This is a genomic window from Paenibacillus sp. FSL R5-0486, from assembly GCF_037975155.1.
Taxonomy (GTDB): domain Bacteria; phylum Bacillota; class Bacilli; order Paenibacillales; family Paenibacillaceae; genus Paenibacillus; species Paenibacillus amylolyticus.
On record NZ_CP150237.1, the window covers coordinates 115,344 to 173,014 of the forward strand.

The window sequence follows — 57,671 nt, forward strand, 5'->3', positions numbered from 1 at the left end:
TTGCCGATATCAGCCATGGCATTCAGCACAATCTTCTGTCGGTCTTTGGCATTCTTCATATGGTTATAGGGTGAATAGTAGGTAGGTCCTTTCGGGATTCCTGCCAGCATGGCACTCTCTGCGAGATCCAGCTGTTTGGCTGATTTGCCAAAATACATTCGTGAAGCCGCTTCGATTCCGTACGCACCATGCCCATAATAGATTTCGTTCAGATACATCTGCAAAATTTCATCCTTGCTGTATTTCATCTCCAATTGCGCCGTGTACATGGCTTCCTTGGCTTTGCGAGTCCATGTTTTCTCATGAGATAGATACAGGTTACGCGCCAGCTGTTGAGTCAATGTACTTGCACCTTGCGACATCTGCATATGTTCGAGGTTAACGAGCACAGCCCGTCCCATCCCTTGCACGTCGAACCCGTAGTGATTATAGAATTTGCGGTCCTCTACAGCCAGAGTGGCATGGACCAAATCTGGAGCGATATCCTCCAGTTGAACGGGTACAGAGTCTTTGCCACCTGCGGAGAAGGTAGCGATGACTTCACCCTGACTGCCCAGTAATCTGGAATTCCGATCAGAGTCTGCGAGGGGCAGGCTGGTTGCGTATAGATAGACCAATCCTGCAGCGGTAGCAAGTATAGCGAGCACGGCGAGCAGAGACAGGTTTTTAATGAATTTTCGTACAGGGAACCCGCGTTTGCGGGTCTTTTGATTTGGCTTGGTCATGGAACGGGCTCCTCTCTTTTCTTCCAGTATGGGACTTGATTGGCAGGGATATTCAATCGGGTGCATAAGCGAACAAAATGTAGCATTTTCGCCTTAAAAACCGTTTTGCAGTATAAACGTCAATCGCGTATAATGCAAAAGGGTAATGAAAAGGTAAGATTCGGCACAAGATACTAAAGCGCGTAAGGACGAACAGACGAATGGTCATTGATTCATTGATTAGTCAGACGCTCTGCACGCTCTGGTCAATTTAATCTATATAATGAAGTGAACCGCGGACCTTTCCCGCAGGCCAGCAATGATAACGCGATATGGCGCCGAACGCTGGACGTGCTTGGGCGAACCGAATATAGTGCACAGCACTTGATCGGGTATGGCTGATCATTAACTTTACGGAAAGAAGGTAGAGATTATGGAATTGTGGTTTACGGAGAAACAGACCCCGGTATTCGGGATCACCGCGAAGATTAAGCAGACCTATGTTACAGAGAAAACGGATTTTCAAGATTTGGCCATGGTAGAGACCGAAGAATTCGGTAACATGTTGCTTCTTGATGGCATGGTGATGACGACTGTAAAAGACGAATTCGTATATCACGAAATGGCGGCACACCCTGCGCTGAACACTCACCCGAATCCGAAAAAAGTTCTGGTTGTCGGTGGCGGCGATGGCGGAGTCATTCGTGAAGTCATTAAACATGCTGCTGTAGAAAAAGCAGTTCTCGTCGAAATTGACGGTAAAGTTATTGAATACTCTAAAAAATATTTGCCTGAAATCGCCGGCAAGTTGGACGAGCCTAATGTTGAAGTGCTCGTGAACGACGGCTACATGCATATTATTGAACATAAAAATGAATACGATGTGATCATCGTAGATTCTACGGAGCCTGTAGGTCCGGCTGCGCCATTGTTTGAGCGTGGGTTCTACCAAGGCATCTACGAAGCATTGAAAGAAGACGGAATCTTCGTTGCCCAAACGGACAACCCTTGGTTCAAGGCGGATCTGATCCAGAAGGTGAACAAAGACGTCAAAGAAATCTTCCCGATCGTACATGTGTACGGCTGTAATATTCCAACCTATCCAAGTGGTTTGTGGACATTCACCATGGGTAGCAAGAAACATGACCCGCTCGAAGTGGATGAGACTCAAATCCCGGAGATGGATACCAAGTATTACTCTCCGCGTCTGCACAAAGCAGCATTTGTACTTCCTAAATTCGTGGAAGATTTAACGAAATAAAAGGGGAAATCATTAATGAAACTGGATCAAGCTTATTCAGGAAACGTATTTATTTGCAGCTCTGAGGATTATGAGAACTCCAAAGCAGTTATCTATGGCATGCCGATGGATTACACCGTCAGCTTCCGTCCGGGTTCCCGTTTCGGCCCATCTCATATCCGTCAAGCATCGGTTGGACTTGAAGAGTATAGCCCATATCTCGACAAAAGCATTGTAGAAATGACATACTTTGACGCTGGAGACCTGCTCTTGCCTTTCGGTAACGCGGGACGCAGCCTTGAGGTAATTCATGAATACATCGGCAGTCTGCTCGCTGACGACAAATTCCCAGTTGGTCTCGGTGGCGAGCATCTGGTTACTTGGCCAGTCATCCAACAGATGTACAAGAAATACCCGGATCTTATCCTGATTCATATTGATGCACACGCTGACCTTCGTGAAAACTATGAAGGCGAGCCATTGTCCCACTCCACACCAGTACGTAAAGCAGCTGAGTTGATGGGTGGCAAAAATATCTATCAGTTCGGTATCCGTTCCGGTTCCCGTGAGGAGTTCCAGTATGGTCGCGAGAACATCAACTTCTATCCATTTGAAGTGGCAGCTCCGATGAAGGAAGCTCTTCCGAAGATGGGCAACCGTCCGGTGTATGTGACCATCGACATCGATGTGCTTGATCCGTCAGCAGCACCAGGAACAGGTACAGCAGAAGCGGGCGGCATTACGTCCAAGGAACTGCTGGAAGCCATTCATATGATCGCAGGATCTGATGTAAATGTAGTTGGTTGTGACTTGGTTGAAGTTGCACCAATCTATGATCCAACACAACAGACACAGATTGTAGCTGCGAAGCTGATCCGTGAAATGCTTCTTGGATTCGTGAAATAATCACAGAATAATCGATAAGTATAACGCTCTCTGTCTGCGCGGGTTCAACTTTGCGCAGGGGAGGGCGTTTTGTAATGTTAACTTTTGTACAGAGCTGTGCTATACTGACTACATAAGTATTCAGTAGTATATTAATTGATATATTACATTCGTGAAGTATATGGTGATCGGGTTCGGTCATATACTAAAAAGAGCCTTTACCGCTGCCAACGGTAAAGACTCTTAGGACCCGAAAGGCTGTGGATTGCCACGGCGCGCATGAACTAAATAATGCTATTCAAGCAAAACCCACCGTCAGGCTTCCGACCTTATGAGGTGGGTTTTCGCTTGCTACGAAACTTTTTGCGCAACCAACGGTAAAGCTTTCGCCCACTCAGTACAATACTGAGGATCGCAGCAATCCATCGGATTACATCAAGCAACGCCACAAGTTTGACCAACGACGTCACCCCCTTTCGGGAAGCTGCGCCGTGGTCTGGAAAACATCCACCGATATTCAAAAGTCCATAACATTAATTATAGCACGTATGTTCCCTTGTCTCTACCATTTATTTCATGTGTTAGTATGGACTCTCCTCTTACGCAGATATCGTGCCTTGGTATGACTCTATCTTAATATTTGTGTATAATATGGAAATAGAGGAAGGGAAAGGTGAAAGTGAATGCGTGTGATTCGGACTCAATTGAGTATGTATCCCAAGTGGCTGACTGCAGTTTTTATAGTGTTTGTCATCAATTTTGTATTAGCAGTGACGATATTTCTCAACTTTACGTTGATGGTGGCTGATCTGGCTATGCTTTTTGCTGCATATAGTATTCGGGAATATAAATACAACAAAATATATTTTAGTTTATGCCTTTTATTAAGTATCAGTTTTGTTATCCTTGCTGTGGTGACGTATCCCATTTAATTTAGAGTACACAATGTTTGGTGATGAACCACCCTTGCCTACATGATCCAATCATGAGTAAAGGTGGTTTTTTTCTTGCAAAATTGTCATCAGGGTTAATCAGATTGTTACGTTAGAACCATCATATTTGGGTAAAACCATAGAAGGAGGTGTTACGATGACAACCAAGAGTACAATGACATGGAAACGGATTAGTGCACTCGCATTATCGTTAACGCTGGCTTGGGGGATGGGTCCGGTACATACGCTATCAGGTGCTAACGCTGCATCTTCACAGGCATGTGGAAAGGGAGATCATGGACTATCTGCTACATTAAAAAAGGGCAGCGGTGTGGAAGAGCAACACCTGCAATTTACGGACATTGATTTTCTTAATGATACGACTGGACGAGCTGGGGGTGAGGGCTTCCTGATCGGTACCTCGAATGCAGGATGTACGTGGCAGTCCATATATACCGGGCAATGGCAATTCACACAGCTTGATTTTCCGAATAATGTGAACGGATATGCGCTGGCGCGAGTGAAGGATTCACCTGCAACCTATCTGATCCGTACCCATGATGGGGGATCGCACTGGACGCGGCTCGATACGCCGGGCATTCAATTCAAACGAATTGATTTTCGCAATAAAGATGTAGGTTATGGTTACACCTATAATGGTGCATATCAGACGAAGGATGGCGGGGTAACCTGGAATAAAATGAATACACCTGCCAACACGCGTGCAGCTGCCTTTGCAACAGAGAAACAAGGGTATGCCGTCGTGGTTGTACCTGGATCGGGATATCATCTGAAGCAAACGAGTGATGGCGGCAAGAACTGGACAACCTCTCTTCGAGTTGTCTCAGACACATGGAGCGGAGCGGATCTGTATGCACATGGCCAACAAGTATGGGCCCTTTTGTATGGTGATGCAGGCATGTCCCAACAATCGTACTCCCTCTATGCGAGCGGTAATCAAGGCAAGAACTGGACCCAAGTATTTGCGCAATCCACAGCAGGGGGAGGTCCTGCACCGGGTACAAACAGTACGGGCAAAGGAAATGGACCAGCCAACCCGGGTGGTCATCCCGGCAACATAGCGTTGATTGGTAATCAGACGGCTTATCTGTCTGCAGGTTCACCCGCAGCTGGCAAAGTGGGTATTGGACGTTCTTATGATACAGGTTCCACGTGGAAAAATATTGACCTGAAAGATCCGGGATACAGTTCCCGTATCTCGTTCCCATCGGCCAAGACGGGTTGGCTCGTAGTCACAAGTGATAACTCTCCTGCGATCTATCAGACTATAGATGGTGGAACGACGTGGACACAAAAAATGTTGTTGCCTTCAGAGCAGGATTAAGTAGCCTGTTATTCTGAAATAATAAACGGGCAAATCCAAATTAGAAATGTATAAAAATCAATTTGGTAAGTCTCTGTATGAATTTCTATAACAAACAAGCCTCTTCCTAATCAATTACACAGGAAGAGGCTTGTTTGTGTAGAAATAAAAACGGTTGAAACCTACTCTGAAACGAGTTATTGTAAGCGATAACAATATAATTTATGGGGGTTGAAATAATGGTTGATGTTATTTTAAAGGCCGATTCAGATCAAGGATTAATAAATCGCAATATATATGGTCACTTTTCCGAACACTTGGGACGTTGTATTTATGAGGGGCTGTGGGTAGGAGAAGATTCACCTATTCCGAATACGGATGGGATTCGAAATGATGTATTGACGGCCTTGCAGAAGCTTAATATTCCAGTACTTCGCTGGCCAGGCGGTTGTTTTGCCGATGAATATCACTGGAAAGATGGTGTAGGTCCGAAGAGTGAGCGTGCTCGTATGATCAATACACACTGGGGCGGTGTGGAAGAGAACAATCACTTTGGTACACATGAATTCTTGAGATTATGTGAGCTACTCGGCACGGAGCCATACATCAGTGGCAATCTGGGTAGCGGTACAGTGCAGGAGATGCAGGAATGGGTGGAGTACATCACATTTGACGGCGAATCCCCGATGGCGAACTGGCGTAAGAGTAATGGTAGGGAAGAACCGTGGAAAATGAAGTATTTTGGCGTGGGAAATGAGAACTGGGGATGCGGCGGCAATATGCGTCCTGAATATTATGCGGATGAATATCGTCGGTATGCTACATATGTACGTAACTATTCCGGGAACGAGATTTATAAAATCGCTTGTGGGCCCAACGAAGGCAACTATGAATGGATGGAAGTCCTGATGCGGGAGGCTGCTCGCTTTATGGATGGAATCAGTCTTCATTATTACACTATCCCTACAGGAGAGTGGAATGATAAAGGCGCAGCTACAGGATTTGGTGAGGCTGAATGGTTCACTACCTTGAAAAAGACGCTCCATATGGATGAATTACTGGTGAAGCACTCCGAGATTATGGACAAATATGATCCAGAGGGCAGAGTCGGCATTATTGTGGATGAATGGGGCACGTGGTATAACGTTGAGCCGGGAACCAATCCAGGGTTCCTGTATCAACAGAATACGATGCGGGACGCTGTGCTTGCAGGTGTTAACCTGAATATTTTCAACCAACATAATAAACGGGTACACATGGCAAATCTTGCGCAGATCGTCAATGTGCTTCAATCGCTTGTGCTCACGGAAGGGGACAAAATGCTCCTGACCCCTACGTACCATGTATTTGATATGTATCAGGTCCATATGGATGCACAGCGACTGGATTTGAATTATGAAAGCCCAGGATACACATTCGGAGAAGAGACCATTCCGCAGCTCAGCTTATCAGCTTCCCGCAACAAGGATGGGGTCATTCATGTGACAGCTTGTAATCTGAGTCACACGGATGAGTTGGAAGTTGTGTGTCAGCTGGACGCAACTCAAGCGGCTAAAGTAAATGGGCAGATTCTGCACCATACTGATTTTGGTGCATTTAATACCTTTGAACAGCCGAATCATGTTCAGCCTGTGGCGTGGGATGGAATCACACTGGAGAATAACACACTGCGTTTTGTCCTTCCACCAGCATCGGTTGGGGTGCTCGCTGTCGAGGGTTAATGCATGAAAAGGCAGGAACCTTGCAAAGGCTGTAATGATCAGTACGATGTGAAGATTAGCGATGCCAAAATGGCCAGACTTGTGGAGATTGCCTCACGTTCGCGTCCGACGGTACAGGATGAGGAATATGAACGTCGGCTATCCATCTGCTCTGCTTGTCCGGGATTGCAATATGGCACAACTTGTCGGCATTGTGGTTGTCTCGTACAGGTGCGAGCGAAGCTGAGTGAGTCGACATGTCCTTTTCCTTATGAATCCCAATGGGCCTGATCGGAGGAACGAATCTTATTATAATGAAGCAAAAGGGAGTTGCACTTTACCGGTGCGGCTCTTCTTTTTTGGCTTGATGAGGAAAAAACTCTGAATTTGGATTTGAATTGAGCGAGGGAACTGGATATAGTTATACAGTAGAGTGTAGGATAGCGAGCTATCCGGGAATATGAGCGCGTATAGCGACACAACAATACGGGAAGGGCTGTTCTCACCAGCCGTGCCTGATTTTGCGTCGCCTCGAATATAATGGAGGTTAACATTCATGTCGAACATGCGACCGGTACACATCCGGCTGCACAGCCGTTATGAAGGTGAAGATGTGCTACAGGAAATGCAGGGTGAAGCCGTGTTAAAAGGGTCTGTTCTTTATGTTCGTTATGAAGAACCGCAGGTTGGACCTGAGGGAGGTACAACCCGTACAACATTGAAGCTGGGCGGACAATCCATCAAGATTATACGTCATGGTGAGGTGGAATCGGAGCAGACTTTTGAGTTGAATCGGAAGCTTCCTGGTTTCTACCGATCACCATACATGTCGTTTGCCCTGTCCACGCATACACAGAAGCTGGAACTTTCCATTCAGGGATTGAGCGCACGCGCAGCGTGGAGCTACGACTTTTACCGCTTTGATGAAGAATCTGGACATTTCGCGATTAGTTTGCATATACAGGAGGAACCAATTTCATGACACGTAATCCACTAGATACGATTAACGAACGGGTAAGTACGGCCATCGGCAACGCCATTGTGACGGCCGGAATTGTTACGCAGGACGAATTGCCAGCCATCACATTGGAAGTGCCACGTGAGAAGACACACGGGGACTTGGCGACCAATGCTGCCATGCAGCTGACCAAGATTGCCAAGCGCAATCCGCGTCAGATTGCTGAAGAGATCATTGCCAATCTGAATCTGGCTGAAGCCGGAATCGAGAAGGCTGAGATTGCGGGCCCAGGATTCATTAACTTCAAATTGGACAAGAGTTACCTTTATCCAGTACTTGCGCTTGTGCAGGAGCAGGGTAAAGATTACGGAAGAATTAACATCGGAGAAGGACGCAAAGTCGAGATGGAGTTTGTCAGTGCCAACCCGACAGGCAGCCTGCATCTGGGTCATGCCCGTGGAGCAGCTGTAGGTGATGCACTATGTAACATCCTTGACTACGCAGGATATGATGTAACCCGTGAATACTACATTAATGACGCAGGTAATCAGGTGTTTAATCTGGCTCGTTCCATTGAAGCTCGTTATCTGCAAGAGCTGGGTCAGGATGCTGAGATGCCTGAAGACGGTTATCACGGTGAAGATATTAAAGGATTCGCCAAGCAGCTTGTTGCTGAAAAGGGTGACGAATTGCTGTCCATGCATCCGGGTGACCGTGCGGCTTATTTCCGTGACTTTGGTCTGGAGAAGGAACTGGACAAGATCAAACGTGACTTGAATCGCTTCCGTGTTAACTTTGACATCTGGTTCAGCGAAACTTCCCTGTACGATAACGGAGAAGTGCTGCGAGTGCTTGATGAATTGCGTGACCGTAATGAGATCTATGAGCAAGATGGAGCAACTTGGTTGAAAACGATGCAGTACGGTGACGACAAAGAACGTGTATTGATCAAGAACGATGGCACGTATACTTACCTGACGCCAGATATTGCTTATCACCGCGACAAATATGCTCGTGGATACGACACGATGATCAACATCTGGGGTGCCGATCACCATGGATATATTCCACGGATGAAAGCCGCGATGCAAGCACTGGGTAATGACCCTGAGAAACTGGTGGTCTTGATTGCACAGATGGTGAGCTTGTTCCAGAACGGTGAAAAAGTGAAGATGTCCAAGCGTACAGGTAAAGCTGTAACGATGGAAGATCTGATGGATGAAGTCGGCATTGATGCCATCCGTTACTTCTTCACAATGCGCAGCATGGACTCCCATCTGGACTTTGACATGGACCTTGCGATTTCGACATCCAATGAGAATCCGGTATTCTACGTACAATACGCGCATGCACGTGTATGTAGCGTATACCGTCAGGCTGAAGAACAAGGTATTGAACTGTTGCCACTGGCACAGATTGACCTGTCCAAGCTGACAACAGAGCACGAGTATGACCTTCTCCGCAAAATGGGAGAGTTGCCTGAGGAAATCTCGGCAGCAGCAACAGGATATGCGCCTCATCGTATCATCCGTTATGTATACGAGCTGGCATCCCTGTTCCACAGCTACTACCGTGCAGAACGTGTCATTACGGAAGACACGCAGCAAACTCAAGCACGTCTGGCACTGATCGGTGCTGTACGTACCGTTATCGCAACAGCGCTTCGTCTGGTAGGCGTAACCGCTCCTGACAAAATGTAAATTCCAGGCTAGCGGCACATCCGCCGCTCTGCCTAACAAAAAAGTCTCCAAGTCCACGTTGCAACTTCAACGTGGTACATGGAGACTTTTTTTATTGTGTACCCGGAGTTGAAGAAAACGAAATGCCTGACCCATCCAAGGCACACTAGCCTGCTCTGACATCACAGTGGGCGTAACCTAAAGTTTCAGCCGCTACGTAATACTCCCTCGTGCGTACTGCCTGGGCCGGGCTACTGCGTTTCGCCACGAAGCCTCAATCAAGTTCTGCTGACGGCTGACAGAGCTGGCTCACTCCCCGCCCTCCTGCATTAGCTTCAGGGCATCAATCTCACCACCACGCACCTTGCTCTTTGCTGTGGTAGTCTTGCGGGCGCGCAACGGGATCGTAGCACGTTTGACGAGTGTCTTGATTTCACTAGGGGATAACCCCGGATGTTTGGAGAGCAGCAAGGCGATAGCGCCACTCACATGGGACGTCGCCATGGATGTGCCGCTCATCTCGTGATGCTTGCCTTGTACCCAGGAAGAGACGATTTTATCACCGGGTGCATAGACATCCACATATGCGCCACGATTGCTGAAGGACGCAATACGTCTGTTTTTGTCGGTTGCCCCAACAGATATGGTCTGGGGATACCGTGCAGGGTAATCAATACTGCGGCGTTTGCCGTCATTTCCTGACGAAGCAACAATAACGATTCCAGCATGGTATGCACGATTGACAACGTCAAGAAGCGCCTTGCTGCGTGTTTTCATGCCAAAGCTCATATTGATAATATCGACCTTGTTGCGCACACACCAGTCGATGCCAAGTACAATATCGGATACATAAGCCGATCCGTTGTGGTCAAATGCTTTCACCGGATAGATCAGGGAGCGTGGAGCTACACCAATCATGCCTGCGGTACTGTTGGCAGCAGCGATAGTCCCTGCTATGTGGGTGCCGTGTCCGTTATCATCATGAGGAAGCAGGCTGCGGTTTAACAGATTGATTCCGCGTGCCAGGGAATAACGAAGATCAGGATGGTGATAATCAGCACCTGTATCAATCACACCGATTTTAATCCGGTGTCCGGTAGACACAGACCATACTTTGGGCGCCCGAATCTGCTTCACTCCCCAGGGTATGCCTTGAGCATTGCTTGGTTTGCTGTGGAGTGCGTTGGCATGAAGGGAGATGGGAACGTCTTCTTCAATCGTAATTTCATCCCCATAGCGGTATAGGTCCTCCGGGCGTTGGACTGGAGCGATAATGGAACGAGCTAGTCGCGAGGAACGGACAGCCCCAAGGTCGGTGAATTCATTCCGCATTCGGGACAATTCTACGAGACAGGCCTCGTAATGCTGCGGTTTGGCAAATCGGATCAAATATCGCCCTCCCTGTTCTGGTTCAGGGCGTCGCATTCCGTCAATCAATTGATGCAATAAACCAGTATAGTCCATAATGGGCAGCCCCCTTCGGGATGAACATGCTGAGGTATTCTATGAATGCGCTCATCCCGCCGCATGGGGAACTTGCCCTTTTTTTACAAAAACACATTCTCTTCGTGTCAAAACGGGCGCAGGGACATATGATGGATGGAGAGCTAGAGGGCTCTTGCGGGGAACCTGGTGAGGAGTAATCCTCCAAGGGTATACAGTCAGAAGGCGGAGGGGACTCCGTCTTTTTTATTATGGAGTTGTCTCTTTGACAAAGAGGATATTCCTGTGGGTTTGATGTCACTTCACGTTTAATATGCGGACATATTGTTGCTGCTCTCCGCATTTGCGTCACATCCGTACATAAAAACTTGCTTTTTAACGCTAAATAGGTTTTACTTAGGTTTGTTAATGGATATGTTATACGTAACAGTCCAGTTCGTAGGGGTTAAAAAGTGAATTTTGTGTGAGAGGAAGTGTCTGCAGTGAGTACCTCGCTCAATTTGAAAATTGATAAAGAAAAGGTAAAAGAGATCCCTTTGGTGGACCTTGCCTTTATGGTGCTGAAAGCGGCTAATACGCCGTATTACTATCGTGACTTAATGAATGAGGTAGCGAAGCAGCGCGGAATGACTGATGAAGAAATCAACGAGTTTATCGCCCAGCTATATACCGAGATTAATATCGATGGCCGTTTTGCTTGCGTCGGTACAAGTCTGTGGGGCTTAAAGCGCTGGTATCCGGTAGCTGGAACAGAAGATTCCATGACGGGTGCGAAGCGTCCGCGTATCATCAACGATGAAGACGATGATCTGGAAGATGAAGACTTCGGTGAAGAAGAAGACAGCTATAGCAGCGATGAAGGCTTCGACAGCACGGATAAAGAGGAAGAAGAAGACGAAGAAGAGGAAGAAGAAGACGACATCTTTGACGAAGAAGACAGCGAAGAAGAAGTGCTGGTTGAAGATGACGATCTGGAAGATGAAGACCTCGAAGAAGACGAAGAAGAGTCCGAAAACGAGGATGAATTTGACGACGATTCTGATAATCGGTAGTCATTTTTGACGTCTATAATTTACCCGTTTCCCCGGAATAGTCAGCCTTGACAGCAGACGGGGTAACGGGTAAACTATTGCATGGGCTTATGAATGAGCGACAATATATTTATGTTTTTTATAGAAGGTGCCCCGTCCTGCGGGAGTACTTTTTTTTGTATTTTTAGAGGCATAATTTTGCAAAATGATTTTTTTCCGTATGCTCCCGGCCAACATTTCGTGGCCCGTTTTTGTATATCAAAAACACCAAATGGAATGAAGGCCATCGGAATATTTGCACCATTTTTTGCTGTAGAACAACGTGTATTTAAACCGTCTTCGCAGAAAGAGCAGTTCGCAGATGCAGGGAATTTCTGCCATTGCTCTTTTTAACGATGATTACCTGGGAAACAGGTTACGATAACACCATATATCGCCTGAATTTCTGTACTTATATTAGGAGGGTAATAACAGTGACAAAGTATATTTTCGTGACGGGCGGAGTTGTGTCCTCCCTGGGCAAAGGGATTACGGCTGCTTCTCTGGGCAGATTGCTGAAAAACAGAGGGCTTAAGGTAACGATCCAGAAATTTGATCCATATATTAACATCGACCCGGGAACAATGAGTCCTTATCAGCACGGCGAGGTTTTTGTAACGGATGATGGCGCGGAAACGGATCTGGACCTTGGCCACTATGAACGTTTTATTGATATCAATCTCTCCAAAAACAGCAACGTCACGACTGGTAAAGTATACTCTTCCGTCATCAGCAAAGAGCGGCGCGGGGAATATCTGGGCGGAACGGTACAAGTTATTCCACACATTACAAACGAGATCAAAGAGCGTGTATTCCGCGCTGGACGTGAAGCGGGTTCGGATGTGGTTATTACGGAAATTGGTGGAACAGTGGGCGACATTGAGAGTTTGCCTTTCCTGGAAGCTATCCGTCAAATCAAGAGTGATGTAGGTCGCGACAATGTGATGTACATCCACGTAACACTTATTCCTTATATCAAAGCAGCTGGTGAAGTGAAAACAAAACCAACGCAACATAGTGTTAAGGAATTACGCAGCATCGGTATTCAACCGAATGTGATTGTATGCCGTACGGAGTATGAATTGTCTAAAGACATGAAAGCCAAGATCGCTCTCTTCTGCGACATTGATGAGAATGCCGTGGTTGAATGTCGTGATGCAGACACGTTGTATCAAGTACCTTTGAACCTGCGTGAAGAAGGCTTGGATGAGATCGTGGTAAATCACCTGAAACTGACTACTCCTGCACCGGATATGAGCGAGTGGGAAGGGCTGGTTGACCGGATCAACAAGTTGGAGCATACAGTTGAGATCGCTATTGTTGGTAAATATGTAGCGTTGCATGATGCATACCTGAGTGTTGTTGAGTCGTTGTCTCATGCAGGATTTGCATCCAATGCTGATGTGAAAATTCGCTGGGTTCCTTCTGAAGATATTACGGATGAGAATGTAGGCGACTTGTTACATGGTATTGGGGGTATCCTTGTTCCTGGTGGATTCGGAGATCGTGGTATTGAAGGTAAAGTGTCGGCAATCCGTTATGCTCGTGAGAAACAAATTCCGTTCTTCGGTATTTGCCTGGGTATGCAGGTTTCCGTTATTGAGTATGCACGTTCCATCGTTGGCTTGAATGGTGCGAACAGTTCCGAAATTAATCCGGCTACGGAATTCCCTGTGATTGACCTGTTGCCTGAGCAAAAAGATATCGAGAATCTGGGTGGCACGATGCGTCTGGGTCTGTATCCTTGTAAGCTTCAGGAAGGTTCTTTGGCGATGGCTTGTTATGATGACGAGCTGGTGTATGAGAGACACCGTCACCGGTATGAGTTCAACAATGAATACCGTGAAACGATCGAAAAAGCAGGACTGGTTATCTCGGGTACATCCCCGGATGGACGTCTGGTTGAGATCGTGGAACTTCCAGGACACCCATGGTTCCTGGCGGTACAGTTCCATCCGGAATTCACTTCCCGTCCGAACCGTCCGCAACCATTGTTCCGTGATTTTGTAAAAGCTTCTCTGGAGAATGCGCAGAAGTAATAAATTTTTTGTGTTAACGTAATAGATATTGGGGATGTTCCTGGCAACCATAGCGGATGCCGGAACATCCTTTTTTTTCGTAAAAAGTGGGTGAAAATGCTTTTTGTCATTTTGTGAAGGTAGCAGGATTTTAATGGAAGAGGTAGAATACTTATCATGACGACTATGGGATAGTTATCCAGATTCGAAGGTGTGCATGCTTTCCTAATTCTAGGAGGTTACAGAGTGGAAGATAAAAAAGTTTTGATTGTTGATGACCAGAATGGTATTCGAATCCTGTTAATGGAAGTGTTCAGCAGTGAGGGGTATAACACGTTTCAAGCACCCAACGGCAAGGTTGCTCTGGAGATTGTGAATAATGACAAGCCTGACCTGGTATTGCTCGATATGAAGATTCCTGGGATGGACGGTCTGGAAATCCTGAAGCATATTAAAGAAATTGATCCGGGTATCAAGGTGATCATGATGACCGCTTATGGTGAACTGGACATGATTAAGGAAGCCACGGATCTCGGAGCGCTCATGCACTTTACGAAACCGTTTGATATCGACGAGATGCGAGTGGCTGTGAATATGCAACTTCGCAACGGTACCGCCAATAAATGCAGCTGAATCCTGTTGATACAGGATTTTTTTGCGTGTGGAGAACATACAAGGTACTTGGTGGGAAAATGAGGTATTTCACTCCTTTATCCGGGGAATATTGGAAATGGGGAAGTTATAAAGCGGTGTCTATGAAAACTGTGCTGCAAAGCACAGCATTTTTGCAAATGCTTGTTTAGTATTTGACATGGGATGTGGTATAATAAGCCCGTATGTGATTTCGGCTAAAAACCATAGACACAACCCAAACCCCTAGGAGGATTGAAACCATGCCATTAGTATCTATGACAGACATGTTGAACAAAGCACTTGAAGGAAAATATGCAGTTGGTCAATACAACATCAATAACCTTGAGTGGACTCAAGCGATTCTTGGTGCTGCTGAAGAAGAGAAATCCCCAGTAATCTTGGGTGTATCCGAAGGCGCAGCACGTCACATTGGTGGCTTCTACACTGTAGTTAAAATGGTAGAAGGACTCATTCACGACATGAAAATCACTGTTCCAGTTGCAATTCACCTGGACCACGGTTCAAGCTTCGACAAGTGTAAAGAAGCGATCGACGCTGGATTCACATCCGTAATGATCGACGGTTCCCACCACTCTATCGATGAGAACATCGAAATGACTAAAAAAGTTGTTGAATATGCACACGCTAAAGGCGTTTCTGTAGAAGCTGAAGTAGGTACTGTAGGCGGACAAGAAGACGACGTTATCGGCGGTATCATGTACGCTGACTTGAACGAGTGTATCCGTATCGTTAAAGAAACAGGTATCGATACATTGGCACCAGCTCTTGGTTCCGTACACGGTCCTTACCATGGCGAGCCTAACCTGGGCTTCAAAGAAATGGAAGAAGTTCGTGACGCGGTACAAGTTCCACTCGTATTGCACGGTGGTACAGGTATTCCTAAACACGACATCGACAAAGCCATTTCCCTGGGTACGTCCAAAATCAACGTAAACACAGAGAACCAAATTGCTTTTGCAAGAGTGGTTCGTGAAGTGCTTGCAGCTAAACCAGACGCTTACGATCCACGTACATTCATCGTACCAGGCCGTGAAGCAATTAAAGAAACCGTTAAAGGTAAAATCCGCGAGTTTGGTTCTAACAACAAAGCGTAATTTATCTTTACCAGTTCCATACTGTGAAATGGAAAAACACCGCCTAGCCGGTGTCTTTCCATTTTCACACCTTATTTCTACATCGGAAGCCAACAGCACGTATTGCCGTTCATCGGCTGCAAAACACGTAGGGGGACATTAAGCTTTATGGAAAAATTGATGATTAGTGGCGGACGTCCGTTACAGGGAACTGTAACTATAAGCGGCGCCAAGAACAGCGCCATTGCGCTTATTCCTGCAGCATTGCTTGCCGAGTCAGAAGTCGTGTTGGACAACCTGCCGCTTTTGAGTGACGTGGCGGTTTATGCAGAAATTTTGGAGGAACTCGGAGCACATGTGACTTGGGAAGGCAGTCAGATGAAGATTGACCCTTCTGACATCAAATCCATTCCTATGCCGAATGGTCCCGTGAAGAAGCTTCGTGCTTCGTATTATATGATGGGTGCATTGCTAGGGCGTTTCAAAGAAGCGACCATAGGTTTACCAGGGGGCTGTAATTTTGAGCCTCGTCCAATTGATCAACATATCAAAGGGTTTGAAGCGCTTGGCGCAACCGTAACAAACGAACATGGCTCCATTCATTTGCATGCCAAAGAGCTGCGCGGAGCAAAAATCTATCTTGATGTAAGCAGTGTCGGCGCAACCATTAATATCATGCTGGCGGCTACTCGTGCCAAAGGCTCTACAATTATCGAAAACGCGGCTAAAGAGCCTGAGATTATAGATGTAGCAACACTTCTGAATTCCATGGGTGCCAGCATCAAGGGTGCAGGTACCGAAACGATCCGTATTGAAGGGGTCTCGGAGCTTAAAGGCTGCCGTCATTCCATTATTCCGGACCGTATCCAAGCAGGTACGTATATGATCGCTGCAGCGGCGACGCGCGGAGATGTTCTGATTGACAATGTGATTCCCAAACATCTGGAAGCTTTAACGGCAAAACTGCTAGAAATGGGTGTTGGCATTGAGGAATTGGATGAAAGTATACGTGTCATTGGTAAACCAAGCTATAACCATGTGGACGTGAAGGCACTTGTATATCCTGGTTTCCCAACGGATCTACAGTCACCAATGACCAGTGTTTTGACACAGGCAACCGGTGTGAGCGTCCTGAGCGACTTTGTATACAGTAATCGATTCAAGCATGTGCCTGAGTTAGTGCGGATGGGTGCAAAGATTCGAGTAGAAGGACGGTCAGCGATTATTGAAGGCAGTGCATTAAACGCGGCCAAAGTAAAAGCATCCGATCTTCGCGCTGGAGCAGCGCTGGTGATTGCAGGTCTAACCGTCAGTGAAGGTGTGACCGAAGTAACGGGGGTCGAATATATCGACCGCGGTTATGATCATCTGGTGACTAATCTGCGACTGCTCGGTGCAGATGTATGGAGGGAAACTGATTAATAAGAAGCATTATGCATGATTCAGTCCTACACATGTTTATTTTAACTGAACTGCATATCTTTTTGATGATTAGGTAAACCTGTTTTAATAGAGTTCTCAGTCTCTCCGGCATAAGACGAAATGTTTCTGTTTCCTTTACCGGAGGGTCTTTTTTTGAAATAAACTTCATATGGCTGTAAGAACATCATTTCTCATCCCCAACCCCCGGTTTTGTTTGAACTGCGCTCCATAGCCGGTCTATCCGGATTGATCGCCTCAATGCATCGTTCACTCAATAGCGGATATTGCCGAATGTTGGCCATCCCACCCGGAAACTTACACTCAAAGACAAGTATTTGCATTATAACGGTTACATTCCGTACAATGGACAGAAGGGATTGTGGCAGACGCCGCTCTCTATAGCCGGAACATCTAGCGAAACTATCCATTTCACACGGACTTATTAATTGAATAGGTGGTTATTATATGGATCTACAAATTTCCGATTTGGAAGAAATGAAACTAACGGACCTCTACAAACTGGCCAAAAAATATCAGATACCGTACTATGGTACGTTAAAAAAGAAAGAATTAATCTTTGCTATACTGCGTGCACAAGCTGAACAGAGTGGCCTGATGTTCATGCAAGGCGTACTCGAGATTTTACCTGAAGGTTACGGATTTCTTCGGCCGATCAACTACTTGCCAAGTACGGAAGACATCTACATCTCAGCTTCTCAGATTCGCAAGTTTGACCTAAGAACAGGTGACCTCGTATCAGGTAAGTGTAGAACGCCTAAGGAAAACGAGAGATACTTCGGTTTGTTGCAAGTCAACGCTGTAAATGGTGAGAATCCATCGGCGGCTGCAGAGCGACTTCACTTCCCGGCACTAACCCCACTGTATCCGCAGAAAAAACTGGTTCTCGAAACATCCCCCAACCATTTGTCCACACGCATTATGGATGTGCTCGCCCCGGTAGGATTGGGACAGCGCGGATTGATCGTAGCACCTCCCAAAGCGGGTAAAACGCTTCTCCTCAAAGAAATTGCCAACAGCATCTCAACTAACAATCCTGAAATTGAACTGTTTGTCCTGTTGATTGATGAACGTCCAGAGGAAGTAACGGATATGTCGCGTTCGGTAAAAGGGGAAGTTGTGGCTTCGACATTTGATGAACTGCCTGAGAATCATATCAAGGTGGCGGAATTGGTGCTTGAGCGTGCGCTTCGTCTGGTTGAGGCCAAAAAAGATGTTGTTATCCTGCTGGATAGCATTACGCGTCTCGCCCGTGCATATAACCTGGTTATTCCACCATCCGGTCGTACACTTAGTGGTGGTATTGATCCAGCTGCGTTCCATCGTCCGAAACGTTTCTTCGGTTCTGCCCGGAATGTGGAGGAAGGCGGAAGCTTGACGATCCTGGCAACGGCATTAATTGATACGGGATCACGTATGGATGACGTCATTTATGAAGAGTTTAAGGGTACAGGTAACATGGAGCTCCATCTGGACCGTCGTCTGGCAGAGCGCCGCATATTCCCGGCGATCGACATTCGTCGTTCGGGTACACGTCGTGAAGAAGTGTTGCTGAGCAAGGAAGAGTTGGATACAATCTGGGCAATTCGTAAAAACATGAATGATTCCCATGACTTTGTTGAAGGATTCCTGAAAAAACTTCGTAACAGTAAGACAAATGCAGAGTTTTTGGCCGCATTTGATTCGGCTGGTAATAGCCCGACAAGCAATTCAGGTACAACAACAACCCGTCGCTCACCTAGACAGACAGCAACGTCAGGTACATCGACGTAAGTGTCGTTCGACCAATAACATACTTTTACAGCGTTGCTGTGAATGTTACAATACACTCGTCGTTAGGTTTAACCCATTAGATGTGAGGAGAACATCATGTATTTAGTATACGCAGATGAAAAAGGTAATGTATTTGATCATCCTTCCCTGTACGGGCTTGCCCGCAGTGGAGATATGATTGTTGAGATTATGGAAGACGAACTCATCCCTTTGCCAGAGGGTGCAACGTTGGTTGGACTCCCGAGCACCCGGCCCATTGGTATGGACCCGGATACCGGTGAGATGCTACCAATGCCAACGGACACACAGGCTGTAGGTGCTTTGCTTCCACAGGGATTCACTCGTTTGTGTCTCCCTGGATACGTGAAGACGGATAAGGAGTATAAGTTGCCTTTGTTCGGTTATTCCGCAGTAGTTTGGAAAGATGGCGGTTTCTATGTCACCGCTTCGAAGTCGGATAGTCCTGAAAAATGGAATCCACTCAACTGTGATCGTGACGATGTACGTTCCGGGGTCAAACGATTGACGGAGCAATACCCCGAGAACCGTCTTTACACCCATCTATCCAACTGTGCGCTTGGATATGAATGTCTAACTTCATCAAACACGTTCCTGAATCGTTGGGAAGGTGGAGTGCCGGTATCCTATTCTTGCAATGCGGGCTGTTTCGGGTGTATCTCCGAGCAACCGGATGATAGTGGCTTTGTTTCCCCGCAGACACGTATGAACTTCCGACCACGTGTGGATGAGATTGTGGAGGTTATGCTGGAACACCTGAAGACGCCGGAGTCCATCATTAGTTTTGGACAAGGTTGTGAAGGGGAGCCTTCCACGCAGGCCAAGCTGATTATTGAAGCGATTCGCGAAGTGCGTTCCGTAACGGACATGGGGTATATCAACATTAATACCAATGCCGGTCTGAATGATCACATTAGAGGTATTGTAGATGCTGGATTGGATCTGATGCGCGTAAGTACAATTAGTGCACTGGATGACCATTATAACGCTTACTATAAACCACGTGGTTATACCTTAGCCAATGTTGAGAAATCGATGAAATACGCAGCGCAGCAGGGTGTATACACGTCCATTAACTATCTGATCTTCCCAGGCGTAACAGATCGTGAAGAAGAGATTGAGGCGATGATTGAGTTTGCAAGAAGAACCGATCTACGCTTGATTCAGATGCGTAATCTCAATATTGATCCAGAGAGCTATCTGGAATTAATTCCTCCTGCTCAAGGTGATATCTTGGGCATGAAGCAGATGATTGAGATCTTTGAAGACGAGTTGCCTGGTGTTGTGATTGGATCGTATACTCATGTTCCACCCGCTGGAATGGCACGTCCAAAACGGTTGATTACCTCTTAACAATAATGGATTGCAACAGGCGCAAGGTCGTGTTATAATCTCAGGGTTGTGCCATTTACTCTGGGTCCGCTTGAGGCTCAGGGCGGAAAGAGGTGAAAGGTAATGAAAGAAGCAATTCATCCTAATTACACGATTGGTCAAGTATCTTGCGCTTGCGGGAATACTTTTGAGACAGGTTCGGTTAAAGACGGACTTCGTGTAGAGATTTGCTCCGCGTGCCACCCGTTCTTCACAGGTAAACAGAAGTTTATCGATGCTGGCGGCCGTGTTGATCGTTTCAAAAAGAAATACGGAATCTAATTGGACAATTCTTGGAGTTGTCTGCTAATTGCATCCAACACACCCCTGCTGATCTGGCAGGGGTTTTTATATGTTATATGTAAGCAAAGTCGGATTCACGTTCCTCTGGTTGCAATTTGGATAACCTTACGTTATACTATTTCTTACCGTGCTAGATGGGGAGGTAGCGGTGCCCTGTAACTCGCAATCCGCTATAGCGAGGTTGAATTCCTGCTAGAGGTTTTGCCGATGTGAGGTTTGGTCCCTAAACGTGGTGTTGACGGTTGGGTCCTCCGCAATGAGTACTCATGAACCTGGTCAGGTCCGGAAGGAAGCAGCCATAAGTGAGATCACTCTTGTGCCGGAGGGTTGCCTAGCCCGAGCTATTGTTCAGGGGTGCCACTTGGATCGCAAATATCGATAGCAGGTGCACGGCTTACCTTTTAAATGTAGAGACCTTTGCAGTTGTATGTATGCAGAGGTCTTTTTGATATGTCTTAATAAACCACGCATGAATGAGTCAGATAAAGTTTGGATTCACCCTAGAATATAGTATAATAGGGGAACGACAAAGGACTCGAATGCGAAGTGGAAGGAAGGTAACGCATCATGGAGCATATCGCGTTATACCGGGCTTGGCGTCCCCAGTCGTTTCAAGATATGGTGGGGCAACAGCATATTATTCAGACCTTGCAGAACGCGATTCGTGAACAGCGGACTTCCCATGCCTACTTATTTAGCGGGCCCAGAGGAACGGGAAAGACAAGTGCCGCCAAGATTTTGGCCAAAGCTGTGAACTGCGAACGTGGGCCTGCGCCTGAACCTTGTAACGAGTGTGAAGCTTGCCGCAGAATTACGACTGGCGCTGTGATGGATGTGCAGGAGATTGACGCTGCATCCAATCGGGGCGTTGAAGAAATCCGTGATCTTCGGGAAAAGGTTAAATATGCGCCAACCGAGGTCCGGCAGAAAGTCTATATTATTGATGAAGTGCACATGCTGACAACGGAGGCATTCAATGCTTTGCTCAAAACATTGGAAGAGCCACCACCACATGTGATGTTTATTTTGGCAACAACGGAACCGCACCGCCTTCCGGCTACCATTATATCGCGCTGTCAGCGATTTGATTTTCGCCGGGTATCCCTGGAAGAGCAGACAGCAAGACTTACACTGATCTGTGAACAGGAAGGCATGGAAGCTGACCAGGATGCGCTCCAATACATTGCCCGTTTATCGGACGGTGGAATGAGGGATGCACTTAGTGTGCTGGATCAGATCTCTTCATTTACGGATGGACGAGTAACGTACCAGCAGGTCATGGACATGACGGGTGGAATTGCTTCAGAGCAATTTGCCAAATTGGCTGCTTCGCTGCTCAAGGGTGATGTTGGTCATATTTTGCAGATGATTGAAGGTTTCATGCATGAAGGAAAGAGTGCAGACAAGTGCATGGAGAATTTACTGTATTATTTCCGTGATTTGCTTATGATTAAGATGGTACCTGATGCAGATAAACTGACGGACCGGGTACTTAATCCGGAGTCTTTCCGTGATATGGCGGAGTCATTCACCAAGGAACAACTGTTCCACATGATTGACACCCTTAATCGGTACCAGAGTGAAATGAAATATGCAGTACAACCACAGACATTATTTGAAGTTGCATTGCTTAAACTGTGTAGTATTCCAGCTCAAGGTGAGGCTTCTGTTCAGGTGGGATCTTCAGCTCATGCAGCACCTGCTGATGGGGGAGAGATCAACCGCTTGAAGCAGCAGCTTGCTGAGTTGGAGAAGAAGTTGGATCGTGCACTGAAAAGTGGTTTGTCTGGTGGAGAAGGTTCATCGAGTGCTCCATCTCGCCCGGCAACAAGAGCGCCGGTATCGAGAGGCAATTCGCCTGCGAAGCTTCCTGCACAGTTGGATCAGTATGTTGCACGCAAGGGAGCTCCTGAGTTCGCAGATATCAGCAAAAAATGGAGCCAGATCCTGCAACGAGTGAAGGAAGAGAGGGTTACCGTTCACGCCTGGTTTGTGGATGGTGAGCCGGTATCATTGCTTGAAGACAATGTGTTGGTTGCTTTTAAAAACAACATTCACCGTGAAACGACGGAGAAGCAGGCTAACCGTGAAGTCATTGAGCGGGTGTTGTCCGAACAACTTGGGCGTCCGGCACGATTGGTGACGATGATGCTCAAAGATTGGACCGGGGCAATGGAGGGAGCTTCTGAAGCGCCAAAGGAGGACTTTAAGCTTGAACCTGAGCATGAAGACGGCGGTTCAGGCAACAAACAGCCTTGGATTGATGAAGCGATCCAGCTCTTTGGTGAGGATCTTGTAGTGATCAAAGAATAATGCGCATAGCGCGATAACCATAACAAAGGAGATGAACAATTATGAACAACATGAACCAAATGATGAAACAAGTGAAGAAAATGCAGGAGCAAATGCTGAAAGCACAAGAGGAACTGGCGGACAAAACAGTCCAAGGTACTTCTGGTGGCGGTGTAGTGACGGCTGAAGTTAACGGACACAAGAAATTGCTTGCTATCACGATCAAACCTGAAGCGGTAGATCCGGAAGATGTTGAAATGTTGCAGGATCTCGTTATGACAGCTGTTAATGATGCAATGGCCAAAGCCGATGAGATTGCCAACAAGGATATGGGCAAGTTCACAGGCGGCATGAATATTCCGGGATTATTTTAATTAAAAAATTGATCCTGTCAAAGGAGACACAATCGATTGTATTATCCCGAACCAATAGCCAAGCTGATTGATGCCTTCACCCGGTTGCCGGGTGTGGGTCCCAAGACGGCAGCGCGTTTAGCTTTTCATGTGCTTAACATGAAGGAAGATGACGTTATCGATTTCGCCAAGGCGCTCGTAAGTGTAAAGCGTAATCTTCATTACTGTTCTGTATGTTGTAATATCACTGATACGGACCCATGTCGCATCTGTCAGGATAAGTCCAGGGATGTCTCTGTAATCTGTGTAGTTCAGGATTCGAAAGATCTGGTGGCCATGGAGCGCACCAAGGAATTCGATGGGTACTATCATGTGTTACAGGGCGCGATTTCACCTATGGAGGGAATTGGCCCAGACGATATTCGTTTGAAGGAACTCTTGGTTCGATTAAGTGATGAACGTATAAAAGAGATTATCTTGGCAACGAACCCCAACATTGAGGGTGAGGCTACAGCGATGTATATCTCCCGCTTGGTGCGTCCGTTTGAGATCAGTGTGACCCGGATTGCGCATGGATTGCCTGTAGGTGGCGATCTAGAGTATGCGGATGAAGTGACCCTTTCCAAAGCGTTGGAAGGGCGCAGGGAGATGCGTTAGTGTGATCAATTTGTATTACGCAACGGACTTCCTTGGAAACTTCGGATGCCAAATAAGTTTCGATATGCAAAGAGAGCCTTAGGGCTCTCTTTTTTTTGTGAAGAAAATGAATGCTCGAGTTCTAAGTTTGTCCTTTCCCTGATAAGTATGAGAATATGCTGTGCTGATCAGGAGGGGGAGAGATTATGTTTTTGTGGCGAAATACACGGAACTCGGTAGAGAAACACAACAGAATGTTGAAGGAACTTGAGGCGGATCAGATCTATGCAGATATTCAAATGGCTAAGCAGGAATGGGAACGGGCTATGAGACAGTTTGAAGATGCACAGGGGCAGGATGAGATTGATTATGCTATTTATGTATTGGAGGCAGCTGAGCGGAAGTACCAGATCCACTTGAGAAGAGCAAAGCGAGCCAGAGCTAATGATGATGTTACATCACAGCGAGGGGTTAGTATGTAGAGTCACGTTTACATTAAATACGGAGGTGTAACATATGAAGAGTGTCATACTGGGAAGTGTATTGGTTATATCATTACTGGGGCTTATCGTTATTTTATTCAGAAAGCGGATAGGGTTATCGTTTTTCACGTCATTTGGAATTCATCTGGTGCTGGCTGCAGTAGGGATATATATCGTGAATTATTCCGGCTGGATTACAGGAGCCTACATCCCGCTGAACCCTGCAACCATAGGGACTGTAACTGTTTTGGGATTGCCAGGTGTGGGGCTATTATTAGGGTTGAAAATTTCTTTGTTCGGATAGTTGACTCGCAGGATATTTATATGGTACATTATATCTCGTTGCTTTGCTTGCTTGATTAGATGCTTTAGATGAAATGAAGGAGTTCATTGCGAACTTCGAAAAAGAATTTCAAAAAAACACTTGACCAAAACAAACGAAGTATGATATATTATAAAAGTCGCCGCTGAGAGAAAATGGTGACGAAAAAACAAGTTTGATCTTTGAAAACTGAACAACGAGTGAGTAAACATTCTGCTTGCAGAATGAACGCGAAAGTTTGAGACAAGCCTTGGCTTGAATCGACTGGAGCACAAATGAGATTTTTAATCTCGTCAGATTCAAAATGAGCTTATCGCTCTTTTCAATACTTTATTGGAGAGTTTGATCCTGGCTCAGGACGAACGCTGGCGGCATGCCTAATACATGCAAGTCGAGCGGACTTGAAGAGAAGCTTGCTTCTCGGATAGTTAGCGGCGGACGGGTGAGTAACACGTAGGCAACCTGCCCTCAAGTTTGGGACAACTACCGGAAACGGTAGCTAATACCGAATAATTGTTTTCTTCGCCTGAAGGAAACTGGAAAGACGGAGCAATCTGTCACTTGGGGATGGGCCTGCGGCGCATTAGCTAGTTGGTGAGGTAACGGCTCACCAAGGCGACGATGCGTAGCCGACCTGAGAGGGTGATCGGCCACACTGGGACTGAGACACGGCCCAGACTCCTACGGGAGGCAGCAGTAGGGAATCTTCCGCAATGGGCGAAAGCCTGACGGAGCAATGCCGCGTGAGTGATGAAGGTTTTCGGATCGTAAAGCTCTGTTGCCAGGGAAGAACGCTTGGGAGAGTAACTGCTCTCAAGGTGACGGTACCTGAGAAGAAAGCCCCGGCTAACTACGTGCCAGCAGCCGCGGTAATACGTAGGGGGCAAGCGTTGTCCGGAATTATTGGGCGTAAAGCGCGCGCAGGCGGTCATTTAAGTCTGGTGTTTAATCCCGGGGCTCAACCCCGGATCGCACTGGAAACTGGGTGACTTGAGTGCAGAAGAGGAGAGTGGAATTCCACGTGTAGCGGTGAAATGCGTAGATATGTGGAGGAACACCAGTGGCGAAGGCGACTCTCTGGGCTGTAACTGACGCTGAGGCGCGAAAGCGTGGGGAGCAAACAGGATTAGATACCCTGGTAGTCCACGCCGTAAACGATGAGTGCTAGGTGTTAGGGGTTTCGATACCCTTGGTGCCGAAGTTAACACATTAAGCACTCCGCCTGGGGAGTACGGTCGCAAGACTGAAACTCAAAGGAATTGACGGGGACCCGCACAAGCAGTGGAGTATGTGGTTTAATTCGAAGCAACGCGAAGAACCTTACCAGGTCTTGACATCCCTCTGATCGATGCAGAGATGTATCTTTCCTTCGGGACAGAGGAGACAGGTGGTGCATGGTTGTCGTCAGCTCGTGTCGTGAGATGTTGGGTTAAGTCCCGCAACGAGCGCAACCCTTATATTTAGTTGCCAGCACTTCGGGTGGGCACTCTAGATAGACTGCCGGTGACAAACCGGAGGAAGGTGGGGATGACGTCAAATCATCATGCCCCTTATGACCTGGGCTACACACGTACTACAATGGCCGGTACAACGGGCTGCGAAATCGCGAGATGGAGCCAATCCCAACAAAGCCGGTCTCAGTTCGGATTGCAGGCTGCAACTCGCCTGCATGAAGTCGGAATTGCTAGTAATCGCGGATCAGCATGCCGCGGTGAATACGTTCCCGGGTCTTGTACACACCGCCCGTCACACCACGAGAGTTTATAACACCCGAAGTCGGTGGGGTAACCGCAAGGAGCCAGCCGCCGAAGGTGGGATAGATGATTGGGGTGAAGTCGTAACAAGGTAGCCGTATCGGAAGGTGCGGCTGGATCACCTCCTTTCTATGGAGAATCGTTTCCCGAGTGGAAACATTCAAATACAAAATCTAGCCAGGTCGGCTAGTTACTCACTCGTTGCTCAGTTTTGAGAGTTTAAACTCTCAAACGTTTGGTGGCGATAGCGAAGGGGTTCCACACGTTCCCATCCCGAACACGACCGTTAAGCCCTTCAGCGTCGATGGTACTTGGACCGCAGGGTCCTGGGAGAGTAGAACGCCGCCAAGCGTAACCCATTTTGGGTTCAAATAGTATATGTAATGTGGGCCCTTAGCTCAGTTGGTTAGAGCGCACCTCTGATAAGGGTGAGGCCGGTGGTTCGAGTCCACCAGGGCCCACCATCTATACCTTTAAAATTTATATGGGGCCATAGCTCAGCTGGGAGAGCGCCTGCCTTGCAAGCAGGAGGTCAGCGGTTCGATCCCGCTTGGCTCCACCAAAAATGTTTTACAAGTTTGTTCTTTGAAAACTAGATATCGAAACGAAACAAACGCGAATTAGAACATTCCTTTAAGCTGAACTTGTGTAAACAAGTCAAGTGTATAAAGGTAGTTAAATTGCTTTTGTGATGGTATCGGGTGAGAGCGACTTTTGGCTTTGCGCAAGCAAAACAAGGGAAGCGAGCGACCGAAACCGGAACAAAATGGTTAAGCTACTAAGAGCACACGGAGGATGCCTAGGCGCTAGGAGCCGATGAAGGACGTGGCGAACAACGAAACTGCCTCGGGGAGCTGTAAGCAAGCTTTGATCCGGGGGTGTCCGAATGGGGAAACCCAGCTGGGGTAATTTCCAGTTACTCATAACTGAATACATAGGTTATGCAGAGGCATACCAGGGGAACTGAAACATCTAAGTACCCTGAGGAAGAGAAAACAATAGTGATTCCGTCAGTAGCGGCGAGCGAACGCGGAGAAGCCCAAACCAGAGAGCTTGCTCTTTGGGGTTGTGGGACGTCTCACATGGAGTTACAAAGGAACCGGTTAAGCGAAGAGGTCTGGAAAGGCCCGCCAAAGAAGGTAAAAGCCCTGTAGTTGAAAGTCTGTTCCCTCCGAGACGGATCCCGAGTAGTGCGGGGCACGTGAAACCCCGTATGAATCCGGCAGGACCATCTGCCAAGGCTAAATACTTCCTAGCGACCGATAGTGAAGCAGTACCGTGAGGGAAAGGTGAAAAGCACCCCGGAAGGGGAGTGAAATAGAACCTGAAACCGTGTGCTTACAAAAAGTCAGAGCCCGTTTTAGGGGTGATGGCGTGCCTTTTGTAGAATGAACCGGCGAGTTACGTTCCCGTGCAAGGTTAAGGTGAAGAGCCGGAGCCGCAGCGAAAGCGAGTCTGAATAGGGCGACTGAGTACGTGGACGTAGACCCGAAACCGGGTGATCTACCCCTGTCCAGGGTGAAGGTGCGGTAACACGCACTGGAGGCCCGAACCCACGCATGTTGAAAAATGCGGGGATGAGGTGGGGGTAGCGGAGAAATTCCAATCGAACTCGGAGATAGCTGGTTCTCCCCGAAATAGCTTTAGGGCTAGCCTCGGAAAACAGAGTCGTGGAGGTAGAGCACTGATTGGGTGCGGGGCCCGCAAGGGTTACCAAGCTCAGTCAAACTCCGAATGCCATAGACTTACTTCCGGGAGTCAGACAGTGAGTGCTAAGATCCATTGTCAAAAGGGAAACAGCCCAGACCATCAGCTAAGGTCCCCAAGTGTGTGTTAAGTGGGAAAGGATGTGGAGTTGCACAGACAACCAGGATGTTGGCTTAGAAGCAGCCATCATTGAAAGAGTGCGTAATAGCTCACTGGTCGAGTGACTCTGCGCCGAAAATGTAACGGGGCTAAACACACCACCGAAGCTATGGCTTGATGCTTTGCATCAGGGGTAGGGGAGCGTTGTATAAGGGTTGAAGGTGTACCGTAAGGAGCGCTGGACATTATACAAGTGAGAATGCCGGTATGAGTAACGAAAAGATCAGTGAGAATCTGATCCGCCGAAAGCCTAAGGGTTCCTGAGGAAGGCTCGTCCGCTCAGGGTAAGTCGGGACCTAAGGCGAGGCCGAAAGGCGTAGTCGAAGGACAACAGGTCGAAATTCCTGTACCACCGTAAGCCGTTATGAGCAATGGGGGGACGCAGTAGGGTAGTGACGCGGACTGATGGATGTCCGTCTAAGCAGTAAGGCTGATGTGTAGGCAAATCCGCACATCATTAAGGCTGAGCTGTGATGGGGAGCGAAAATTATAGTAGCGAAGGTCATGATCTCACACTGCCAAGAAAAGCCTCTAGCCAGGTGATGGTGCCCGTACCGCAAACCGACACAGGTAGGCGAGAAGAGTATTCTAAGGCGCGCGGAAGAACTCTCGTTAAGGAACTCGGCAAAATGACCCCGTAACTTCGGGAGAAGGGGTGCCCCGGTAGTGTGAATAGCACGAGGGGGCCGCAGTGAAAAGGCCCAAGCGACTGTTTAGCAAAAACACAGGTCTGTGCGAAGCCGTAAGGCGAAGTATACGGGCTGACGCCTGCCCGGTGCTGGAAGGTTAAGGGGAGTGGTTAGGAGCAATCCGAAGCTGTGAACCGAAGCCCCAGTAAACGGCGGCCGTAACTATAACGGTCCTAAGGTAGCGAAATTCCTTGTCAGGTAAATTCTGACCCGCACGAATGGCGTAACGACTTGGGCGCTGTCTCAACGAGAGATCCGGTGAAATTTTAATACCTGTGAAGATGCAGGTTACCCGCGACAAGACGGAAAGACCCCATGGAGCTTTACTGCAGCTTGATATTGAATTTGGGTACGATCTGTACAGGATAGGTGGGAGCCTTTGAAGCATGAGCGCCAGCTTGTGTGGAGGCAACGTTGGGATACCACCCTGATCGTATCTAGGTTCTAACCTGGTACCGTAATCCGGTGCGGGGACAGTGTCAGGTGGGCAGTTTGACTGGGGCGGTCGCCTCCTAAAGAGTAACGGAGGCGCCCAAAGGTTCCCTCAGAATGGTTGGAAATCATTCGAAGAGTGCAAAGGCATAAGGGAGCTTGACTGCGAGACCTACAAGTCGAGCAGGGACGAAAGTCGGGCTTAGTGATCCGGTGGTACCGCATGGAAGGGCCATCGCTCAACGGATAAAAGCTACCCTGGGGATAACAGGCTTATCTCCCCCAAGAGTCCACATCGACGGGGAGGTTTGGCACCTCGATGTCGGCTCATCGCATCCTGGGGCTGAAGTAGGTCCCAAGGGTTGGGCTGTTCGCCCATTAAAGCGGTACGCGAGCTGGGTTCAGAACGTCGTGAGACAGTTCGGTCCCTATCTGTCGTGGGCGTAGGAAATTTGAGAGGAGCTGTCCTTAGTACGAGAGGACCGGGATGGACGTACCGCTGGTGTACCAGTTGTTCCGCCAGGAGCACCGCTGGGTAGCTATGTACGGACGGGATAAACGCTGAAAGCATCTAAGCGTGAAGCCCCCCTCAAGATGAGATTTCCCAGTATGTAAGACCCCTTGAAGACGACGAGGTAGATAGGCTGGGGGTGGAAGTGCAGCAATGCATGGAGCTGACCAGTACTAATCGGTCGAGGGCTTATCCAATAGCAAGTTGTAATTCGCATGTTTCGTTTCGAATCTAGTTTTCAGGGAGCAATCCTTGAATGATGTTGATGATTGTTATTTGGAGAGATACCCAAGTGGCTATAAGGGGACCCTCTGCTAAGGGGTTAGACTGCGTAAGCGGTGCGAGGGTTCGAATCCCTCTCTCTCCGCCATCTTTACCTAAAGATGGACAAGCAATCAAGACACAATTAATATGGCGGTGTAGCTCAGCTGGCTAGAGCGTACGGTTCATACCCGTAAGGTCGGGGGTTCGATCCCCTCCGCCGCTACCATATTACCCAGGAGGCTTAGCTCAGCTGGGAGAGCATCTGCCTTACAAGCAGAGGGTCGGGGGTTCGATCCCCTCAGCCTCCACCATATACGCCGGTGTAGCTCAACTGGTAGAGCAACTGACTTGTAATCAGTAGGTTGGGGGTTCAAGTCCTCTCGCCGGCACCATTAATGCCTGGAACCGTGGTGTAGTTGGCCTAACATGCCTGCCTGTCACGCAGGAGATCGCGGGTTCGAATCCCGTCGGTTCCGCCATTAATCCTAAAAATTAAATATGGCTCGGTAGCTCAGTCGGTAGAGCAGAGGACTGAAAATCCTCGTGTCGGCGGTTCGATTCCGTCCCGAGCCACCTTTAATCCCTGGAGGATTAGCGAAGTGGCCAAACGCATCAGACTGTAAATCTGCTCCCGTACGGGTTCGGTGGTTCGAATCCATCATCCTCCACCAGTTTTATGAGTCATTAGCTCAGTTGGTAGAGCACCTGACTTTTAATCAGGGTGTCGAAGGTTCGAGCCCTTCATGACTCATCTTTAAGAAAAGAGTGATTAATCATTAATTTGATTAGTTGCTCTTTTTTTGTTATGTAATTTTAGCTCAATATGGATATTTATTAATGCTGGGCAAGATATGATAAACTATAGAAAACATGCAGAGTGGTGACGTTCATTATATGAAGCTCATACCTGATTTAAAACAGCAAATTGAAGTCATTATAGGCACAAATTTGGACGAATATGAAATTACAATAGAAGAATGGATGCAATCTGTTGCCAATCTAGTTGGTAATCATGAAAATTTAGAGACCTTTGGTGATGAAGGTGAGCATCAGGAGTTATCTGATCAATCTGCATCTCCAATTTCATCCGATGTAATCAGTTTGAATACGGGAAAGCGTATATTTTTTAAGGTTCGGATGAATGAGCAAGAAGAGACTGTCGTGTGTTGGGGATGCCCTGCAAAATCAATTACCGTAGAAACACGACAATTGATTGAGCTTTTGGTCCGCACTAACACGGCTCTACCCGATGAGGTACAGCCTGTTGTATATGAGAATGATAGGGAGCAGTATTTGACTGAATTGGGTCTCTGGCTTAAAGAGCAGATCGAAGAACCAACCAAGCAGGAATCTGAAGCGGTTCCTGATCGCTTTGTGGTGCCCGCAGGATTAAATGCTGAGAAGATTCTGTTCTTGCTGCAAGGCGATACACCGGATGCACATCGTTTACGGTCCAAGGAACTCAACAAGTTGCTTGAGAGTTACTTTGGCGAGGAGATAGTCTTGATTCCTTTGGGGGAGCAAGAGTGGATTTTCATGGGTGATAAGGAAATTGTTACAGAAGAAGCCGAGGAAGATACAACGGAAGCCAAAAAGGATTCCCTGAACGCCTTTTGTCTGGGGTTACATGAATTGGTTGCCAGTGAGTGGGCTGGGGTGTTCCATCTGTCTGCATCTCTGCCATGCATTCCTGCGCAACAACTTGTATCGGTCACAACTCTTCTTAGAGAGAGTGTTCACTTAGGGAGAGCATTCCATGTTACGCAGCATATTCATCTCCCATGGGATCTTCACCTGGAGAGGTTGGTAGCGAGCATTCCAGATGATCAACGTATACGTTTTATAAAGGAAACTGGCAAAGACACGGTAATCTTCAATGACAGTGAGACACTTGCTACGCTGGAGACCTTTTTTAGCCTGGACTGTAATGTCAGCGAGACAGCGAAACGACTTTTCATTCATCGTAATACGTTGGTATACCGTCTGGACAAGATCAAACAGGAGATTGGCTATGATGTGAGGCACTTCGAAAGTGCCGTTCTAGTGCAGTTTTTACTACTAATGTACAAAGTGACGAAAAAGCATTGATATTTTTGTGCAGTTTGCGAATAGTCAAACCTCACGTAGATAGGGTATTATAAAAATACAAATTGTATTCGATTACAAAATGATCTCTGAGGAGGCAACAATCATGGCTGGAGTACGTTTAGAGCATATTTTCAAAAAATACCCGGGTTCTGATAAAGCAACTGTAGTTGACATTAACCTGGACATTAAAGATAAAGAATTTCTGGTACTGGTAGGTCCGTCCGGTTGTGGTAAGTCAACAACACTTCGTATGATCGCAGGCCTTGAGGAAATTTCTGAAGGTAAACTCTATATCGGTGACCGTGTCGTTAATGATGTTGCACCTAAAGACCGCGATATCGCGATGGTATTCCAATCCTATGCCTTGTATCCACATATGAGCGTATATCAAAACATGGCGTTTGGTTTGAAATTGCGTAAGGTTAAAAAAGATGAGATCGACAAACGTGTACGTGAAGCAGCTAAAATCCTGGATATCGAACATTTGCTTGAGCGTAAACCTAAGGCATTGTCCGGTGGTCAACGTCAACGTGTCGCTTTGGGACGTGCGATTGTCCGTGATCCACAAGTGTTCTTGATGGATGAGCCTCTCTCCAACTTGGATGCCAAACTGCGTGGTCAAATGCGTGCTGAGATCACTAAACTTGCGAAACGTTTGGAAACAACTGTTATCTACGTAACGCATGACCAGATCGAAGCTATGACGATGGGTGATCGGATCGTTGTTATGAAGGATGGTATCATCCAACAAGCAGCTTCTCCGGAAGAGTTGTATAACCTGCCGGCTAACCTGTTCGTAGCTGGTTTCATCGGTTCCCCGACAATGAACTTTATCTCGGGTAAACTCGCTGAGCAAGGTACTAGCATGCATTTCATAGCTCCTGGTGTGGATGTTGAAATCCCGCAAGGTAAAGCACAAGTGTTGAAATCTAGAGGATACATTGGTAAAGAAGTGATTCTGGGTGTTCGTCCAGAAGACATTCACGAAGAGCCAGTATTCCTGGAAGCATCCCCGAACTCTGTATTCTCTACACACGTCGATGTTACAGAGAACCTGGGTCACGAAATGCTCCTCTACTTGAGCGGTGTTGGTAATGATACAACGATCGCACGTGTAGACGGACGTTCTAACACTCGTGATGGTTCCACAGTTAAAATGGCCATCGACATGAACAAAGTTCATATCTTTGACAAAGAGACTGAAGTGAACGTACTTCTTCAAGACAAATAATACTGGGATTCCTCGGTGACGATGGAACCTGACAGTTAACGCAATTATACATTGTAATGAGAGCCCCTTCCGTTATTGCTGGAAGGGGCTTTTTTAAGATTAATGAATTTATAAGTTTCGGCAGAGTTGAAGGATTAATAATCGTAAGAAAAACACCCCTTAAACTACGAATGTAGTATCCTAGAAGGTGCTTCGATCAGAAGACTTTTCTTACTAATGGTTGTCGGAGGCTGCGATTGCATTCATCCCGGAATTCATTTAAGATTATTTGAAGGTCTGTCTTCATTTATTTGAGAGAATCGACTGTTGGAAGGGTATGCATTCTGTACCCCATGTTGTGAATGCGCTAATAATGGAAATAACTGATACACGATCTGATGTACATAGAGGGACAGCTAATGCTGAAAGGAAGAGACAAATGGCGAAAAAAGTGAAAGTATCTGAACTGGTGCAGCAATTTCAGCTGGAGGTTGTTTCTGGATCTCACGGATTGAAAAGAGTCATTACGGTAGATGACCTGAACCGTCCTGGTCTGGAAATGGCCGGTTATTTTGAATACCATCCACAAGAACGGGTACAGCTGCTTGGAAGAACGGAGTTAGCTTTCTTTGCAATGTTACCTGAGCAAGAGCGGCGCGATCGTATGCAACGTCTTTGTACGGAAGAGACGCCTTGTATCGTTGTCACGCGTGGACTGGAAGTTCCGCAAGAGCTGATTGATATCAGTGAAGAGCAGAATCTGGCTGTACTTCGCAGCAATATGGCTACTACGATCCTATCCAGCCGGATCACAGGATTTCTGGAAAAGAAATTGGCACCAACAGCAACCATTCACGGTGTACTTTGTGATGTCTATGGCGTAGGTATGCTGATCACAGGTAGCAGCGGTATTGGTAAGAGTGAAACAGCGCTTGAACTGGTGAAACGTGGACACCGACTGATTGCCGATGATGCGGTAGAGATCCGCCAAACGTCAGATTTTCAGCTGCACGGTACTGCACCTGAATTGATCCGCCACTTGCTCGAGATTCGAGGTGTCGGTATTATCAACGTCATGACATTATTCGGGGCTGGTGCGGTTCGGAATAACAAACGGATTACTTTGGTTGTACGTCTGGAAGCATGGCAGCAGGATAAACAATATGATCGTCTGGGTCTGGATGAAGAGACTACACGTATCATTGATACGGATGTACCTCTCGTTACGATTCCTGTTCGTCCGGGACGGAACTTGGCGGTTATTATTGAAGTGGCAGGTATGAACTATCGCCTGAAACAGATGGGTCTGAATGCTGCGCTGCAATTCACGAACAAGCTGACAGCAACCATCTCGGAAGATATGGAAGACATGGATTAAGAAATATTTTATACAAGGAAATGAAGATAGATGGTTGACATGTACTGCTTCTCTTAAGGCGCAGTGTATGCCAACCATTCGTCATGCGTGCGATTGATTGAATAAATAGGAGTGTGAATGAATGGATACATTATTACTGTTGAACCCGATTGCGTTCTCTATTGGAGCGTTAAAGGTTCACTGGTACGGGCTTATTCTTGGTGCCGCGGCACTTATAGGACTCCTGCTCGTGATCCGGGAGGGCAAACGATACAATATTCCACAGGAAGTGTTCATGGACATGGTCTTGCTGGGCGTGCCTTCTGCCATCATTGGTGCCCGCATCTACTACGTCGCATTTAAATGGGAAGATTATAAAGATAATTTCTGGGATGTCTTTAAAATATGGAATGGCGGTATCGCCATCTATGGTGCCCTTATTGGTGCAATCATCTGTGCAGTTATTTTCTTCCGTCGTAAAGGATATAACTTCTGGCGTATGGCCGATATCTGTGCGCCTGGACTGCTCGTTGGACAGTTGATCGGACGCTGGGGGAACTTTGTAAATCAGGAAGCCTACGGCGGACCTGTAGAAGAATCATTTTTGAGAGACAAGCTTCATCTGCCGGACTTTATTGTGAATCAAATGAACGTAGAAGGCGTATTCCACCACCCTGCGTTTTTGTATGAATCGATGTGGAGTCTCGTTGGTCTGGTCTTACTCTTGGTTCTGCGTCGTCAGAAGTTTCTGCGTTCAGGTGAACTGTTCATGTCTTATTTCATCTGGTACTCTATCGGTCGCTTCTTTATTGAAGCTTTGCGTACGGACAGTCTGGGCTTCCAGGCTCCGCAGTGGGTTGCTTCATTAGTGAACGGGCTGTGGTCTCCAATGACTGCAATGGGCTTTGAACAAGGATATCTTGATCCTGCTTACGGTAACGTAAGAATCTCGCAACTGCTCGCGATTGGCATCATTATTGTTGCTGTTGTATTCATTGTGGTGAGAAGAGTGACAGGTAAAGCAGATGTTCGTTATAGTGATCCGATTGTATCGTCCAAAGTTACCTCAGATGATATGGAGCATACGGGAACAGTTGCTGGCAAAGAGAATAAGGTAACACCTCCAGCCAAAGATGAATCCAAGCAAGTTGATGATAAAAAGGAGTAATGCAACATGATTGACACGGTATTGTTTGATCTGGATGGAACGATTATTGATACCAATGAGTTGATTATCAGCTCATTCCAGCATGTCATGGGGGGATGGAAGCATTCAGCTCCATGGACTCGGGAACAGATCATTCCACATATGGGTGGCACACTGGAGCAGCAAATGCGCACTTTCTCTGGCCAGGAGGAAGTCTCCGAGTACGTGAAAGGTTACCGTGCTTATAATGATATCCATCATGAAGCGATGGTTAGACCTTTTCCACATGTTATTGAGGTAGTAGAGGCGCTGCATCAGGCGGGCATTGTTATGGGTGTGGTCACAACCAAAATTCGTCCATCTACATTAAAGGTGCTAGAACGTTTTGACCTATTGAAGTATATGAAGACGATTGTAACAGTAACTGACGTAACGAATCCGAAGCCGCACGCTGAACCTGTACTGAAAGCGATGACGGAACTAGGTGCAGATCCTGCCAAAACGTTAATGGTGGGTGACAGTCCAGTGGATATCCAATCGGCACAGAATGCGGGCGCACTCTCGGCGGGGGTTGCATGGTCCCTTAAAGGGGAAACAATCCTGAACGGATATGGACCCGATCATATGTTGCATGACATGAGAGACTTGTTGAAACTCATCCGTATTGACACGGGACGTTCATGAGAAAAGTAACCCGCTATCCGGTAGAGGACCAGAATGCACTTTGGCATATCTACAAGACAGTGAGTCCGTGGAAGGGCGTTCGTAATTTTATCTGGATCCAGTTGTCACGTTACTGTCCGATCCTATCGGTGAAGAATTGGATTTACCGCCGAATGCTCGGTATGAAGGTGGGAAAACACACGGCCTTTGGCCTGATGGTGATGGTGGATGTGTTTTTTCCGGAGAAAATAACGGTCGGCGAAAACTCGGTCATCGGTTACAACACAACGATTCTCGCTCATGAGTATCTCATTAAGGAGTACAGACTCGGTGAGGTGATTATCGGGGAAAATGTACTGATAGGTGCCAATACAACGATTCTGCCCGGGGTAACTATAGGAGACGGAGCTGTTGTAGCTGCTGGAGCAGTCGTACATAAGGATGTTGCACCAGGAGCTTTTGTTGGAGGTAATCCACTGCGTGATTTATCCCGCGCGGCAGCTTCTACGGAAGAAACTGTCTTTAACACGGATGATTCTTCTCAGGGTAGTGTGCATTGAGTCAATAAAGTAATGAATGAAGATGAATCAATGAAGATGATTCGAAGTAAAAAGCTGCTGACGGCAGCTTTTTTCGTATATAAATACCGATTGGCGAGCGTTACGGTGTGTATATAAAACGATATGTCGATCCAAGGGCAATCAAGCTTTGGTATTGTTGACGGTAGTGCGGATTTCATGTTATCATATCCCATATCCTTTAGTTTGTTAGCACTTTACCATGTGAAAGTATTCTTGGAGAAATGAAGCATGATAAGGATTGAACTAAACCAATAGTTGAAGGCTTATGCGATAATACTGTGATTCAGGTTTATAAGATAGAATGGGGATTTACACTACATAAATCCTGTTGAAATAGAACGAGTGCAACTCTTAAATTACTGACTCGGGGTGAATATTACCAATGTCCAAACCAAAAGGTTTTGAAAAACCGACCGGATTCCGCGATTATACACCACATGTAGTATCCAAGCTGCGGACGATTGAACGCAATGTACTGGAATGTATGGAACGCTGGGGTTACCGTCAGATCATCACACCAACGATTGAATATTACGACACGGTAGGTGTGGCAAGCTCTACATCAGATCGCAAATTGTTTAAATTATTGAACAGCCGTGGAACCACGCTGGTGCTGAGATCGGATTTAACAGCTCCAATTGCACGCGTCGTTTCATCCATGCTCAAAGATGAGCAGTTGCCGCTGCGTCTGTCCTATCATGCGAACGTATTCCGTTCTATTGAAGAGGAAGCTGGACGTGAAGCTGAATTTTTCCAGACGGGCGTGGAGCTGGTTGGAGACGACTCACCTGAGGCGGATGCAGAAGTTGTTGCGCTTGCGATTGCCTCTTTGCAGGCAGCAGGAGTGTCTTCTTTTAAAATAGCGATGGGTCATATGGGATTCCTGAACGGATTACTGGAGGAAGTGATTCCAGGCCAGACCGCTGAGCAGGAGCAATTGAAGGAAGGGCTGCTCGGACGTGATTATGTCGGCTATCGCCAGTCGATTGAAGCATTGAATCTGGAGCCGAAGTTGAAAGAACAGCTTGAAGCGATCCTTCGTCTGCGTGGTGGCAAGGAAGTATGCACACATGCGGTAGAGCTAAGTTCAAGTGCTGAAGCAGCACAGTCGATTGCACATCTGTGTGCCGTATTCGAAGTGTTGGAAGCGTACGGTGTATCCGAGCATGTGCTGATTGATCTGACGATGATCGGTGATTTCTCCTATTATACGGGCATGACCTTTGAAGGGTATGCAGCCGAACTGGGATCTCCGGTATGTAGCGGTGGACGGTATGATAATCTGTTACAACAGTTTGGTCGTTCATTGCCAGCTACAGGATTTGCACTGAAAACGAACCGTATTATTGATGGTGTTCATGGCATTACGATTGAAGAGAAAAAAACGATACTTATCCAATATACCCCGAAACGTCGGGCTGAGGCACTAACAGAAGCGGCAAGATTACGCAGTATGGGACAAAATGTAGTGACACTCCTTCTTCCTGAAGATGGGGCTGGGGCAAGTGCCGTATCGGTTGAAGCAAGAACCGCTCAGGCTGAGCAGGTTATTACTTACGGATCTGAAGAAGGAGGACGCTGAGATGTCGGATATTCTGAAGGTGGCCATGCCGAAGGGCCGAATCTACAAAAAAGCCTCCAAATTGTTTCGTGAAGCGGGGCTGGATATTCCAGAAGACGTAGACGATACACGCAGATTGGTCATTGAAGTACCGGAAGCGGGAATGGAATTCATTATGGCTAAGCCAGTAGATGTTCCAACATATGTGGAGTACGGTGTTGCCGATATCGGAATTGTTGGTAAAGACGTGCTGCTGGAGGAAGATCGGGATGTGTACGAACTGTTGAATCTGGGAATCGCTCAGTGCCGTATGTCTGTGATCGGACTTCCAGACTGGAAGCCAGGCATCCAGCAACGTGTCGCAACGAAGTATCCAAGGATTGCTTCGCAGTATTTCCGGGAGCAGGGACAGCAGGTCGAGGTGATCAAGCTGAATGGTTCCATTGAGCTGGCACCCCTGATTGGTCTGGCAGACCGGATTGTCGATCTGGTGGAGACTGGTCAGACGCTGCGAGAGAACGGACTGGTGGAGATGACGGGCATTCTGGATATCACGAGCCGTCTTATCGCCAATCGGGTAAGTTATCGGATGAAAAATGCACGAATTCAGGCTTTGTGTGATGCACTTCAGCAGGTCATTCCGGCATCGAATGAGATTTCGGCGGGAAGCTTTCGGGGATAAACTACTGCGTTGGAAACATAGATGAGAAACATACAAAGCAGAAGCAGAAGCAAAAGTAAGAGTAAGAGACAAAATAAAGAAGCAAATCGACCACAAGAAGGCAGGTATTACAGAGGATGAGGAGGTTGTACGTATGAAAATTGTACCTGCACGGGAGTTTGATCTGAAGCGGGAAGTGGAGTATGGCACGCCGGAGCAAAATGAAACGGTACGGCGTATTGTCAGCGACATTCGCCGTGAGGGTGATGCGGCACTGCTGCGTTACACAGAGCAGCTGGACCGCACGAAGCTGACGGCCGCAGAATTGCGCGTGCCGCAGGAAGAGCTGCAGGCGGCTTATGCAGCCGTGGAGCCATCCTTTGTGACGGCGATTCGGCAAGCCGCCGCCAACATTCGTGCGTTTCATGAGAAACAGAAACGCAACTCGTGGATGGATTGGCAGCCGGACGGCAGCCTGCTTGGCCAGGTCATCCGACCGCTGAAGCGGGTCGGCGTCTATGTACCTGGCGGCAAAGCAGCGTATCCATCGTCTGTGCTGATGAATGTGATTCCGGCACAGGTGGCAGGCGTGCCGGAGATTGTTCTTGTGACGCCGCCGTCAACGAACGGTGGCGAAGGTATTAACCCGTACATCCTCGTTGCTGCTGCGGAAGCAGGCGTGAGCGAGATGTACCGGGTTGGCGGCGCTCAAGCTATCGCCGCCCTGGCTTACGGCACGGAGAGTATTGCACCGGTCGACAAGATCTGTGGACCGGGCAATATTTACGTGGCGCTCGCGAAGCGCGAGGTGTACGGTGCGGTCGATATCGACAGTATCGCCGGGCCGAGTGAGATTGTGGTGCTCGCCGATGATACGGCGAATCCAGTGTACGTCGCCGCCGACCTGTTGTCGCAGGCGGAACATGACGAGATGGCATCGGCCATTCTCGTCACGAATTCGGCCGTGCTGGCGGAAGCCGTGCAGGGCGAAGTGCAGCGGCAGCTTGAAGTGCTGCCGCGGCGTGATATCGCTGCTGCTTCCGTGGAGCAGTATGGCGCTATTATTGTGGTTGATTCCATCGATGAGGGAATTGACGTGGTGAACCGGCTCGCACCGGAGCATCTGGAGATCATGGTGCAGGAGCCGATGGCTTACGCTGGCCGGATCGAAAATGCCGGTGCGATCTTCCTCGGCCCATACAGCTCGGAGCCGGTAGGGGATTACTTTGCCGGACCGAATCATATTATTCCAACCAATGGAACCGCGCGATTCAGTTCACCGGTGGATGTGGATGATTTTATCAAGAAATCGAGTCTGATCTATTATAGTAAAGAAGCGCTGCTGCAGAACGGAGCGGCTATTATAGAGTTGGCCCGCCATGAGGGTCTTGAAGGGCATGCCCGTGCAATTGCTGTACGGTTAGAACAGGAAGGAAAGGCGGAATCGGACAATGGATAAGCAAAATAATGGTGTGGAACTTGAAAACAAAGGTGCAGTGCGCCAAGCAGAGGTTGACCGCAAAACAAACGAGACCAATATCCAATTGGCCTTTAATGTAGATGGAACAGGACAATCCACGATTGAAACGGATGTACCTTTCCTGAATCATATGCTGGATCTGTTCACAAAGCACGGACAATTCGACCTGAACGTGCAGGCCCGCGGAGATATTGATATCGACGATCATCACACGGTTGAAGACATCGGAATCTGTCTGGGACAGACGTTGCGAGAAGCGTTGGGGGACAAACGTGGTATTAAGCGCTACGCCAGTGTTTTTGTACCGATGGACGAGGCACTCGCTCAGGTTATTATTGATGTGAGTAACCGACCTCACTTTGAATACCGTGCTGAATACCCTTCCCAACAGGTAGGCAGTTTCTCCACGGAGCTGGTACATGAATTCCTGTGGAAATTGGCGCTGGAAGCTCGGATTACGTTACATGTCATTGTGCACTATGGTCAGAACACCCACCACATGATTGAAGCGATCTTTAAGGCATTGGGACGTGCTCTGGATGAAGCAACAATGATTGATCCACGTGTAACGGGTGTGCCTTCCACGAAGGGAGTGCTGTAGACGATGGCGATTGCAATTGTCGATTACGGTATGGGTAACCTGCACAGCGTCGGCAAAGCGGTCGAACGTCTTGGCTACGAAGCGCTGGTCACAGGTGACCGGGAAGAGATTCTTGGTGCAGATGGTGTTATTCTGCCAGGCGTAGGTGCTTTTGGTGATGCGATGGTTCATCTGCGGGAGAGTGGACTGGATACGGTGGTGAAAGAAGCCGCTGCCGGGTCCAAGCCACTGCTCGGGATCTGTCTGGGGATGCAGTTGTTGTTCAGCTCAAGTGAAGAGCATGGCGAACATGAGGGACTGGATATTTTGCCAGGTAAAGTGGTGCGTTTCGCCCCAGGAGAACTGAAGGTTCCTCATATGGGATGGAACCGTTTGGAATTCCTGCACGCGGAAAACCCGCTATTTGCGGGGCTTGAGGCAGGTCACGTCTATTTTGTCCATTCCTATCATGCGCTTACTGAAAACAGGGAGGATCTGCTGGCGGTAACGGATTACGGACATCCGGTGACAGCCATTGTAGGCAGAGGATCCAACTTCGGTATGCAATTCCACCCGGAGAAAAGTGGAGAGCTTGGTATGAAGTTGCTCGGCAACTTTTTGGCTCTGACAGGAGCACCTATACAAAGGTAAAGCATCATCTCTTCTTAACTATAGAAAGCGTACAAATCTAATTCATATTCAGGAGGCCTTGTATGTCATCTTTTATCCTATATCCGGCGATTGATATCCGGGACGGCAAATGTGTAAGACTGGTGCAGGGAGATTATAATCAGGAGACCGTGTATAACGATGACCCGGTTCAAGTAGCTCTATCCTGGGAGAAGCAAGGCGGTACATACGTTCATCTGGTCGATCTGGATGGTGCCAAAGCGGGTCATCCTGTTAACGATGAGCTGATCGGGCGGATTGCCTCGGCTGTGAATGTACCTGTTCAGGTGGGTGGCGGACTTCGTACGGTAGCTGATGTAGAGCGTTTGCTGGGTCTGGGTGTTAGCCGACTAATCATTGGAACAGCAGCAATTGAGGATCGTGCTTTTACAGAGGAAGTATTGGGACGTTACGGCGACAAAGTGGCAATTGGTATTGACGCTCGTAATGGTTACGTAGCAACCCGCGGATGGCTTGAAACATCGGAAGTACAGGCAGAGGTACTCGCGAAGGAATTGGCGGCGTATGGGGCAGAAACGTTTATCTTTACGGATATTTCCCGAGATGGCATGATGCAGGGTCCTAATGTGGAAGCGATTGTGTCTCTAGCCAAGGCAAGCGGACGGACGGTTATTGCTTCTGGCGGTGTAAGTGTAATGGATGATTTGCTTCGTCTGAGTCGCCACGCGGATGATGGTGTTGGTGGAGCAATTGTGGGTAAAGCACTGTATACGGGAAGCATCGATCTGTCTGAAGCAGTACGTGCGGTCAATAAGTAAGGGATATTCGGATAGAGAGGAAGAGGTAGCATGCTGGCAAAAAGAATCATCCCCTGTCTGGACGTGAAGGACGGCCGGGTCGTCAAAGGCGTCAACTTCGTTAATCTCCGCGATGCGGGTGATCCGGTAGAGCTGGCGGCACTATATGACCGCGAGGGCGCGGACGAATTGGTGTTTCTCGATATCTCCGCTTCGGTAGAAGGTCGCGAAACGATGGAAGAAGTCGTACGGCAGACGGCGGGCGAGATCGCTATTCCCTTTACGGTAGGTGGTGGCATCTCCAAGGTGGAGGACATGAAGCGGATTCTCCGTGCAGGTGCGGATAAAATTGCAGTGAATACAGCCGCGGTACTTAATCCGCAGTTGATCGCAGATGGTGCACGTCGCTTTGGCTCGCAGTGCATCGTGGTAGCGATTGATGCCAAGTTTAACGAAGCTTGGGGCGAGTGGGAAGTCTATACCCATGGTGGACGGAAACCCTCCGGGATCAAGGCGTTGGAATGGGTTAAACAGGCTGAGAGCTTGGGCGCGGGAGAGATTCTGCTCACAAGTATGGACGCGGACGGAACAAAAGACGGCTTTGATCTGAAGCTGACGGCAGCAGTATCCGAATCTGTGCGTATTCCAGTCATCGCATCGGGCGGTGCGGGCAAAGAATCTCATTTCTATGATGTATTTACCACAGGCAAAGCGGACGCAGGGCTGGCCGCAACGATTTTCCATTACAAAGAAATCGCCGTACCGGCGTTAAAACAACATTTGAGAGAACAAGGGGTGGAGATCCGTGACTAAAGTGAGCGATGAAATCAAGGAACAGTTGTCCTTGGAACAGGTTGTGGAACACATTCGTTGGAGTGACGGTTTGGTTCCTGCCATTGTGCAGGATGTAGATACTCGTGAAGTTTTAATGATGGCTTATATGAATCGCGAATCCCTGAAGTTGTCGCTGGAATCCGGTGAGACCTGGTTCTGGTCACGCTCGCGTCAGGAGTTGTGGCATAAAGGGGCAACATCTGGCAACGTGCAGACGATTACTTCCCTAAAATATGATTGTGACGGCGATACCTTGTTGGTTGAGGTGAAACCGAACGGTCCGGCTTGCCATACAGGGGCGGTAACTTGTTTCCATAATGAAATCATTGGTTTGCCAGAGAAATCGGCAGACAAGGCTTCGGATGAAGCGGGTGCGGCATCTGCTTCTGCAAGTTCCGGTTCCGAAAGTCGCTTTGAGGTATTGGCTGAACTGGAATCCGTTATTGCAGAGCGTGAACGTGAGCGTCCTGAGGGTGCATATACAACGTATCTGTTTGATAAAGGTGTAGACAAAATACTGAAAAAAATCGGTGAAGAAGCGTCCGAGACAATCATCGCCGCCAAAAATAAAGATAATGACGAGCTTCGTCTGGAAGTCAGTGACCTGATGTATCACCTGCTGGTCCTGTTACAAGAGCGCAAGCTACCACTGGACGACATTATGTCAGAGCTGAGCCGCCGTCATGAACGGCCTCGCCGCGATTAGGAGGCGAGTTTCGTGCGTATAGACTATCATACACACCATGAGCGGTGTGGACATGCCGTGGGCAAACTGGAAGAGTACGTGCAGCGTGGTGTGGAGATCGGACTATCCCAGATTGGATTGTCCGATCACATGCCCTTGTTGCATGTCGATCCGGCTCAATATTATCCGGAAATGGCGATGCCTATGGATGAACTGCCGCGTTACGTAGAGGAGTGTTTCTCCCTGAAAGAACGTTACCGTGGGCAGATTGACGTACGTGTTGGTCTGGAAGGTGACTATATCGAAGGCTGGGAAACAGAGATCCGTGCGATCATTGAGCGTTATCCATGGGATTATGTGATTGGCTCTGTGCATTTTCTTGGGGAATGGGACATTACGGATTTCCGCCAGACCCATCACTGGGAGGGCAAAGACATCCTTGAAGTATATCGTCAGTACTACGATGCCGTAAGCAAGGCAGCCGCCACGGGCATGTACGATATTATGGGCCATACGGATGTCATTAAACGCTTCGGTTTTGTTCCTTCAACAGAGCAAACAGAAGAACGTATCTCACTGGAGAACGCAGCGTTGCAGGCTATTGCCAAAAGTGGCTGCGCCATGGAACTGAATGCTTCCGGGTTATCGAAGCCTTGTGCCGAGATGTTCCCTAGTCGCAGAATGTTGACGGAAGCCATTCGCTTGAGTATTCCATTAACCATGGGCTCTGATGCACATGACCCAATGAAGCTGGGCGATTATTTGCCTGAAGCTGAAGCACTTTTACATGAGTTGGGCTGTACGGAAGTCGCTGTTTTTGAAGGCCGTCATCGCTCGTTCATTCCTTTAAATGTATAAGCCATTAGAGTATAATGAGGGTAGGAAATAACCTTTTAGATAAGGGATTATATAGGGACTTCAACCCTCGGGAGGGCATTATGCAGCATTCGTTACGTATTTTTTCCGGTTCATCGAACCCTAAGCTGGCAGAACAGGTATGTGACAAGCTGGGTGTACAACTGGGCAAGATCAAGCTGTCCAGGTTCAAGAGCGGAGAAATATACGTTCATTATGAAGAAACGATCCGTAATTGTGATGTGTTTCTGGTACAGTCGTTGTCTCATCCGATCAATGAGCTGTTTGTCGAGTTGCTTGTGATGATTGATGCTGCAAAGAGGGCTTCAGCGCGCACTGTGAACATCATTGTTCCGTATTACGGCTATGCTCGTCAAGAGCGCAAATCCGCACCTCGGGAACCGATCTCGGCCAAGATGGTAGCAGATGTATTAACTACGGCTGGCGCCAATCGAGTGGTAACGATCGACCTGCACGCAGCGGCCATTCAGGGATTCTTCAACATTCCGGTTGACCATATGACATCACTGGATCTGATTAGTGATTATCTGTTAAGCAAAGGAATCGAGAACCCTGTTGTCGTCTCCCCGGATGCGGGACGAGCATCGATGGCAGAGAAGCTGGCGAACCGTCTGGATTCTCCATTTGCCATTATGATCAAGAAACGTCCAAGCCATAATGAATCGGTGATTACCCATGTCATTGGTGATGTAGAAGGACGGACACCTATTATTATTGAGGATCTGATCGACACTGGAACAACCATTCTGAATGTTGTGGAAGGGTTGAAGGAACGTGGCTCCAAAAATGTATATGTATGTGCAACACACGGATTGTTCTCGGATGGGGCAGTAAGTAAATTGAATCACCCGTCAATTGAAGAGGTGGTCGTTACGGACTCGATCGCACTGCCAGATGACCACCCTGAATGCTTCAAAGTGTTACCTGTTGCGCCAATGCTGGCCCGCGCCGTACGCATTATTGTGGATGGTGGCTCCATGGCCACATTGTTTAAAGATTCTGGCATATAGAGCATCGAGGATATAACGTTGTGTTGCCAGATGAACTGTTCCGTGTCTGAGTTGTTGTCTGCTCAGCACGGTTTTTTTGTTTTTGCTCTTTGAATTCAATTCTTGCTTTGCTGCTCAGAGGCTTGTGCTATAATAACATAAAATCAGTTATGATAGCGTTATCATATAGTATTCAGCCCCTAAGGTGAGATGGATGCTGAACAGTAGAACCACGGCTGAGAACATTGGCATCGTGGAGTGAGGAGTGGGGTCTATTGTCGCGTACTTGGTATTATCGACTGTTGTTTTCGTATTTCCCTATTTTCTTTTTTACCATGACGATCCTTATTTTTATCGCATTTGTTTTCATAAATGACGTCTCTAGGGAAGAGACCAGAAAGGCAGATCGGATCTCCTCCAGTTACTTGGAGTCTACACTGGATCGTACGATCCGGGATATTGAGCTATCTGTGACCGAAACAGTACAGAACACACAAGCTTACAAGCTTTATTTTAATAACACCGTCCAGACCAGCTCGGACACGGTCTATTCAATTGCACAGAATTTGCGCGAACTGTCCAGTTCTTCTTCATGGATTCAATCCATCTATATCTACGACAAGAGAAACGACAGAGTTTTGACAGTAAGTGGCTCCAGAGAATCGGACAGCTTCTCGGATAAGGTGTGGATTGATCGGATTGTTAACGGGCCAATCGGGTCGGGCTGGCAACCAGTCCGGGAAATCGAGGTGGACTTTCAGCAACCTGTACGGGTACTGACAGTGAATAAGGGCATGCCTTTACCTTTTGGCTCCGAGGGTACACTGGTCATTAATATCAAGATGAGCAGTATTGAGCAAAGTGTGGATAGTATGGTTAATGGGCAACTTTCCTTTCTGACGATTACGGATCGTGAGGGCAAGATTGTGTATAATGCCCATTCCGATTATGAAGGCGCAGTGAATGGAAAGGAGCTAAACCATTTACCGCTAGACAGATTGGGCTGGACCCTGTCCAGTGGAATTAAGGCGGGCAACTTGTTTGGCTGGGTATCCGTAGTTTCCTACGTGTGGATTGTAATTGGAATGGTGACTGTTATCTGTGCCATCGTTTATATAGTCTATATTACTCGTCGTAACTATAAGCCTATTCAGATTATCATGAACCGGATTGAAGCTCATCAAATCCGTGCGTTGGAAAACTCAGGCACTCGGACCGATGAGATGAAGATGATTGATGGTGTTCTTGAGAATCTGATCAATCATATGATGGACTATGATAAGAAGAGCAGAGAGAACGCACTTTTACAACGCAGCAGGCTGTTTAATGCCTTACTGCTTGGGGAACATATGGATCAAGTTTCAGAGCAATTGAAGGATCTGTCTCCTTTTGATGAAGTGCATGACTCGTCCCGTTTTGCCGTTGTGGTTGGAGAAATCAACAAGTATGAAAAGGGGTTCCAGGAACGGTTTACGAGAGGTGAACAAAATACGCTAAAGTTTGCTTTGATGAACGTTCTGCAGGAACTATCACGTAATATGGGAGTACAGTGCTGGGCGGAATGGATCAGCGCAGATCGAGTAGCGATACTCTTTCTGTCCAAAGAAGATAGTGACAGTAACAGCTCGGATATGTCAGGGAAGATTCGCATTGTGGCAGAGGAATGTCAATCTTGGGTGGAACAGAATCTGCGTATTTCCCTTAGCTTTGGTATTGGGCCTATTGCTGAAGGCATAGGATCGATTCGGGATTCCTATGCAGCAGCCGAGACGGTAATGCAACGCAAGCTTTTGATGAATGGTGACGTGGGGCAAGCCGAGTGCGGAGAGCATCAGCATCCTTTGCTGGATACTTACACTTACCTGCAGATGATTGCCGACTTTGTTAAACGATTCCGCATGTCGAGTGTTCAGTGGCGTGATCAACTGGAAGAGATTTTCACAGCATTTGAGCGAAATAAACTGCCAGATGACGAGATTCGCTCTCTCATCCAGGCGATGTTACAGATGCTCAGTAGAGAAGTCGCAATGATGTCAGAGAAGCTGCAAGAAGAGCTGTCAGAAGAGAACATTAACAAGTGGCTCAAGTTGATGGAAGAGGCAGAGACACTTGAGGATATCAAAGGCCTTCTGTTTGATAATCTGACGGATCTGTTCAGAACCTATGTGTCGGTCACTGAAACCAAGAGTTACAAAGCAATGGTTAACGAAATGAAAGCCTATATTGAAGAACAGTTTGCTAATCCAGATCTTTCATTGAAACATCTGAGTGATCGATTTCAGATTACGGGCAAACATGCGAGTTATTTGTTTAAGACCGAATTCAACATGAAGTTTGTTGATTTTGTTACAGAGCTTCGCATGAAGGAGGCCGAACAGCTTCTGTTAAAAACGGATCATTCCTTGCAGGACATTGCTTTGAAAGTAGGATACGCGAACGGGATTACTTTAGGCCGTGTGTTTAAACGGGTGATGGGTATTACACCAGGGGATTATCGTCGTTTGAAACGTGAACACCTTGATCTCGAAGAATGACAAGAATATAGATGTTCATGGCTTAAGTAAATACAGGGTGAGTTTTAGGCAGTCGCTCTTCACTGAGAGAGTGGACAGTCTGGGATTCACCCTGTTTGTATTATTCAGTTATAAACTGAAAGGGAAGTAACTACTTGTGTGCGAGATTACAAGGATATTCCCACTTTTTTCTATTTACGAATATAAGCAGTATGTGAAAATGGTTTATCCGAATATGAGCAGAGTGTTCTGTGTCAGAGGGGGCAGACTAGCACTAAAGCCTTTAGTAGCAAGGGGTTGGAAAATAGTCAGTCTGCGATAATAATCAGAGTGTATAAACCATAATCCGTATGTAAACGCTTACGAAACTAGTTTATTGTAAGAAAGACGAGAGATGTGGAATACTCAGAGCAAGCTTCAAAAACATTCACGCAAAGCCAAAGGGGATGAACGGAATGACAAGAAAAGGGAGTCTAAAGAAGTTGATGGGTTTGGCGCTTACAGCAGTAATGGGCGTCTCACTACTTGCGGGGTGCTCATCTGCTGATAACAAATCAGCAGAAGGTGGGGCATCTGGCGATGGAAAACGCGTCACATTAAAGGTGGAGCTTTTCGACCGTGGTAAAACACCTTCTCAGTACACGATCTCAAATAACTTTATCTCTCAAATGATTCAAAAGAACTTTGGTGATCCGAACAACATTGACGTACAGTTCGTACCTGTTCAACGTTCTGAGGAAGTAACCAAGCTGAATGTCCTGATGGCTAGTGCTTCGGATGTTCCGGATATTGTCTTCGTTTATGACTCCAGCGTGTTTTACCGCTATGCACAACAAGGCGGGTTGACAGATGTAGGTGATCTGATTAATCAGTATGGACCGAATCTGAAAAAGTTTTTGGGCGAAGATACATTAAAGTTTGGTCAAGTGGAGGGACAGCAGTTTGCTATACCGGGTAAACGTGCGATTACAGCGCGGTACAGCTCCTTCATTCGTCAAGATTGGTTAGATAAGCTGGGAATGCCAGCACCTCAAACAACAGATGAGTTGTATAACACAGTGAAAGCTTTTAAAGAAAAAGATCCTGGCAATGTGGGAAGTCAAAACATTCCTATGGGTTTTGCGCTTGCACCAGCTTCCTATGAACCACTCATCTATTCTTTCATTAAGCCAATCGCTGGTGATAAGACTTATGCTCAACGCTATGAACTGCCTCTGCATGAAGGCTTCAAAGAATCCATGCAGTTCTTGAATAAGCTATACAACGAAGGATTGATCAGTAAGGATTTCAGCTTGGATAAGGATAAAACCCAGTTAAACAAAGACGTTGCAAATGGAAATACTGGTTTCTTCTCTGAAGATGTGGACTCTATTTTCTGGCCAGATGGATCTTATGATCTGTTGAAAACAAACAAACCGGACAGCAACTTGGCTCCGCTCGATGCATACACCAATGCGAATGCTGATGGAAAACATATCAAGTCTCGTTATGGTTCGAATGGTATGTACATCATGATTCCGAAGAGCAGCGAACGTGCGGCAGAAGCAATTAAATATCTGGATTGGATGGCTTCCGATAAAAACCTCACTGCCATTTATGATGGTGTGGAAGGCGAGAACTATGATCTGGTAGACGGCATTCCGGTTGCTAAAGCAGACGCTACTCAAGAAGCAAAAGATCGTCTGTTCAATGCAGGAGATACCGCAATTATTTCGAACGGTAAAAACCTTGGTGATCAAGCACAAAATGAAAAAGCTTGGATCATGGGATTCCCTCCAGCGAATCAGGAAATTTTGAAAAAAGCACTTGAAGTTGCAAACACAGATACTGTTGGACCAATTGTCTTCAGCAAGCCAATTCAGACAGAGATGAAGTATAGCACAGCACTGACAGATAAATTGGACGTTATTATCGTAAAAACAGCGATGGCAAAACCTGAAGAATTCGATGCTGTATTTGAAAAAGAAATGGCTGACTACATGTCCTTGGGTGGAACAGAGCTGAAAAAAGAATTGGAAGCTGCTGAACAATAAGTTTGAACAAAATGTGTGTAAATTGAAGTGTTTCGATGAAGCCTGTGCCGTCTCTTGGATGGCGGCATAGCGTTTCTTCGTTTGTGAGGAGGAGAGAGAGACATGACCACATACTTGAAGAGATACTGGCAACTGTATGCGCTAATTTCACTACCCCTTATTTATTTTATCATTTTCCGATACGGACCAATGTACGGTGTGCAGATCGCTTTTAAAGACTTTAACCTGTTTCAAGGTATTAACGGTAGTGAATGGATCGGTTTTGATGCTTTTCGCGAGGTATTTGCAATGCCGGACTTCTACACTACGCTACGTAACACATTTATGCTGAATTTTCTTGATCTGATCGTTTCATTCCCTGCTCCAATCATTCTGGCCATTATGCTCTATGAGGTAAGGTTTAAATGGTTTAAGAAAATTTCACAGACCATTTTGTACATTCCTCACTTTATCTCCTGGGTTATCATCGGGGGAATTGTATACCAATTGTTTGGTAATCAATCCGGTATGGTAAACGGTATTCTGGAAAGTATGGGCCTAAATTCAATTCCGTTTTTGACAGAGAAAAACCCTTGGCTTGTTACTTACCTGTTCACAGGTGTGTGGCAAAGTGCTGGGTGGGGAACCATTCTATATCTGGCTGCATTAACCGGCGTTAACAAGGAATTGTTCGAAGCAGCTGAGATTGATGGTGCAACGCGGCTGAAGAGAATCTGGCATATTACACTGCCAAGTATTAAACCAACCATTGTAACCTTGCTTATCCTTAATCTCGGAAATATGGTCAGCATCGGTTTTGACCGGCCTTATGTTATTGGTAATACGGCTGTTCGTGAATATTCCGATGTACTCAGTACCTTTGTATACAGAATGGGTATACAGTCTGGACAGTATACACTTGCAACGGTTGTCGGCTTATTCCAGGCTGTTGTCGGATTGATCTTTGTACTCGGCTCAAACTATATCTCGAAGAAAACAACCGGTGAAGGAATACTATAATTTTAGGGAAATAATAAAATTTGTTACATTTGGTTTGTTGAACGTATAGACCATCAGTAAAGGAGTTGTGCGCAGATGAGTGACCGCACCTCGAACCGGATTTTTGATATTGTCAATGTCTCTTTTATCACCTTATTTGTTATATTCTGTCTTGCTCCGTTTCTGCACACGATTGCGATATCGCTAAGTTCGAACCGGGCCATTACATCAGGTGAAGTAACCATCTTCCCAAAGGAATTTAACTGGGATGCATATGGGCAAGTATTTTCGGATCATTCCATGATCTATTCACTAGGCTTCACCACGGTTCTTACGATAGCTACGACAGCGCTGTGCATGTTGTTTACCATTGCTGCAGCGTACCCGCTCACGAAGAAAAAATTAAAAGGTCGCAAAATGTTTATGTACGTCATCATCATCACCATGTTCTTCAGCGGAGGGATTATTCCCGAATATTTGCTGATTCGTGACCTGCATTTGCTGAATTCCGTTTGGGCTTTGATTCTACCAGGATTAGTGAGTCCGTTTAACTTGATTATCCTGATCTCCTTCTTCCGTGGGATACCGGAGAGCTTAGAAGAATCGGCTGAGATCGACGGAAGCTCACATGTACACACGCTCTTTAAAATTATTCTGCCATTATCCATGCCAGTAATCGCTACACTCAGTTTGTTCTATGCGGTTGGACGCTGGAATGGTTTTCAGGATTCCCTGATGTACATCACGGATCCGAAGCTATATCCACTTCAACTAAAGCTCTATCAAATGGTACAGAACAACATGGTTAGTGAGCTTACATTAATGGAAGGTGCCAACCGGACCAGATTAACTCCAGAGAGTCTTAAGGCTGCAACGGTCGTGTTCGCAACAGTACCTATCCTACTGGTATATCCATGGTTGCAAAAGTATTTCGTCAGCGGTGCGATGCTGGGAGCGGTTAAAGGATAATTTTGGGTGATCCCCGTACACACAAGAACTGATATCAGGGGAAGGAGAAGGAAATGAATATGCAGGGAGAAGACAAGGGCGAATACTCATTCTCGACATGTTGGAACATCAGGAAACATCCCATAGGGGAAGATATGATTCGGGAGATTGCGGATCTCGGCTTTCGTCGGGTGGAGCTCAATTATAATGTGACGAAGGAGATGCTCACGACGATTGAGCCCATGATTGAGCGTGGAGAGATCGGAATTTCTAGTGTCCACAACACCTTTCCACATGACCCTGATCCAGACTACGGTACGGATTCCATCTTGCTCGGCTTCGAAGATGAAGTGAAACGTAAGCGGGCGATCGAATTGCTGGTAGAGTCGGCTGAATATGCCCAACGTTATGGGGGAGAAGCTGTTGTTGTACACCCGGGAGAGGTACCTTTTCCTGAGGATATCAGCAAAGACCTTGGAAAGATCTATAACGAGGAAGGTCCGGACTCACCGAAGTATCGCAGTAAATGGGCTGAATTGATGGAGCGGCGGGAAGCCCTCAGTTCAGGGTATGTGGAGAAAATTATCGCCAGTCTGGATGAGGTATGCAATCGGGCGGCAGCTAAAGGTCTGGATGTTCGTTTTGGCATCGAGACAAGATCCCGACCACAACAGATTCCTACCCTTGCCGAAGCCAAGACTATCATCACAGCTCTCAAAGGGGCTCCGGTTGGTATCTGGTACGATACAGGTCATGCCATCATGATGGACCGAATGGGCCTTTATGACAGTGTGGGAGAAATGCAAGGCCTGATGGATGATATCGTAGGGGTCCATATCCATGAGACACTTGGTCTCTCTGACCACTGGTGCCCGTATGTACACAGTAAGGATATGAACTTCTATGATGCCTATCTGCCGATGATTCGCCGCGCACAGGTGAAGGTATATGAGTTGAAGTCTGCCTGTAAGGCAGAAGAGATCCATGAGAGTCATGACTTGCTAATGAAGAAGCTTGGAGTGACAGAGTAGGCGCGGTGATGTGGGAAACAGTTTGCATGTTCACAGGCATGTGTTTAACGACTGTTTTCTCAGTGACGGAGACCCATAAATATGTAGTAAATCAAGCACAGATTTTCTAGCACTTTTGTAGAAATATGATATATACTGACGAGAAAAATGAACTCACCTACGGGCGGTATGAGTAGGCTTCCGGTCTGAATTGAAGGCACTGAAGCAACATACTCCGCACATCGGGAGAATGCATTGGTATGGAGGGGACTGCACATGTACAAACAACTGGTGGACAGTAATGACAGAGCGGTAGAAAGGGGCATATCCCGGCAGATGCTTGACCCGGAAAGCCGTTACTATGGAGGGACAATTGATCCCTTCACAGGTGTTGCTTGGGTCAACCATACGACTGGAACGCCCACGGATATGTGTTACTGGGGAGCTGCGCTCTCCAATCCGGACTCTATCTATTACCGGGATGAATCGTTGTTAAATCGACTGCTGTTAGCTACGGAATTTGTACTCCGCTTCCAGCATGAAGACGGTTCAATATCGCCTGGCTGGACCAATTACCATTCCCCTCCAGATACTGCATTTGTCGTTGTAGGGTATTCACAGTTGTATCAGCTTCTTCAGCAGCAAGAATGGGAGCCGCTTCAACCTGTATTGAACAATATGAGGCTGTTTCTGGAACGGACAATCCCAACCATGCTTACGGGAGGTTGTCATACGCCCAATCATCGCTGGGTGCTATGCGCGGCGCTTGGTTTCCTGCATGAAATATTTGATCTGGAGGAAGCTGTGCAGCGCGCAGAGCAGTGGATGGATGAAGGCATGGATATTACACCTGATGGGGAGTGGACAGAACGGAGCAATGGGATATACAGCGCAGTTAGCGACATCATGTTAATTCATGCTGCGCGCCTGCTCAATCGTCCTGAACTGCTGGAACCAGTGAGGCTTAATCTCCGCATGATGGTGTATCTGGTCCATCCAACGGGTGAAATTGTTACGGATTATTCAGGGCGACAGGATCTGGGCAGTGTTCATGATCTGTCTCCTTACTATCTGCCTTATGCCATTTTGGCTCGGCTGGACGGTGATCCACTCTTAGCCGGTATGGCAGCCTGGGCTGGAGATACATTGACAGATCCGGGAGTATGTTCGGTGAATACGCTCATTCGATTAATGCTTGAGCCGGAGCTTCAACAGACCAATGACACACGTGATGCATTACCGGAACAGTATGAGGTCATGCTGAATGAACATTTTGTACGGGGAGAATATCTGGAGCAGATGGACGCAGTAGGGCATCACGGTCGTATTTCGCACAGTCGGATGCATACGGATTTTGGTGCTCCGGTAGCCCGAATTCGGGATGGTGCTACAAGTGTGACTGTGATGACAGAAGTTCCTTCTTTCTTCGCGCTTCGTCATGGCAAGGTGCGCCTGCTGGCTGTGCAACTGGCCTCTTACTTTAATCCAGGGTATGTACCTATGCAGCAAATGACGAGGCTGTCCGAAGGCTATCGACTAACTGGTGAGCAGAAAAAAGGTTATTACGGCCCAATCCCTGCGAACCTGCTGCCAGAATCGGCTGCATCAGATATAAGTCCATGGTATTTGTTACCTCATCAGAGTCGTCAGCTTACTCATGAGCAGACATTCCGTGTAGGAGCAGAATTACAGCCAACGGAAAACGGATGGAACATGCATCTATCTGGACAGGAACCGGAGGACATTATGATGCAGTTATCCTTTGTATTCGGAAGCGAAGGTGAGCTGACCTGTGAGGATGCGATTGAAACGAGTGAGGGTCACTATTTGTGGAAAGGCGGTACATTACGCTATACCTGCGGAGAAGACTGGCTGGAGATCACCGGGGGCGAACTGGGTCATCTGGCGGCAACGGTACGTGAGGCAAAACTGCCGGACAAGTGTAAGGTTGTGCTGGTCAATTTCATGACGCCGTTTGATAAAACCCTTCATATTTCACTTTCTCCTTCAATGGCGTCGAAAATCTAGATTTATTAGATATTTAAGCCATAATAGTTAGAAGACCGAGCCCAAATGCTCGGTCTTCTTTTTTTACGAACGACTGCAATTAACGTTCTAAAATGATATTCCCACTGTCCAGCTCAGTCCAGTAATGTATGAACTATGATCATTTCAGTTGCTCTAACGCAGTTTCGATTGGTTTAGTGAACAGAGGATCATCTTTGGTTTTGCTCCAGTAAACGATAAAAATATTTCCTTTCTCATATAGAAAAGGGAATGTTGTAAATTGGGCGCTTTCCATGTGTTTATTGAATTCTTTTGTCCCGTTGATGCGATCCTTTTCAGAATTGAAAATATAAAAATGTATAAATTCAGGGCTATATGGTTCTTCTTCTACGGGCACTTCCACGGAGTACACCTCAGGTACAACATCATCTAATTTCAAAGGATACCCGGTTATACCAAAGGACACTAAATCCAGTTCTTGAGACTCGAGCGCTCTCAGTACATCATCTAATGTGAACTTATTTTCTATGTTTTCTATATCTTTTGAACATCCATTCAAAGCAAACAAGCATATTAAGATGAATATAAGTGGTTTTATCTTTGAGATCCTCAATATAACATCCCCTTTAAATATTTATTTTTTATTACATACGCGAAAAAGAGGCTGACCGTCAGAGCTAATATACGTTGTTTGATTTTTTATGGAGATAAACCACTAAAAAGGACAATAAGGATAATAATACCATAGACTACACTCGTATTAGTATAACCGGACCGAATCCAGTTAGATGCCGCGTAACCGACAAGAATAGACTAATGCAATACTGCAAAGAGAGCCTATGGTAAGTGAGTGTAGTAGTCTCTAGGTAAACATGGTTTTCCTTTGAATAAACAACGCTCCAAGGTGATAGGTTTCCGCAAAATGGAATATCATCTTCTTTTGCATTTTTTTCATAAACGACATGAAACTACATATTGAGAAGTGGGCCTTAAGATGTGGTATACTGAAGAGTATGAATGAAATGCAAAGAGGAGGTGCCTTGGAAGATGAAGGGCAAGCTAGTGCGGGCTGAGGGACACCTTGCCAATATTATACCGATTCACTTGGATGCTTCTTTCTTCTTTGAAAGAGCTGTCCGCTCGCTGGACCGTAATCATGTCGACAAGGCATTAAAATATTTTCGCAAAGCTGTTGAATACGAACCGGAAAATCCGGTAAATCATTGTAATATGGCGGGTATATTATCGGAGAAGGGGGATTACGAAGCCTCCAATGCCATTCTGGCTAACGTGCTGGAAGTGGTAGATCCGTCGATGACGGAATGTTATTTTTATATGGCGAACAATTATGCAAATATGGATCGGTTTGAGGAAGCCGAGCAAGCACTTGTTACCTATCTGGAGGAGGACACTCAAGGTCAGTTCATGACGGAAGCCGAAGAGATGATGGAGCTTCTGTATTATGAGCTGGATCGTCCGACCAAACTGAATCGAATCAAATCACGCAAAGGTGTAGTGGAGCACGATCAGGCACGGGAACTGCTGGAAGAAGGAAAATTTGCACAGGCTGCTGAATTGCTCGAAGGCATGTCTTCTGATTATCCTGATTACTTGGCTGCCCGTAACAATCTGGCACTCGCCTACTATTATATGGGTCTGTTTCCCAAAGCAAAAGAGACCATTGCCGAAGTGCTTGAACAGGAACCAGGTAATCTGCATGCACTCTGTAATTTGGCCATTTTCCATCAAAATGAGAACCGGGCTGATCAAGTGCTGCTTCTGATCAAAAAATTGCGGGTCATCGTGCCCTTCCAGCACGAACAAGTCTACAAACTGGCGACAACGATGGGAATTCTG

Annotated in this window: 47 protein-coding genes, 10 tRNA genes, 3 rRNA genes and 1 other RNA gene (2 of these 61 cut by a window edge); 57 read left to right on the top strand and 4 right to left on the bottom strand. The window is 47.1% G+C overall.

Annotation, left to right across the window (positions count from 1 at the left end; genetic code table 11):
- Positions 1–725 carry the 5' end (the start) of a PBP1A family penicillin-binding protein gene (locus MKY01_RS00545; protein ID WP_339284972.1) on the bottom strand. It extends 1,354 nt beyond the left edge of the window, so 725 of the gene's 2,079 nt are visible here — the first part of the coding sequence; it begins with the start codon at positions 723–725; its stop codon lies off the left edge, out of view.
- 412 nt (positions 726–1,137) lie between these two features.
- Between MKY01_RS00545 and speE the strand changes: the two genes are divergently transcribed.
- Positions 1,138–1,965 carry a polyamine aminopropyltransferase gene (gene speE / locus MKY01_RS00550; RefSeq protein WP_017691306.1) on the top strand — a complete coding sequence of 276 codons (828 nt, stop codon included), beginning with the start codon at positions 1,138–1,140 and terminating at the stop codon, positions 1,963–1,965.
- Between the two features lie 15 nt (positions 1,966–1,980).
- The gene (gene speB, locus MKY01_RS00555) at positions 1,981–2,850 is read left to right on the top strand and encodes an agmatinase (protein WP_339284974.1); all 870 of its coding nucleotides are present in this window, start codon (positions 1,981–1,983) and stop codon (positions 2,848–2,850) included.
- Positions 2,851–3,158: 308 nt separating this feature from the next.
- On the opposite strand, the gene MKY01_RS00560 is transcribed toward speB, so the two are convergent.
- On the bottom strand, positions 3,159–3,290 hold the full coding sequence (locus MKY01_RS00560) for a hypothetical protein (protein WP_017691304.1): 132 nt from the start codon (positions 3,288–3,290) through the stop codon (positions 3,159–3,161).
- 628 nt (positions 3,291–3,918) lie between these two features.
- On the opposite strand from MKY01_RS00560, the gene MKY01_RS00565 reads away from it, so the two are divergent.
- From MKY01_RS00565 to argS, 5 genes are all read left to right on the top strand, one after another.
- A complete protein-coding gene (locus MKY01_RS00565; RefSeq protein WP_339284975.1) occupies positions 3,919–5,106 on the top strand; it encodes a hypothetical protein in 1,188 nt (395 codons plus the stop codon).
- A 218-nt stretch (positions 5,107–5,324) separates the two neighbouring features.
- Entirely contained in the window at positions 5,325–6,806 is a 1,482-nt protein-coding gene (locus MKY01_RS00570; RefSeq protein WP_339284977.1) for an alpha-N-arabinofuranosidase, read from the top strand.
- 3 nt (positions 6,807–6,809) lie between these two features.
- Positions 6,810–7,076: a DUF6171 family protein gene (locus MKY01_RS00575; protein ID WP_036667692.1), complete on the top strand. Its 267-nt coding sequence runs from the start codon at positions 6,810–6,812 to the stop codon at positions 7,074–7,076.
- Positions 7,077–7,341: 265 nt separating this feature from the next.
- Positions 7,342–7,767 (top strand): DUF1934 domain-containing protein, encoded by a 426-nt coding sequence (locus MKY01_RS00580; protein WP_017691299.1) that lies wholly within the window; start codon positions 7,342–7,344, stop codon positions 7,765–7,767.
- Positions 7,764–9,443, top strand: coding sequence for an arginine--tRNA ligase (gene argS / locus MKY01_RS00585; RefSeq protein WP_036667693.1), 1,680 nt, complete (start codon positions 7,764–7,766; stop codon positions 9,441–9,443). Before MKY01_RS00580 ends, argS begins: the two co-directional genes overlap by 4 nt.
- 288 nt (positions 9,444–9,731) lie before the next feature.
- Here the strand turns inward: argS and MKY01_RS00590 are convergent, their stop codons facing one another.
- The gene (locus MKY01_RS00590; RefSeq protein WP_339284979.1) at positions 9,732–10,886 is read right to left on the bottom strand and encodes a S8 family peptidase; all 1,155 of its coding nucleotides are present in this window, start codon (positions 10,884–10,886) and stop codon (positions 9,732–9,734) included.
- A 461-nt stretch (positions 10,887–11,347) separates the two neighbouring features.
- Between MKY01_RS00590 and rpoE the strand changes: the two genes are divergently transcribed.
- The 49 genes from rpoE (at position 11,348) to MKY01_RS00835 (ending at position 55,835) form a co-directional block, all read left to right on the top strand.
- Positions 11,348–11,917, top strand: a complete 570-nt coding sequence (gene rpoE / locus MKY01_RS00595; protein WP_036607268.1) for a DNA-directed RNA polymerase subunit delta — start codon at positions 11,348–11,350, stop codon at positions 11,915–11,917.
- 452 nt (positions 11,918–12,369) lie between these two features.
- Complete coding sequence (locus tag MKY01_RS00600; RefSeq protein WP_100528576.1) at positions 12,370–13,974, top strand: CTP synthase; 1,605 nt, start codon at positions 12,370–12,372, stop codon at positions 13,972–13,974.
- Positions 13,975–14,199: 225 nt separating this feature from the next.
- Positions 14,200–14,586 carry a response regulator gene (locus MKY01_RS00605; RefSeq protein WP_017691292.1) on the top strand — a complete coding sequence of 129 codons (387 nt, stop codon included), beginning with the start codon at positions 14,200–14,202 and terminating at the stop codon, positions 14,584–14,586.
- A gap of 260 nt (positions 14,587–14,846) precedes the next feature.
- On the top strand, positions 14,847–15,701 hold the full coding sequence (gene fba, locus MKY01_RS00610; RefSeq protein ID WP_036607263.1) for a class II fructose-1,6-bisphosphate aldolase: 855 nt from the start codon (positions 14,847–14,849) through the stop codon (positions 15,699–15,701).
- 147 nt (positions 15,702–15,848) lie between these two features.
- Complete coding sequence (locus MKY01_RS00615) at positions 15,849–17,102, top strand: UDP-N-acetylglucosamine 1-carboxyvinyltransferase (protein WP_036607261.1); 1,254 nt, start codon at positions 15,849–15,851, stop codon at positions 17,100–17,102.
- A 465-nt stretch (positions 17,103–17,567) separates the two neighbouring features.
- Positions 17,568–18,893, top strand: coding sequence for a transcription termination factor Rho (rho, locus tag MKY01_RS00620; RefSeq protein ID WP_036607258.1), 1,326 nt, complete (start codon positions 17,568–17,570; stop codon positions 18,891–18,893).
- Between the two features lie 96 nt (positions 18,894–18,989).
- Positions 18,990–20,264: a radical SAM protein gene (locus MKY01_RS00625; protein ID WP_047841136.1), complete on the top strand. Its 1,275-nt coding sequence runs from the start codon at positions 18,990–18,992 to the stop codon at positions 20,262–20,264.
- 102 nt (positions 20,265–20,366) lie between these two features.
- Entirely contained in the window at positions 20,367–20,564 is a 198-nt protein-coding gene (rpmE, locus tag MKY01_RS00630) for a 50S ribosomal protein L31 (RefSeq protein WP_036607255.1), read from the top strand.
- A 146-nt stretch (positions 20,565–20,710) separates the two neighbouring features.
- An RNA gene (gene ffs, locus MKY01_RS00635) (signal recognition particle sRNA large type) lies at positions 20,711–20,978 on the top strand.
- Positions 20,979–21,152: 174 nt separating this feature from the next.
- Positions 21,153–22,898: a DNA polymerase III subunit gamma/tau gene (gene dnaX, locus MKY01_RS00640; protein WP_339284982.1), complete on the top strand. Its 1,746-nt coding sequence runs from the start codon at positions 21,153–21,155 to the stop codon at positions 22,896–22,898.
- 41 nt (positions 22,899–22,939) lie between these two features.
- Positions 22,940–23,251 carry a YbaB/EbfC family nucleoid-associated protein gene (locus MKY01_RS00645; RefSeq protein ID WP_036607248.1) on the top strand — a complete coding sequence of 104 codons (312 nt, stop codon included), beginning with the start codon at positions 22,940–22,942 and terminating at the stop codon, positions 23,249–23,251.
- A gap of 36 nt (positions 23,252–23,287) precedes the next feature.
- Complete coding sequence (gene recR / locus MKY01_RS00650; protein ID WP_036607246.1) at positions 23,288–23,887, top strand: recombination mediator RecR; 600 nt, start codon at positions 23,288–23,290, stop codon at positions 23,885–23,887.
- Positions 23,888–24,072: 185 nt separating this feature from the next.
- Positions 24,073–24,348, top strand: coding sequence for a DUF2508 family protein (locus tag MKY01_RS00655; protein ID WP_036607244.1), 276 nt, complete (start codon positions 24,073–24,075; stop codon positions 24,346–24,348).
- A 34-nt stretch (positions 24,349–24,382) separates the two neighbouring features.
- Positions 24,383–24,652: a pro-sigmaK processing inhibitor BofA family protein gene (locus MKY01_RS00660; RefSeq protein ID WP_339284984.1), complete on the top strand. Its 270-nt coding sequence runs from the start codon at positions 24,383–24,385 to the stop codon at positions 24,650–24,652.
- 348 nt (positions 24,653–25,000) lie between these two features.
- Positions 25,001–26,553, top strand: a 16S ribosomal RNA gene (locus tag MKY01_RS00665).
- 105 nt (positions 26,554–26,658) lie between these two features.
- Positions 26,659–26,775, top strand: a 5S ribosomal RNA gene (rrf, locus tag MKY01_RS00670).
- A 36-nt stretch (positions 26,776–26,811) separates the two neighbouring features.
- Positions 26,812–26,888, top strand: a tRNA-Ile gene (locus MKY01_RS00675).
- Positions 26,889–26,910: 22 nt separating this feature from the next.
- Positions 26,911–26,986: transfer RNA gene (locus MKY01_RS00680), tRNA-Ala, on the top strand.
- 206 nt (positions 26,987–27,192) lie between these two features.
- Positions 27,193–30,119 (top strand): 23S ribosomal RNA (locus MKY01_RS00685).
- Together the 16S, 23S and 5S rRNA genes with 10 tRNA genes alongside form the textbook arrangement of a ribosomal RNA operon.
- An 81-nt stretch (positions 30,120–30,200) precedes the next feature.
- Positions 30,201–30,292: transfer RNA gene (locus tag MKY01_RS00690), tRNA-Ser, on the top strand.
- A 43-nt stretch (positions 30,293–30,335) separates the two neighbouring features.
- Positions 30,336–30,412 (top strand) — tRNA-Met (locus tag MKY01_RS00695).
- A gap of 9 nt (positions 30,413–30,421) precedes the next feature.
- A tRNA-Val gene (locus MKY01_RS00700) sits at positions 30,422–30,497 on the top strand.
- A 5-nt stretch (positions 30,498–30,502) separates the two neighbouring features.
- Positions 30,503–30,578, top strand: a tRNA-Thr gene (locus MKY01_RS00705).
- Between the two features lie 9 nt (positions 30,579–30,587).
- Positions 30,588–30,665: transfer RNA gene (locus MKY01_RS00710), tRNA-Asp, on the top strand.
- Between the two features lie 21 nt (positions 30,666–30,686).
- Positions 30,687–30,759, top strand: a tRNA-Phe gene (locus MKY01_RS00715).
- A 12-nt stretch (positions 30,760–30,771) separates the two neighbouring features.
- Positions 30,772–30,857, top strand: a tRNA-Tyr gene (locus MKY01_RS00720).
- Positions 30,858–30,864: 7 nt separating this feature from the next.
- A tRNA-Lys gene (locus MKY01_RS00725) sits at positions 30,865–30,937 on the top strand.
- Between the two features lie 143 nt (positions 30,938–31,080).
- Entirely contained in the window at positions 31,081–32,274 is a 1,194-nt protein-coding gene (locus MKY01_RS00730) for a helix-turn-helix domain-containing protein (RefSeq protein WP_339284986.1), read from the top strand.
- A gap of 103 nt (positions 32,275–32,377) precedes the next feature.
- Positions 32,378–33,505: a sn-glycerol-3-phosphate ABC transporter ATP-binding protein UgpC gene (gene ugpC, locus MKY01_RS00735; RefSeq protein ID WP_017691279.1), complete on the top strand. Its 1,128-nt coding sequence runs from the start codon at positions 32,378–32,380 to the stop codon at positions 33,503–33,505.
- Between the two features lie 418 nt (positions 33,506–33,923).
- Entirely contained in the window at positions 33,924–34,862 is a 939-nt protein-coding gene (gene hprK / locus MKY01_RS00740) for an HPr(Ser) kinase/phosphatase (RefSeq protein WP_017691278.1), read from the top strand.
- Positions 34,863–34,983: 121 nt separating this feature from the next.
- Positions 34,984–36,009, top strand: a complete 1,026-nt coding sequence (lgt, locus tag MKY01_RS00745) for a prolipoprotein diacylglyceryl transferase (protein ID WP_076320055.1) — start codon at positions 34,984–34,986, stop codon at positions 36,007–36,009.
- 6 nt (positions 36,010–36,015) lie between these two features.
- Positions 36,016–36,672: a pyrophosphatase PpaX gene (gene ppaX / locus MKY01_RS00750; protein WP_339284987.1), complete on the top strand. Its 657-nt coding sequence runs from the start codon at positions 36,016–36,018 to the stop codon at positions 36,670–36,672.
- A complete protein-coding gene (locus tag MKY01_RS00755; RefSeq protein ID WP_036616162.1) occupies positions 36,669–37,211 on the top strand; it encodes a DapH/DapD/GlmU-related protein in 543 nt (180 codons plus the stop codon). Before ppaX ends, MKY01_RS00755 begins: the two co-directional genes overlap by 4 nt.
- Positions 37,212–37,614: 403 nt before the next feature.
- Entirely contained in the window at positions 37,615–38,814 is a 1,200-nt protein-coding gene (locus MKY01_RS00760) for an ATP phosphoribosyltransferase regulatory subunit (protein ID WP_036674773.1), read from the top strand.
- Position 38,815: 1 nt separating this feature from the next.
- Complete coding sequence (hisG, locus tag MKY01_RS00765; RefSeq protein WP_036674770.1) at positions 38,816–39,475, top strand: ATP phosphoribosyltransferase; 660 nt, start codon at positions 38,816–38,818, stop codon at positions 39,473–39,475.
- A gap of 133 nt (positions 39,476–39,608) precedes the next feature.
- A complete protein-coding gene (hisD, locus tag MKY01_RS00770; RefSeq protein WP_339284989.1) occupies positions 39,609–40,913 on the top strand; it encodes a histidinol dehydrogenase in 1,305 nt (434 codons plus the stop codon).
- Complete coding sequence (hisB, locus tag MKY01_RS00775) at positions 40,906–41,535, top strand: imidazoleglycerol-phosphate dehydratase HisB (protein ID WP_036674766.1); 630 nt, start codon at positions 40,906–40,908, stop codon at positions 41,533–41,535. The genes hisD and hisB overlap by 8 nt, the downstream gene beginning before the upstream one ends.
- Positions 41,536–41,538: 3 nt before the next feature.
- Complete coding sequence (gene hisH / locus MKY01_RS00780; protein ID WP_282319738.1) at positions 41,539–42,165, top strand: imidazole glycerol phosphate synthase subunit HisH; 627 nt, start codon at positions 41,539–41,541, stop codon at positions 42,163–42,165.
- A 62-nt stretch (positions 42,166–42,227) separates the two neighbouring features.
- The gene (gene hisA, locus MKY01_RS00785; protein ID WP_047841450.1) at positions 42,228–42,962 is read left to right on the top strand and encodes a 1-(5-phosphoribosyl)-5-[(5-phosphoribosylamino)methylideneamino]imidazole-4-carboxamide isomerase; all 735 of its coding nucleotides are present in this window, start codon (positions 42,228–42,230) and stop codon (positions 42,960–42,962) included.
- A gap of 30 nt (positions 42,963–42,992) precedes the next feature.
- Positions 42,993–43,754, top strand: coding sequence for an imidazole glycerol phosphate synthase subunit HisF (gene hisF, locus MKY01_RS00790; protein WP_338589869.1), 762 nt, complete (start codon positions 42,993–42,995; stop codon positions 43,752–43,754).
- Between the two features lies 1 nt (position 43,755).
- A complete protein-coding gene (gene hisIE, locus MKY01_RS00795) occupies positions 43,756–44,481 on the top strand; it encodes a bifunctional phosphoribosyl-AMP cyclohydrolase/phosphoribosyl-ATP diphosphatase HisIE (RefSeq protein WP_076216873.1) in 726 nt (241 codons plus the stop codon).
- A gap of 12 nt (positions 44,482–44,493) precedes the next feature.
- Positions 44,494–45,318, top strand: coding sequence for a histidinol-phosphatase HisJ (gene hisJ / locus MKY01_RS00800; RefSeq protein WP_127546310.1), 825 nt, complete (start codon positions 44,494–44,496; stop codon positions 45,316–45,318).
- 80 nt (positions 45,319–45,398) lie between these two features.
- A complete protein-coding gene (locus MKY01_RS00805) occupies positions 45,399–46,346 on the top strand; it encodes a ribose-phosphate pyrophosphokinase (RefSeq protein ID WP_036616184.1) in 948 nt (315 codons plus the stop codon).
- A 254-nt stretch (positions 46,347–46,600) separates the two neighbouring features.
- Positions 46,601–48,859 (top strand): AraC family transcriptional regulator, encoded by a 2,259-nt coding sequence (locus MKY01_RS00810; RefSeq protein ID WP_339284992.1) that lies wholly within the window; start codon positions 46,601–46,603, stop codon positions 48,857–48,859.
- 434 nt (positions 48,860–49,293) lie between these two features.
- Positions 49,294–50,871 carry an extracellular solute-binding protein gene (locus MKY01_RS00815; RefSeq protein WP_157116011.1) on the top strand — a complete coding sequence of 526 codons (1,578 nt, stop codon included), beginning with the start codon at positions 49,294–49,296 and terminating at the stop codon, positions 50,869–50,871.
- A gap of 102 nt (positions 50,872–50,973) precedes the next feature.
- Positions 50,974–51,870, top strand: coding sequence for an ABC transporter permease subunit (locus MKY01_RS00820; RefSeq protein WP_074092961.1), 897 nt, complete (start codon positions 50,974–50,976; stop codon positions 51,868–51,870).
- A gap of 75 nt (positions 51,871–51,945) precedes the next feature.
- On the top strand, positions 51,946–52,818 hold the full coding sequence (locus MKY01_RS00825; RefSeq protein WP_074092962.1) for a carbohydrate ABC transporter permease: 873 nt from the start codon (positions 51,946–51,948) through the stop codon (positions 52,816–52,818).
- Positions 52,819–52,877: 59 nt separating this feature from the next.
- Entirely contained in the window at positions 52,878–53,828 is a 951-nt protein-coding gene (locus MKY01_RS00830; RefSeq protein ID WP_127546534.1) for a TIM barrel protein, read from the top strand.
- Between the two features lie 255 nt (positions 53,829–54,083).
- The gene (locus MKY01_RS00835) at positions 54,084–55,835 is read left to right on the top strand and encodes a hypothetical protein (protein ID WP_339284994.1); all 1,752 of its coding nucleotides are present in this window, start codon (positions 54,084–54,086) and stop codon (positions 55,833–55,835) included.
- 139 nt (positions 55,836–55,974) lie between these two features.
- Here MKY01_RS00835 and MKY01_RS00840 read toward each other — a convergent pair whose 3' ends face one another.
- Positions 55,975–56,427: a hypothetical protein gene (locus tag MKY01_RS00840; protein WP_339284996.1), complete on the bottom strand. Its 453-nt coding sequence runs from the start codon at positions 56,425–56,427 to the stop codon at positions 55,975–55,977.
- Between the two features lie 434 nt (positions 56,428–56,861).
- Between MKY01_RS00840 and MKY01_RS00845 the strand changes: the two genes are divergently transcribed.
- Positions 56,862–57,671, top strand: the 5' portion of a protein-coding gene (locus tag MKY01_RS00845; RefSeq protein WP_339284997.1) for a tetratricopeptide repeat protein. Its footprint extends 924 nt past the window's final position; the window shows 810 of its 1,734 coding nt (coding positions 1–810); it begins with the start codon at positions 56,862–56,864; its stop codon lies beyond the right edge, outside the window.

Excerpts from the sequence above, each read along its gene's own strand:
- speE (WP_017691306.1), top strand. The coding sequence starts at position 1,138 with ATGGAATTGTGGTTTACGGAGAAACAGACCCCGGTATTCGGGATCACC.
- speB (WP_339284974.1), top strand. The coding sequence starts at position 1,981 with ATGAAACTGGATCAAGCTTATTCAGGAAACGTATTTATTTGCAGCTCT.
- MKY01_RS00565 (WP_339284975.1), top strand. The coding sequence starts at position 3,919 with ATGACAACCAAGAGTACAATGACATGGAAACGGATTAGTGCACTCGCA.
- MKY01_RS00570 (WP_339284977.1), top strand. The coding sequence starts at position 5,325 with ATGGTTGATGTTATTTTAAAGGCCGATTCAGATCAAGGATTAATAAAT.
- MKY01_RS00575 (WP_036667692.1), top strand. The coding sequence starts at position 6,810 with ATGAAAAGGCAGGAACCTTGCAAAGGCTGTAATGATCAGTACGATGTG.
- MKY01_RS00580 (WP_017691299.1), top strand. The coding sequence starts at position 7,342 with ATGTCGAACATGCGACCGGTACACATCCGGCTGCACAGCCGTTATGAA.
- argS (WP_036667693.1), top strand. The coding sequence starts at position 7,764 with ATGACACGTAATCCACTAGATACGATTAACGAACGGGTAAGTACGGCC.
- MKY01_RS00590 (WP_339284979.1), bottom strand. The coding sequence starts at position 10,886 with ATGGACTATACTGGTTTATTGCATCAATTGATTGACGGAATGCGACGC.
- fba (WP_036607263.1), top strand. The coding sequence starts at position 14,847 with ATGCCATTAGTATCTATGACAGACATGTTGAACAAAGCACTTGAAGGA.
- MKY01_RS00615 (WP_036607261.1), top strand. The coding sequence starts at position 15,849 with ATGGAAAAATTGATGATTAGTGGCGGACGTCCGTTACAGGGAACTGTA.
- rho (WP_036607258.1), top strand. The coding sequence starts at position 17,568 with ATGGATCTACAAATTTCCGATTTGGAAGAAATGAAACTAACGGACCTC.
- MKY01_RS00625 (WP_047841136.1), top strand. The coding sequence starts at position 18,990 with ATGTATTTAGTATACGCAGATGAAAAAGGTAATGTATTTGATCATCCT.
- rpmE (WP_036607255.1), top strand. The coding sequence starts at position 20,367 with ATGAAAGAAGCAATTCATCCTAATTACACGATTGGTCAAGTATCTTGC.
- dnaX (WP_339284982.1), top strand. The coding sequence starts at position 21,153 with ATGGAGCATATCGCGTTATACCGGGCTTGGCGTCCCCAGTCGTTTCAA.
- MKY01_RS00645 (WP_036607248.1), top strand. The coding sequence starts at position 22,940 with ATGAACAACATGAACCAAATGATGAAACAAGTGAAGAAAATGCAGGAG.
- MKY01_RS00655 (WP_036607244.1), top strand. The coding sequence starts at position 24,073 with ATGTTTTTGTGGCGAAATACACGGAACTCGGTAGAGAAACACAACAGA.
- MKY01_RS00660 (WP_339284984.1), top strand. The coding sequence starts at position 24,383 with ATGAAGAGTGTCATACTGGGAAGTGTATTGGTTATATCATTACTGGGG.
- MKY01_RS00730 (WP_339284986.1), top strand. The coding sequence starts at position 31,081 with ATGAAGCTCATACCTGATTTAAAACAGCAAATTGAAGTCATTATAGGC.
- ugpC (WP_017691279.1), top strand. The coding sequence starts at position 32,378 with ATGGCTGGAGTACGTTTAGAGCATATTTTCAAAAAATACCCGGGTTCT.
- hprK (WP_017691278.1), top strand. The coding sequence starts at position 33,924 with ATGGCGAAAAAAGTGAAAGTATCTGAACTGGTGCAGCAATTTCAGCTG.
- lgt (WP_076320055.1), top strand. The coding sequence starts at position 34,984 with ATGGATACATTATTACTGTTGAACCCGATTGCGTTCTCTATTGGAGCG.
- ppaX (WP_339284987.1), top strand. The coding sequence starts at position 36,016 with ATGATTGACACGGTATTGTTTGATCTGGATGGAACGATTATTGATACC.
- MKY01_RS00755 (WP_036616162.1), top strand. The coding sequence starts at position 36,669 with ATGAGAAAAGTAACCCGCTATCCGGTAGAGGACCAGAATGCACTTTGG.
- MKY01_RS00760 (WP_036674773.1), top strand. The coding sequence starts at position 37,615 with ATGTCCAAACCAAAAGGTTTTGAAAAACCGACCGGATTCCGCGATTAT.
- hisG (WP_036674770.1), top strand. The coding sequence starts at position 38,816 with ATGTCGGATATTCTGAAGGTGGCCATGCCGAAGGGCCGAATCTACAAA.
- hisD (WP_339284989.1), top strand. The coding sequence starts at position 39,609 with ATGAAAATTGTACCTGCACGGGAGTTTGATCTGAAGCGGGAAGTGGAG.
- hisB (WP_036674766.1), top strand. The coding sequence starts at position 40,906 with ATGGATAAGCAAAATAATGGTGTGGAACTTGAAAACAAAGGTGCAGTG.
- hisH (WP_282319738.1), top strand. The coding sequence starts at position 41,539 with ATGGCGATTGCAATTGTCGATTACGGTATGGGTAACCTGCACAGCGTC.
- hisA (WP_047841450.1), top strand. The coding sequence starts at position 42,228 with ATGTCATCTTTTATCCTATATCCGGCGATTGATATCCGGGACGGCAAA.
- hisF (WP_338589869.1), top strand. The coding sequence starts at position 42,993 with ATGCTGGCAAAAAGAATCATCCCCTGTCTGGACGTGAAGGACGGCCGG.
- MKY01_RS00805 (WP_036616184.1), top strand. The coding sequence starts at position 45,399 with ATGCAGCATTCGTTACGTATTTTTTCCGGTTCATCGAACCCTAAGCTG.
- MKY01_RS00815 (WP_157116011.1), top strand. The coding sequence starts at position 49,294 with ATGACAAGAAAAGGGAGTCTAAAGAAGTTGATGGGTTTGGCGCTTACA.
- MKY01_RS00820 (WP_074092961.1), top strand. The coding sequence starts at position 50,974 with ATGACCACATACTTGAAGAGATACTGGCAACTGTATGCGCTAATTTCA.
- MKY01_RS00825 (WP_074092962.1), top strand. The coding sequence starts at position 51,946 with ATGAGTGACCGCACCTCGAACCGGATTTTTGATATTGTCAATGTCTCT.
- MKY01_RS00830 (WP_127546534.1), top strand. The coding sequence starts at position 52,878 with ATGCAGGGAGAAGACAAGGGCGAATACTCATTCTCGACATGTTGGAAC.
- MKY01_RS00835 (WP_339284994.1), top strand. The coding sequence starts at position 54,084 with ATGTACAAACAACTGGTGGACAGTAATGACAGAGCGGTAGAAAGGGGC.